53 protein-coding genes and 2 pseudogenes are annotated in these 57671 nt (G+C 42.0%); 31 read left to right on the forward strand and 24 right to left on the reverse strand.

The features are described 5' to 3' along the window. Positions 1 to 106: 106 nt before the first annotated feature. Positions 107 to 223 carry a Phr family secreted Rap phosphatase inhibitor gene (locus MOB98_RS02875; RefSeq protein ID WP_003219133.1) on the reverse strand — a complete coding sequence of 39 codons (117 nt, stop codon included), beginning with the start codon at positions 221 to 223 and terminating at the stop codon, positions 107 to 109. Next, on the reverse strand, positions 224 to 1321 hold the full coding sequence (gene rapG / locus MOB98_RS02880) for a response regulator aspartate phosphatase RapG (RefSeq protein ID WP_128993615.1): 1098 nt from the start codon (positions 1319 to 1321) through the stop codon (positions 224 to 226). A gap of 110 nt (positions 1322 to 1431) precedes the next feature. Between rapG and MOB98_RS02885 the strand changes: the two genes are divergently transcribed. The 6 genes from MOB98_RS02885 (at position 1432) to fdhA (ending at position 5788) form a co-directional block, all read left to right on the forward strand. After that, positions 1432 to 1902: a GNAT family N-acetyltransferase gene (locus MOB98_RS02885; protein ID WP_268360192.1), complete on the forward strand. Its 471-nt coding sequence runs from the start codon at positions 1432 to 1434 to the stop codon at positions 1900 to 1902. A 141-nt stretch (positions 1903 to 2043) separates the two neighbouring features. Then, entirely contained in the window at positions 2044 to 2781 is a 738-nt protein-coding gene (locus MOB98_RS02890) for a YiiX/YebB-like N1pC/P60 family cysteine hydrolase (RefSeq protein ID WP_217000594.1), read from the forward strand. A 10-nt stretch (positions 2782 to 2791) separates the two neighbouring features. After that, the gene (locus MOB98_RS02895) at positions 2792 to 3961 is read left to right on the forward strand and encodes a hypothetical protein (RefSeq protein WP_268360191.1); all 1170 of its coding nucleotides are present in this window, start codon (positions 2792 to 2794) and stop codon (positions 3959 to 3961) included. A 15-nt stretch (positions 3962 to 3976) separates the two neighbouring features. Further along, the gene (locus tag MOB98_RS02900) at positions 3977 to 4225 is read left to right on the forward strand and encodes a DUF2651 family protein (protein ID WP_268360190.1); all 249 of its coding nucleotides are present in this window, start codon (positions 3977 to 3979) and stop codon (positions 4223 to 4225) included. 103 nt (positions 4226 to 4328) lie between these two features. Continuing rightward, a complete protein-coding gene (locus tag MOB98_RS02905) occupies positions 4329 to 4499 on the forward strand; it encodes a hypothetical protein (protein WP_015715043.1) in 171 nt (56 codons plus the stop codon). Positions 4500 to 4561: 62 nt separating this feature from the next. Continuing rightward, a complete protein-coding gene (gene fdhA / locus MOB98_RS02910) occupies positions 4562 to 5788 on the forward strand; it encodes a formaldehyde dehydrogenase, glutathione-independent (protein ID WP_003226972.1) in 1227 nt (408 codons plus the stop codon). Between the two features lie 33 nt (positions 5789 to 5821). Here fdhA and MOB98_RS02915 read toward each other — a convergent pair whose 3' ends face one another. Next, positions 5822 to 6235 carry a hypothetical protein gene (locus tag MOB98_RS02915; protein ID WP_268360189.1) on the reverse strand — a complete coding sequence of 138 codons (414 nt, stop codon included), beginning with the start codon at positions 6233 to 6235 and terminating at the stop codon, positions 5822 to 5824. A gap of 184 nt (positions 6236 to 6419) precedes the next feature. On the opposite strand from MOB98_RS02915, the gene MOB98_RS02920 reads away from it, so the two are divergent. The 7 genes from MOB98_RS02920 (at position 6420) to MOB98_RS02950 (ending at position 16214) form a co-directional block, all read left to right on the forward strand. After that, a complete protein-coding gene (locus MOB98_RS02920) occupies positions 6420 to 6590 on the forward strand; it encodes a CxxH/CxxC protein (RefSeq protein ID WP_003236479.1) in 171 nt (56 codons plus the stop codon). An 80-nt stretch (positions 6591 to 6670) separates the two neighbouring features. Continuing rightward, the gene (gene rlmH / locus MOB98_RS02925; RefSeq protein ID WP_268360188.1) at positions 6671 to 7150 is read left to right on the forward strand and encodes a 23S rRNA (pseudouridine(1915)-N(3))-methyltransferase RlmH; all 480 of its coding nucleotides are present in this window, start codon (positions 6671 to 6673) and stop codon (positions 7148 to 7150) included. Positions 7151 to 7346: 196 nt separating this feature from the next. Then, positions 7347 to 9110, forward strand: a complete 1764-nt coding sequence (locus tag MOB98_RS02930; protein WP_268360187.1) for a DNA cytosine methyltransferase — start codon at positions 7347 to 7349, stop codon at positions 9108 to 9110. Positions 9111 to 9205: 95 nt separating this feature from the next. After that, entirely contained in the window at positions 9206 to 10684 is a 1479-nt protein-coding gene (locus MOB98_RS02935; protein ID WP_268360186.1) for an ATP-binding protein, read from the forward strand. Next, positions 10677 to 13367 (forward strand): Z1 domain-containing protein, encoded by a 2691-nt coding sequence (locus tag MOB98_RS02940; protein WP_268360185.1) that lies wholly within the window; start codon positions 10677 to 10679, stop codon positions 13365 to 13367. The genes MOB98_RS02935 and MOB98_RS02940 overlap by 8 nt, the downstream gene beginning before the upstream one ends. Beyond that, positions 13360 to 14382, forward strand: coding sequence for a PD-(D/E)XK motif protein (locus tag MOB98_RS02945; protein ID WP_268360184.1), 1023 nt, complete (start codon positions 13360 to 13362; stop codon positions 14380 to 14382). The genes MOB98_RS02940 and MOB98_RS02945 overlap by 8 nt, the downstream gene beginning before the upstream one ends. A gap of 5 nt (positions 14383 to 14387) precedes the next feature. Next, complete coding sequence (locus MOB98_RS02950) at positions 14388 to 16214, forward strand: AIPR family protein (RefSeq protein ID WP_268360183.1); 1827 nt, start codon at positions 14388 to 14390, stop codon at positions 16212 to 16214. Between the two features lie 340 nt (positions 16215 to 16554). Here the strand turns inward: MOB98_RS02950 and fbp are convergent, their stop codons facing one another. Continuing rightward, positions 16555 to 18480 carry a fructose-1,6-bisphosphatase gene (gene fbp, locus MOB98_RS02955; protein ID WP_085185327.1) on the reverse strand — a complete coding sequence of 642 codons (1926 nt, stop codon included), beginning with the start codon at positions 18478 to 18480 and terminating at the stop codon, positions 16555 to 16557. Positions 18481 to 19042: 562 nt separating this feature from the next. On the opposite strand from fbp, the gene MOB98_RS02960 reads away from it, so the two are divergent. The 5 genes from MOB98_RS02960 (at position 19043) to MOB98_RS02980 (ending at position 22474) form a co-directional block, all read left to right on the forward strand. Continuing rightward, entirely contained in the window at positions 19043 to 19192 is a 150-nt protein-coding gene (locus tag MOB98_RS02960) for an epipeptide YydF family RiPP (RefSeq protein ID WP_014115819.1), read from the forward strand. Positions 19193 to 19249: 57 nt separating this feature from the next. Beyond that, entirely contained in the window at positions 19250 to 20209 is a 960-nt protein-coding gene (locus MOB98_RS02965) for a YydG family radical SAM peptide epimerase (protein ID WP_014115818.1), read from the forward strand. Continuing rightward, positions 20190 to 20948: a peptidase gene (locus MOB98_RS02970; protein WP_268367219.1), complete on the forward strand. Its 759-nt coding sequence runs from the start codon at positions 20190 to 20192 to the stop codon at positions 20946 to 20948. The genes MOB98_RS02965 and MOB98_RS02970 overlap by 20 nt, the downstream gene beginning before the upstream one ends. Before the next feature lie 153 nt (positions 20949 to 21101). Then, positions 21102 to 21731, forward strand: coding sequence for an ABC transporter ATP-binding protein (locus MOB98_RS02975; protein ID WP_044429971.1), 630 nt, complete (start codon positions 21102 to 21104; stop codon positions 21729 to 21731). A 20-nt stretch (positions 21732 to 21751) separates the two neighbouring features. Beyond that, positions 21752 to 22474: a peptide ABC transporter permease gene (locus tag MOB98_RS02980; RefSeq protein ID WP_268361927.1), complete on the forward strand. Its 723-nt coding sequence runs from the start codon at positions 21752 to 21754 to the stop codon at positions 22472 to 22474. A gap of 115 nt (positions 22475 to 22589) precedes the next feature. Here MOB98_RS02980 and MOB98_RS02985 read toward each other — a convergent pair whose 3' ends face one another. Both MOB98_RS02985 and MOB98_RS02990 read right to left on the reverse strand, forming a co-directional pair. Next, positions 22590 to 22751: a hypothetical protein gene (locus tag MOB98_RS02985; protein WP_268361963.1), complete on the reverse strand. Its 162-nt coding sequence runs from the start codon at positions 22749 to 22751 to the stop codon at positions 22590 to 22592. Between the two features lie 180 nt (positions 22752 to 22931). Next, positions 22932 to 23642, reverse strand: a complete 711-nt coding sequence (locus MOB98_RS02990) for a GntR family transcriptional regulator (protein ID WP_268361930.1) — start codon at positions 23640 to 23642, stop codon at positions 22932 to 22934. Positions 23643 to 23798: 156 nt separating this feature from the next. Between MOB98_RS02990 and MOB98_RS02995 the strand changes: the two are divergent. The 3 genes and pseudogenes from MOB98_RS02995 to MOB98_RS03005 all read left to right on the forward strand — a co-directional run bounded on the left by MOB98_RS02995 (position 23799) and on the right by MOB98_RS03005 (position 28763). Beyond that, positions 23799 to 25666: pseudogene (locus MOB98_RS02995) on the forward strand (beta-glucoside-specific PTS transporter subunit IIABC). A 13-nt stretch (positions 25667 to 25679) separates the two neighbouring features. Next, on the forward strand, positions 25680 to 27119 hold the full coding sequence (gene bglA, locus MOB98_RS03000; protein ID WP_268361932.1) for a 6-phospho-beta-glucosidase BglA: 1440 nt from the start codon (positions 25680 to 25682) through the stop codon (positions 27117 to 27119). A gap of 291 nt (positions 27120 to 27410) precedes the next feature. Then, on the forward strand, positions 27411 to 28763 hold the full coding sequence (locus tag MOB98_RS03005; protein WP_128738517.1) for a polysaccharide pyruvyl transferase family protein: 1353 nt from the start codon (positions 27411 to 27413) through the stop codon (positions 28761 to 28763). Positions 28764 to 28874: 111 nt separating this feature from the next. Here MOB98_RS03005 and ahpF read toward each other — a convergent pair whose 3' ends face one another. The 6 genes from ahpF to gntR form a co-directional block, all read right to left on the reverse strand. Beyond that, positions 28875 to 30404 carry an alkyl hydroperoxide reductase subunit F gene (ahpF, locus tag MOB98_RS03010; protein WP_268361935.1) on the reverse strand — a complete coding sequence of 510 codons (1530 nt, stop codon included), beginning with the start codon at positions 30402 to 30404 and terminating at the stop codon, positions 28875 to 28877. A 13-nt stretch (positions 30405 to 30417) separates the two neighbouring features. After that, positions 30418 to 30981 (reverse strand): alkyl hydroperoxide reductase subunit C, encoded by a 564-nt coding sequence (gene ahpC / locus MOB98_RS03015; protein WP_003243686.1) that lies wholly within the window; start codon positions 30979 to 30981, stop codon positions 30418 to 30420. A gap of 445 nt (positions 30982 to 31426) precedes the next feature. Then, positions 31427 to 32833, reverse strand: a complete 1407-nt coding sequence (gene gnd, locus MOB98_RS03020) for a decarboxylating NADP(+)-dependent phosphogluconate dehydrogenase (RefSeq protein WP_268361938.1) — start codon at positions 32831 to 32833, stop codon at positions 31427 to 31429. Positions 32834 to 32855: 22 nt separating this feature from the next. Further along, complete coding sequence (gntP, locus tag MOB98_RS03025) at positions 32856 to 34202, reverse strand: gluconate permease GntP (protein WP_268361940.1); 1347 nt, start codon at positions 34200 to 34202, stop codon at positions 32856 to 32858. Positions 34203 to 34230: 28 nt separating this feature from the next. Continuing rightward, positions 34231 to 35772: a gluconokinase gene (gene gntK / locus MOB98_RS03030; RefSeq protein ID WP_268361942.1), complete on the reverse strand. Its 1542-nt coding sequence runs from the start codon at positions 35770 to 35772 to the stop codon at positions 34231 to 34233. Next, a complete protein-coding gene (gene gntR, locus MOB98_RS03035; RefSeq protein ID WP_268361944.1) occupies positions 35765 to 36496 on the reverse strand; it encodes a gluconate operon transcriptional repressor GntR in 732 nt (243 codons plus the stop codon). The genes gntK and gntR overlap by 8 nt, the downstream gene beginning before the upstream one ends. A gap of 196 nt (positions 36497 to 36692) precedes the next feature. Here gntR and MOB98_RS03040 point away from each other — a divergent pair, with 196 nt between their 5' ends. Both MOB98_RS03040 and MOB98_RS03045 read left to right on the forward strand, forming a co-directional pair. Next, positions 36693 to 37841, forward strand: coding sequence for a glycerate kinase (locus tag MOB98_RS03040; RefSeq protein ID WP_268361945.1), 1149 nt, complete (start codon positions 36693 to 36695; stop codon positions 37839 to 37841). Positions 37842 to 37933: 92 nt separating this feature from the next. Then, positions 37934 to 38965 (forward strand): polysaccharide pyruvyl transferase family protein, encoded by a 1032-nt coding sequence (locus MOB98_RS03045; protein WP_268361947.1) that lies wholly within the window; start codon positions 37934 to 37936, stop codon positions 38963 to 38965. Between the two features lie 41 nt (positions 38966 to 39006). Here MOB98_RS03045 and MOB98_RS03050 read toward each other — a convergent pair whose 3' ends face one another. Together MOB98_RS03050 and MOB98_RS03055 are read right to left on the reverse strand one after the other, a co-directional pair. Then, positions 39007 to 39699: an LrgB family protein gene (locus MOB98_RS03050; protein ID WP_268361950.1), complete on the reverse strand. Its 693-nt coding sequence runs from the start codon at positions 39697 to 39699 to the stop codon at positions 39007 to 39009. Next, positions 39669 to 40073 (reverse strand): CidA/LrgA family holin-like protein, encoded by a 405-nt coding sequence (locus MOB98_RS03055; protein ID WP_268361953.1) that lies wholly within the window; start codon positions 40071 to 40073, stop codon positions 39669 to 39671. Before MOB98_RS03055 ends, MOB98_RS03050 begins: the two co-directional genes overlap by 31 nt. Before the next feature lie 227 nt (positions 40074 to 40300). On the opposite strand from MOB98_RS03055, the gene MOB98_RS03060 reads away from it, so the two are divergent. After that, on the forward strand, positions 40301 to 40732 hold the full coding sequence (locus MOB98_RS03060) for a MarR family winged helix-turn-helix transcriptional regulator (RefSeq protein WP_268361956.1): 432 nt from the start codon (positions 40301 to 40303) through the stop codon (positions 40730 to 40732). A gap of 56 nt (positions 40733 to 40788) precedes the next feature. Here MOB98_RS03060 and MOB98_RS03065 read toward each other — a convergent pair whose 3' ends face one another. After that, positions 40789 to 41859, reverse strand: a complete 1071-nt coding sequence (locus MOB98_RS03065) for an SDR family oxidoreductase (RefSeq protein WP_268361958.1) — start codon at positions 41857 to 41859, stop codon at positions 40789 to 40791. Positions 41860 to 41988: 129 nt separating this feature from the next. On the opposite strand from MOB98_RS03065, the gene yxaF reads away from it, so the two are divergent. The 3 genes from yxaF (at position 41989) to MOB98_RS03080 (ending at position 44986) form a co-directional block, all read left to right on the forward strand. Further along, complete coding sequence (gene yxaF / locus MOB98_RS03070; RefSeq protein ID WP_268367221.1) at positions 41989 to 42564, forward strand: transcriptional regulator YxaF; 576 nt, start codon at positions 41989 to 41991, stop codon at positions 42562 to 42564. A gap of 92 nt (positions 42565 to 42656) precedes the next feature. Further along, positions 42657 to 43670, forward strand: a complete 1014-nt coding sequence (locus MOB98_RS03075) for a quercetin 2,3-dioxygenase (RefSeq protein ID WP_268360350.1) — start codon at positions 42657 to 42659, stop codon at positions 43668 to 43670. 107 nt (positions 43671 to 43777) lie between these two features. After that, a complete protein-coding gene (locus MOB98_RS03080; protein ID WP_268360351.1) occupies positions 43778 to 44986 on the forward strand; it encodes a DUF418 domain-containing protein in 1209 nt (402 codons plus the stop codon). A gap of 27 nt (positions 44987 to 45013) precedes the next feature. On the opposite strand, the gene MOB98_RS03085 is transcribed toward MOB98_RS03080, so the two are convergent. Further along, entirely contained in the window at positions 45014 to 45469 is a 456-nt protein-coding gene (locus MOB98_RS03085; protein ID WP_268360352.1) for an RDD family protein, read from the reverse strand. Between the two features lie 254 nt (positions 45470 to 45723). Between MOB98_RS03085 and MOB98_RS03090 the strand changes: the two are divergent. After that, positions 45724 to 46174: pseudogene (locus tag MOB98_RS03090) on the forward strand (DUF5391 family protein). Positions 46175 to 46295: 121 nt separating this feature from the next. Here the strand turns inward: MOB98_RS03090 and MOB98_RS03095 are convergent. Further along, the gene (locus MOB98_RS03095) at positions 46296 to 46763 is read right to left on the reverse strand and encodes an RDD family protein (RefSeq protein WP_029726141.1); all 468 of its coding nucleotides are present in this window, start codon (positions 46761 to 46763) and stop codon (positions 46296 to 46298) included. Between the two features lie 205 nt (positions 46764 to 46968). After that, the gene (locus MOB98_RS03100) at positions 46969 to 48306 is read right to left on the reverse strand and encodes an aldehyde dehydrogenase family protein (protein WP_268360354.1); all 1338 of its coding nucleotides are present in this window, start codon (positions 48304 to 48306) and stop codon (positions 46969 to 46971) included. A 141-nt stretch (positions 48307 to 48447) separates the two neighbouring features. Here MOB98_RS03100 and MOB98_RS03105 point away from each other — a divergent pair, with 141 nt between their 5' ends. Continuing rightward, the gene (locus MOB98_RS03105; RefSeq protein WP_268360355.1) at positions 48448 to 49593 is read left to right on the forward strand and encodes a TetR/AcrR family transcriptional regulator; all 1146 of its coding nucleotides are present in this window, start codon (positions 48448 to 48450) and stop codon (positions 49591 to 49593) included. Positions 49594 to 49622: 29 nt separating this feature from the next. On the opposite strand, the gene MOB98_RS03110 is transcribed toward MOB98_RS03105, so the two are convergent. Then, positions 49623 to 50444 (reverse strand): SDR family oxidoreductase, encoded by an 822-nt coding sequence (locus MOB98_RS03110; protein ID WP_268360356.1) that lies wholly within the window; start codon positions 50442 to 50444, stop codon positions 49623 to 49625. A 117-nt stretch (positions 50445 to 50561) separates the two neighbouring features. On the opposite strand from MOB98_RS03110, the gene MOB98_RS03115 reads away from it, so the two are divergent. Both MOB98_RS03115 and htpG read left to right on the forward strand, forming a co-directional pair. Further along, positions 50562 to 50813, forward strand: coding sequence for a hypothetical protein (locus tag MOB98_RS03115; RefSeq protein WP_268360357.1), 252 nt, complete (start codon positions 50562 to 50564; stop codon positions 50811 to 50813). Positions 50814 to 50982: 169 nt separating this feature from the next. Continuing rightward, positions 50983 to 52863, forward strand: coding sequence for a molecular chaperone HtpG (gene htpG, locus MOB98_RS03120; protein ID WP_268360358.1), 1881 nt, complete (start codon positions 50983 to 50985; stop codon positions 52861 to 52863). Positions 52864 to 52901: 38 nt separating this feature from the next. Here htpG and MOB98_RS03125 read toward each other — a convergent pair whose 3' ends face one another. The 5 genes from MOB98_RS03125 to iolR all read right to left on the reverse strand — a co-directional run bounded on the left by MOB98_RS03125 (position 52902) and on the right by iolR (position 57454). Next, positions 52902 to 54287 carry a sugar porter family MFS transporter gene (locus tag MOB98_RS03125; RefSeq protein WP_268360359.1) on the reverse strand — a complete coding sequence of 462 codons (1386 nt, stop codon included), beginning with the start codon at positions 54285 to 54287 and terminating at the stop codon, positions 52902 to 52904. A gap of 204 nt (positions 54288 to 54491) precedes the next feature. Further along, on the reverse strand, positions 54492 to 54800 hold the full coding sequence (locus tag MOB98_RS03130) for a DUF2653 family protein (protein WP_268360360.1): 309 nt from the start codon (positions 54798 to 54800) through the stop codon (positions 54492 to 54494). Positions 54801 to 54803: 3 nt separating this feature from the next. Next, positions 54804 to 55454, reverse strand: a complete 651-nt coding sequence (locus tag MOB98_RS03135) for a hypothetical protein (protein WP_268360361.1) — start codon at positions 55452 to 55454, stop codon at positions 54804 to 54806. A gap of 258 nt (positions 55455 to 55712) precedes the next feature. Then, entirely contained in the window at positions 55713 to 56645 is a 933-nt protein-coding gene (locus tag MOB98_RS03140; RefSeq protein WP_268360362.1) for an aldo/keto reductase, read from the reverse strand. Positions 56646 to 56698: 53 nt separating this feature from the next. Next, on the reverse strand, positions 56699 to 57454 hold the full coding sequence (iolR, locus tag MOB98_RS03145; protein ID WP_268360363.1) for a myo-inositol utilization transcriptional regulator IolR: 756 nt from the start codon (positions 57452 to 57454) through the stop codon (positions 56699 to 56701). Positions 57455 to 57671 lie beyond the last annotated feature (217 nt).

Consider the following 57671-nt stretch of genomic DNA (forward strand, 5'->3'; position numbering starts at 1 on the left):
AAGTTAAACAACCTGAGCCCATATCAATACAGGACTCAGGCTGCTTAGTGTCTTTTTAACACTGTCTACTTGACAGGGGTCACTTCATTCCGCGGGGGTCTTTCCTTTAGCCAATCATTTTCTCAGCGACTTTCATTTCCTGTGAATGGGTTTGATGATCCGCAATAAACCATCCTGATAAAATCACCGCTGCGACACCTGCACCAATCAGAAACTTTTTCATTTATATAACCTCCGTTCGTTTAATCAGTTCTTCAATCTGTAATGCTTCATAAAAAAAGTGGGCAGCTTCTTTGTAAAGCTCAAGTTCCCTATACCGTTCGCCAGCCAAAATGGAAAGTTCTCTTACACTGTCATACTCTTTCTCGGACAACAAGTCATCCATATGTTGTTTGCATAAGTGAAACGTTTCCGCATGACCCCCTTCTGCATAAATGGCATATAAAATGTCTATTTTTGCCTCACATATTCTATTCGGCTCAGCAGTCAATTTTTCCTTCACGTCTTGGTAATAAGATAAGGCCTGTTCTTTCTTTTTGATCTTAAACAGCTCTCGTATCAGCAAGTAGGCAGAATGATAATAATAGGCGGAGCGGGCATACTCTTCGTTCTGTAAGGCCTCTTCTAATTTCGAAACCGCTTCTTCTGATTTGCCGCTTTGCGCATGAAGAAGGCCGAAGTTATGCAAAAGCTGGGCTTCAAAAAAATGATCCTCTAATTCACTCGTGATCCGAATTGCTTCGTCCAAATAAGCCTCAGCTTCTTCAAACTGGCTCATCTCTGTAAAATTGCCTGACATGGTAATCAGCGCTGAAGCCAGCTTCTTTTTATAATCAGTCTCTTCCCTGAATGTTTTGACCGCTTGCCGTGTATGATTGAGGGACACAATATTTTGTCCCAGCTTATAATAGAGCTTTCCGACCTTCAGGTGAAATTCGGCTTTCTCAATCGGATCGGGAATGTTGTCGAGATACTGCTCTGCATCTTTATACAGCCCAATGGCAATGTCATAATTATTTTTATAGGCCTCATACATGCCTTCAAACAGAAAAAAGTAATATTTCAGCATGTCAGACGTAGCATTCATATGAGAAGGCTCCTCATGCTGAAAGCCCTGTCCTCTCGCCTCGTGAAGCAAAACCTTGTGGCGCAGTTCCAATAAGGAGAAGTAGGCAAGCACCTCCTGATCCTCTTCCATGTCATCCAATAAAGGCTTCACTTCTTCAAATAAACGGGAGGATTCTTCAACTTCATGTTTCTTGATGGCAAGGTACCAATCGTTGAGCATGCTAGCGATTTCTGCGGGTGCGATCTTATTCATGTGAAACTCCTTTCTCTAGTGACTTATCAATCTCAGTTGCTTATTCTGATAGTAACACCTCTTTCTATTTTATGTAAAATCCTCTAGTCAATATATGAAGGAGAGATGATATGACAATCATGCTGACCCCTATGCAGACAGAAGAATTTCGGTCTTATCTCACGTACACAACAAAGCATTACGCGGAAGAGAAGGTAATAGCGGGAACATGGCTGCCTGAAGATGCACAGCTTTTGTCAAAGCAGGCTTTTTCTGATCTGCTTCCGAGAGGGCTGGAAACACCCCATCACCATTTGTGGAGCCTCAAGCTGAATGAAAAGGAAATTGTTGGCTGGCTCTGGATACATGCTGAACCGGAACATCCGCAGCAGGAAGCGTTTATTTATGATTTCGGGTTATATGAACCGTATCGGGGAAAGGGCTACGCAAAGCAAGCATTGGCGGCATTAGATCAAGCGGCACGCAGTATGGGAATCCGCAAGCTGTCCCTTCATGTCTTTGCCCATAATCAGACGGCGCGAAAGCTATATGAGCAAACCGGATTTCAAGAAACAGACGTAGTGATGAGCAAGAAGATTTAATGAAAAGGGCCTGATAAAGGCCTTTTTCTGTAAACGATTTCTAAAAATTCTGTAAATAACCTAGTTACTTTCCTTATTTTCCTAATATAATGTGGGTGAGGAAATTACCTTTCCTACACTCACAAGAAAAGAGGAGATGTAATGAAGTTGAAGAAACGAGTGTCGATGTTTTTGGTAGCGCTTACAATGTGCGGCGGCCTGTTTGTTTCTCCCGCCAAAGCCGTAAAGACCACAAATTATGCTGAAGAAATCGCCGCACTGCAGCCAGGCACGACACCGGAAGAAATCATGAAATCTGCCAGCCAGATTGCCAAACAGCAGCACGTAAAGCAGGACATTATCCTAAAACAGTTCTATAAGGAAATCACGGCTGATAAAACAGAGGGAGACCGGCTCGCCAAGGAAAGCGGCATGTCTATCATGGGCGGGTCGTCCGGCACGAAAAAACTCCCGACAAGCGCGAAAGGCAATATCTATTACACGAACTCCTACACAGCCTACTACAATCACGGCCACGTCGGCATGTACTCCGCTGCTGACAAAATTGTTGAATCTGTCCCGAGCGACGGCGTCAGGCAGATCGCTTATAATGCCAGAGACGTGGAAGACAACTCCATTGTGCAAACCGTCAGCGTATCCTCATCTCAAAAAACAGCTGCTGCCGACTGGGCGGTATCAAAAGTAGGCGACCCATACTCATTTAACTTCGTCAATAACAGAAATACCGGCCATGACGGCGCCAAAAACTGTTCAAAGCTCCTATGGTCTGCCTTTTTGCTGAAAGCAGGCATTGATATAGACAGCAACGGAGGCTTAGGCGTGTATCCGCGCGACATCACAAGTTCTTCGTATACGACAACCATCATGACCATTTACTAAGGAGAAGGATATGAAAAAGTGGATGATTACCATCGCCATGCTGATTCTCGCAGGAATCGCACTAGTTATCTTCATTTCTCCTCTCAAAAGCCATAAAACCGTGAGTCAGCAGGATCTCAGAAACCCCGATTTCCTGGATGACAAAGAAGTCCTGCTGTATTTCTCATCCTCTGCAGATCAAGATGCATTTGGCGGCGGGAAAAGCTACGCCCTGTTTATCAGCCAGGACGGAACGCTGTCTTCCTTTAAGATGAAGGGCCTTGAGCTGGGCTCAGCCAAGGTTCACGGCGACAGTGTGATGCTGGAGGACAAAAACAAGATTTATACGATCAAAAACGGCCTGCGCTCCCATAAAAGAACCTATCAGCACACAGGCGACAGCGCGGGCTTTCTGCAAAACACGGACGGCTTTTATACCTTATACAACTCCGGCTACGACAAAAAGGGAGACGGATACCGCTCAGAGCTGTACCGCCAAATGGACGGAGAGTGGAAAAAAGACGTCATCCCCTACTACATCCGAGCCTCCGGTTTTCATGACGGCGCCATTTATGCACTCGTCCCGACAGCTGACGAAAAAGGCTATCAGCTCCTCCAGATTCAAGCAGATCAAAGGAAGCTCACTTATCACAAGATAACGGAATGGCAGTACCGGGAAGGAGCCTCAGTCGAATCCCAGCTTGCTGTGGACGACCAAGCTGTGTATGTTATGGTTCGCGGCCAAAAAGCCCGCAATCTCTATCAAATGGTCAAGATCAACAAAAAAAGCGGCAAAGTCGAGCTGCACGACATCGCCGAATACAAAAACGACGAGCAAACGATATACAGCTCCATGCCCTTCAGCTTTAAAAACAGCTTTTTCCCTTATGACGGGAACCTGTATTTCATTGACGGCTTCGGAAAGGTACACAAAATTGATGCCAAGACAGGAAAAACAAGCATCGCCTTCACCTTTTCCCAGGACAAAATGAAAGCCGATTTCAAAGAAATCACCCAAAAAGGCAGCAGCCTCTATTTCTTCACATACACGTATAACAAGCCTGCCTACATTGAACAGTACAGCCTGAAAACCGGAAAGAAAGTGAAAGAAAAAGAAAAAGAGATTGGGAAGGTAAAGGATGTCGTGACGCCGAAGAGTCATTTGAAGCTGTATGATGTTGAGGTGATGAAGGGGTTTTAAGGCAAGGAGGGTAGTATGGGAGCCGTCGCCGTTTTATTTATCGTTTTTGGTTTTCCGATCATCGCAGGTGTATTTGGTATAGCGGGTCATTTTTTATTTAAGAGGTTTTGGGTGGCACCGCTCATCGTTCTTATTGCGAGCTTGATATTGTTATTTACGTTAGCTTCGGGTAATGGCTCATTCTTGTTTTGGGTTGTTATGTATACGGGGATTGCGTTAGTAACCAGTATTGTCACATTATTTCTCAGGAAATTTTTTGAGTGATCTCTGTTTATGAAGAGACTGGTGTGAAGTCTCTTTTTTTATTGAACCGAAGTTTGCAGAGATTTTGGGTATGTTTTAGAAACGAATCTAAAGGAGGAATTACATGCGCACCAAACGGGTTATTCTTCTGGCAGTTATGATCAGCCTGGTTTCGGCCATTACTGTGTTCCTGTTAAATGGATGTAAAGTCGACTTCTTAGACATCGGCGGAACCATTATTGGCTGCTTTCTTGGCATATTTGTTGTTGTAAGAATACAGAAAAAACAGTCGTGAAAAAGGGAAAGAGTCATGCCGAACCGAAGTCATGTTCAAGGACGCAAAGTCCAAACACATGAATGGGAGGAATGGCGTTGACAGGAAACAAAGCGGTTGTGTACAAAGGCAAAGGGACTGTAGCGGTGGAGGATATCGGTTATCCGGAGTTAATCTTGAGGGACGGGCCCGGCGTCCCGAAGGCGAATGTGAATCGAAAATGTGAGCATGGGGTTATTCTCAAAGTCATTACAACCAACATTTGCGGAAGCGACCAGCATATGGTCAGAGGCCGCACAACGGCGCCTGAAGGCTTGGTGCTCGGACATGAAATCACCGGAGAAGTCATTGAAACGGGGCGTGATGTCGAATTTATCAAAAAGGGCGATATCGTATCCGTTCCTTTCAATATTGCCTGCGGACGCTGTGTGATGTGCAAAACGCAGAAAACGCATGTGTGCCTGAATGTCAATCCGGACCGTCCGGGATCGGCTTACGGCTACGTCGATATGGGCGGCTGGGTCGGCGGCCAGTCTGAATACGTCATGGTGCCATACGCTGACTTTCAGCTTTTGGTGTTCCCTGATAAAGAACAGGCGCTAGAAAAGATTCTCGATTTGACCATGCTGTCCGACATTTTTCCGACCGGCTTCCATGGAGCTTACACAGCGGGCGTGCAAACAGGTTCAACCGTTTATATCGCTGGAGCGGGGCCTGTCGGCTTAGCAGCTGCACACTCCGCTCAGCTCCTAGGCGCCTCCACCGTGATTGTCGGCGATCTGAATGAAGACAGACTGGCACAGGCGAGAAGCTTCGGCTGTGAAACGGTCAACGTGCAAAAACACGACCGCCTCGGCGAGCAAATTGAACAAATACTAGGTGAACCGACAGTTGATGCCGCAGTGGACTGTGTCGGCTTTGAAGCGTCTGGGCACGGCAATCAAGGAGAAGCGCCAGCCGCTGTGCTGAACTCGATCATGGACGTCACCCAGGTCGGAGGCAGCCTTGGCATTCCAGGCTTATACGTGACCGAAGATCCCGGCGCAAAGGATGCGGACGCCAAAACAGGCTCACTAAAAATCCGTTTCGGACTCGGCTGGGCCAAAGCCCACACCTTTGTTACCGGACAAACCCCTGCTATGACATACAACCGCAATTTGATGAAAGCGATTCTGAGCGGCAGAGCGCAGATCGCAAAAGCAGTCAACGCCACCGTCATTTCTCTGGACGACGCGCCAAAAGGCTACAGCGACTTCGACAAAGGCGCAGCCAAAAAGTTCGTCATCGACCCGCATGGAACATTGAAGTAAAAGAAAAAGCCGGACGTTCTCAGAACGCCGGCTTTATTGCTGGTAATCTGTTTCTTTAAATCGATTTCCCTTTTCATTCTGTACAATGAATTCCCCTTCGATTTTGTCCAGTCCAATCAAAATATAAGGGTTTTTCTCATTTGCCGTAGGAGCAGGTTTTCGTTTCACAGTTACAATCGTTTCTTTAGGTGAGAATTTGACGTCTGACACTTCAAGCTTCTTATCTTTCTCGCTGCTTCCGAGAGACACAATAACCATTTTTCTCCCTTCTAAAATAGTGAAGACTTGATATCCTTTCACGTCATCATGCATTTGGAGATAATTAGCGTATATTTCTAAGTCTGGACTGCCTTCACCGATTCGATCCTTCTCTAACACCCAATAAGACGGCTGACACCCAGCAAGCAGCAACATGATCACAAAAAGCCAAACCCATCTAAAGCGCAAATGCAGACCTCCCCATACACCGGTTACATCCAAACTAACACACGAGCGAAATAGAGTCATCAACAGCTTGTTTGTCGAATTGTGGATAAAACTCAGCCCGAAGCACTACTAACATGTGAATAAATAGGTTATATTGAGAAGAGAACATTTGTAAAAATGGAAGAAATCATCGGAGGATTTGAACATGAAACAAACGTATTATTCCTGTGAAGAACACATCGAAACGGTGCTGGATATGTACATAGACGACCACGAACTGCCACCCGAAATCAGAAAAATCGAACATACTAACAGTTTATCCACAGCCTGTGAATTATGTGGAGACCCCGCAGTATATATAGTGGGGAACGAATGATCTTACACAAAATACAGAAAAGATATCCACAATTGTGGACAATATATATGAATAACTTGTTTCTAAAGTGGGGATGACCTGTGAATATCAATATTGTGACAATCGGAAAACTAAAAGAAAAATACCTCAAGCAAGGCATTGAAGAATACACCAAACGACTTTCGGCCTACGCAAAAATCGACATCATCGAACTCCCGGACGAAAAAGCGCCGGAAAACCTAAGCGACCAGGACATGAAAATTATAAAAGACAAAGAAGGCGACCGCATCCTATCAAAAATCAGCCCCGACGCCCACGTCATCGCCCTCGCCATCGAAGGAAAAATGAAAACATCCGAAGAACTAGCCGATACAATAGATAATCTGGCTACATATGGAAAAAGCAAAGTCACCTTCGTCATCGGCGGATCACTCGGATTGAGCGACGCAGTGATGAAGCGAGCGGACGAGAAGCTGTCGTTCTCGAAGATGACGTTTCCTCATCAGTTGATGCGGTTGATTCTGGTGGAGCAGGTTTATCGGGCTTTTCGGATTAATCGTGGGGAGCCGTATCATAAGTAAGTGATATCTTCAGGTTTAAGAAAATTCAAACTGTAATTTAAGTGAAAAACGTTGGGGAAATCGATATTTGCTAACTTAAATGTAAAGTGATTATAGAAGATAACAGGTAAGGAAAATATGTTCGCTATCTATTGAAAAAAAGAGTTAAATCATATATGCTGCTCTTACAGTTGTTTTTTTAATAGGAGCGAAACAAATGAGTACAATAGTAAAATTTAAACTAATCGATTTGTTTGCAGGTGCTGGAGGACTAAGCAACGGATTCGAACAAACTGGGAGATTCAAAGTAATTGGTGCTGTAGAAATAAACAAAGAAGCAATTCAAACATACATTTATAATCATAATAAAAACACAGATATTATTATCAAACCTAAAGGTAGTGAGATTAGCGATATAACAAAAATAAAATTTAGTGATTACTTAAAAGAAAAAAATATTAATAATAATGAAACTGTTGTTATCGGTGGTCCGCCTTGTCAAGGTTTCTCAAATGCAAATCGTCAGAAAAACCATCTAATTTCTGGTAATAACCAGCTTGTTAAAGAATTTGCACGTGCCATTGATGAGATTAAACCAGTGGGTTTTTTATTGGAAAATGTCAAAACAATGAACTCAGAGAAGCATAAGTTTTTTGTTACGGAACAAGGAGAAGGAGTATTTGCATATAGTTCAGAAGAACACTTGCAAGAGATTACTACGAAACTTGGAAAAAAACCTCTATGGGAAAAAGAAAAATTAGTTTTAATGGATTCAACCAATATAAATTTAAAATCTCTAATAGATGAGCTAATTGAAAAGTCTTTTACACCATTTCTAACATCAAATATACATCTATCTAGAATGCGTAGTTTACTACGAAATCTTAAAAGCGATAAAGTTTACAATGTAGTAAAAAAGAAAGAAGAAGAGGAAATTAAAAGTGTAATTCAATGTATTAATGAGTATGATTTTTCACTTTTAAATGGTTATGAAGTATTGAATCGAATTTTTCTTAATACTAAGGAAGCTCTAGTATCACTAATACAACGAAATAATAATGATAACAAACTACAAATGAACAAACTTAATGATTTTATGGAATTAAATCAACTTTTGAAACATCTAGAAGAGTTGAAACAACAAAAAATAAAAATAGTGGGAAAAACAAAAGCAAAACTAATTAACGAAAAATTGATAGTTAGTGTAACAGTTAAATCTTATAATATAGTTAAATATTTAACCTATTTCTTTAAATTTATAGGCTATGAAATTAAAACTGAAGTAATGTTAGCTAGTGATTTTGGTACGCCTCAAAACAGACATCGATTTATGATTTTAGGTATTAAAAAGGACTATGTAAAAAACGGTCCTGTCAAGATGCCAGAAAAATTCGAATCAGAAAAACTTCCTTTTACTGTTTATGATGCCATAAAAGATTTAGAGAATATTGCACCAACTAAAGATGTAGCTGATAATAAAATCCCTTATAGTATCGATTCACAAAAAACAGAGATGCAACACTATTTTCGTTCAACAATCAAAGGAGATTTCATATACAACCATATAAATACTGATAGCAAGCCTCTAAGTCGGAAACGATTTGAAGCTTTAAAACAAAGTGGAGGGAGGAATTTTCATAGTTTATCTAGAGAGCTAAAAGAAATATCTTATACTGACGGATCACGAACTCAAAATACAGTGTATTTAAGAGTGAATTATCATGAGCCGTCTCCAACAGTAATCAATGTTAGAAAATCAATGTGGCAACACCCAGAGAAAGCAGAAGCATTGAGTATTCGAGAGGCTGCACGATTGCAATCCTTTAAAGATGATTATGTTTTTATTGGCGCAAAAGATAAACAATATCAACAGGTTGGAAATGCCGTACCACCACTTTTAGCACGTGCAGTTGCTGAACAAATGTTATATATATTAGGCGATAAACCGATTAAGAAAATAACTGATGAATTTAATTTTTAAAATCTCGGAGTACACGAAGTTTAATCAATGACGTGTACTCTTTTCAATATTTTGTTAACCTAAAAGTATCAAAAGATATAGAGTGAGGGATTGAGTTGGATACAATTTTAACTAGACCATCTGCAGCTCCTGTCATCCAATCGTTAAGAAATATAGGATATAATGCACAAACTGCTATTGCAGACATTATAGATAATAGTTTAGATGCCAATTCAACTGATGTTCATATTACATTTGAATATAATTCCGGAAATGGATACATTTTAATATATGATAATGGAATAGGAATGACAGATGAAGAATTACAAGTTGCTATGACTATTGGCTCTAAAGATCCGAGACTAGAAAGGAAAGAAAGGGAACTTGGAAGATTTGGAATGGGTTTAAAAACTGCAGCATTTTCATTAGGAAAACGTTTGAGTGTTGTGACTAAGAGTCAAGGGATTATTTCTGAGCGTTGTTGGGATTTAGATTTTGTAAGTGAAAATAATGAGTGGGAATTACTCAAACAAATACCCGAGGACATAAAAGAAAAAATAGGTGGTCTTGAGTCTAACGGGACAATAGTATTTATTGATAAGTTAGATCGTTTTACTGGATTTGGTAGCAAGAAAGTTATTCAACCTAGAAGCTTTTATGGAAAGGTAGCTAGAGTTAGAAAGTATTTGGAAATGGTCTTTCATTTAAAGTTACAAAATGGATTTAATATTTATTTAAATGATAACTTTTTAATACCTTGGGATCCTTTTTTAAGTGAACACCCGAAAACGATTGAAGGAGAAACACAAGTTATACGGGTAAATCGAAAAAGGGTAAAGATAACTCCATATGTTTTGCCACATCCTTCAGCTTTCAACGAAAGTGAATATAAAGATGCATCGGGTCCAAGAGGTTGGCGTGATCAACAAGGATTTTATATTTATAGAGAAGGACGCTTGGTGAATTTTGGAGATTGGTTTGGGATGTTTACAAAAGACAATTACTCTGAATTAGTAAGAATAAAAATAGACTTTAATAATAATGCTGATGAAGATTGGAAAATAGATATTAAAAAATCGAGTATTTCAATACCAGAAGATGCTAAGGAAAATTTAAGAGCAATAGGTAAATATTATAGACAGGTGTCTAAAGAAATTATGCTTTACCGAGCAAAACCTAACAAGAAAACGGATCGATTAAAAGGTTCTTTACATACTTGGGAACTTTACAATGATGAAGTTAACAGCGCATATGTTTTAAATCGTAATCATCCAATATTAATTGAAATCTTAAAAGAAGTTAATGATATAACTCGAAAAAAATTAAATTCCTATCTGAAACTTATTGAATGGGGTTCTCCCAATAATTTACTTATATCTGAGTCGATGGTTAAAAAAGAAGAAGAAATTCAAGAGTTAGATGAAAGTAAAAGATTCATTATTATAGAAGTAGCAAATAGCTTAGTCTCTATTAATGATGAAATTGATATAGATCTTATAGTCGACTCTATTTCTTTAATAGCAGGTTTTGAATCAATTAATAGAAGTACAATAAAGAGTTTTATAGAAAAGGAAGTGTTAGTGAAAAATGAATGAAACAATGAGAGAAAATTATAAGGCAACTTTTAAAACGATATATCATGCCTTTCAAAATAGTGGTATTAATTCTCCTTTTGAACGAGCACAGGCTATAGCAGAAGATAAGTTAAAAACAAGCTATCATGATGTTAAGGAATCTGATTTAGAAAGTCTAGCGTTAGAGATGTTTGAGTTATATGGAGGATATATTGATATTCCAAAGAGTTCTATATTGAAGGGAACTGGTGTGAAAAATTGGTTTGATGAAAATGCACTTCCTGTATACTCGTACTTCTGGCCAAGATATAGAAGATACTTAGAAGAGTACAAAAATTGGGAAAGGGAAAATGTAGACTCAATCCATGAATCGACAAATAAAATTCTTAGATCAATAGGTAATCCTAAAAGTACAGAGGCCTTTGACGTACGTGGCTTAGTATTGGGATATGTTCAATCTGGTAAAACAGCTAATTTTACCGGTCTAATTAATAAAGCTTTTGACGTTGGGTATAAATTAGTAATTGTTTTAGCTGGTATGCATAATGACTTACGATCTCAAACACAAATTAGGTTAGAAGAAGAAGTAGTAGGGAGAATTGATGAAAACACAGACGAGAAGATAGGAGTAGCCAAAATTAGAAATGATGGTCCACTTGTCACAACTTGGACTACAAAGGATAAAGACATTACTGTAGCACATGCTAAAAAACGTGATTTTCTTTCTCGAAATCTCCTCGTTGTGAAGAAAAATAAATCTGTATTAGAGTCTTTGAAAGAAATATTATTGCAGAGTATTATGTTATCAAAGAAAAACGAAGATGTACCGGTATTGATTATAGACGATGAAGCAGATCAAGCAAGTGTAGATACATCAAATCCAAATAAAGAAGAAAATCCAAAAACGATTAATAAATTAATTCGAGAAATTTTAGAGTTGTTCAGAAAGAAATCATATGTAGGATACACGGCTACACCTTTTGCTAATCTTTTAATCCGGACTGATGCGAAACATGATACTGCTGGTAAGGATCTATACCCAAAAGATTTTGTTGTAGCTTTACCTAAGCCAAAAGGATATTGTGGACCAGCTGAATATTTTAATGTAACAGGATATCTTAAAGATAATAAACCTTTACTCTTAAGACATTTAAATGAAGAAGATCTAAACTTATTTAACAGTATGAAAAAAACGATAGATTCAGATAAATTTAATAAAGTACCTAAATCAATGAGAGAAGCAATTTTTGCATTTTTAATTGCCATAGCAGTAAGAAATCTACGTGGACAAAATGGAAAACATAACTCAATGCTTATCCATACTTCACGTTTTACAGATACACAAGGCACTATGACAGAAGTCATAGAAAGATACTATCAAGAATTATGTAATGATATTTTATATAACAGTCATAGTAGTTATATTACTGAATTAAAAGAGCTTTATTTAAATGACCACTTATTAGTACAACGAGAATTTGATAAACAACTACCCGTTTATGATTGGAAAGAGGTTTTTAAAGAGATTAAAACACTTGTTAGCAATGTGCGCATAATGGAGATAAACGGACAGAGTGGAGAAGCCTTAGAATATGAAACTTATAAGGATGTCGGTTTGAATGTAATAGTAGTCGGAGGTGATAAATTATCCCGTGGATTAACACTTGAAGGACTAAGTGTTTCATACTATTATCGAGGAACAAATATGTATGATACATTGATGCAAATGGGTAGGTGGTTCGGTTTCAGAACTGGTTACATGGATTTGTGTCGTATTTATACTTCTGAAACAATATCTGATTATTTTGAACACATGGCTTTTGTCATGGTAGAGTTACGTAAGGAATTTGAATATATTGCAAAAAACGAGAATGTCACACCGGAAGAATATGCGATAAAAATGTTAGATCATGAAGATATGCAGGTAACAAGCATAGCTAAAATGCGTTATGCTAAGAAACTAATTAATTACAGTGGTATGAGACAGACCCGTATTTTTGATTCTAGAGAGCTTATTATGAAGAAAAATTTTGATGCAACTTTAAGTTTAATAAATGAAATAGAAACACCAATCACAAAGTTAAATAATAAATTGAAAAAGGACACTGAATATTATATATCAAGAGATGTAACTAGCAGGCGAGTTATAGATTTTCTTAAAAGATATGAAACGCCAGCCTCTGTTAACAAAGTTAATAGTAAAGATATTGCTAGTTTTATTGAAAGAATGAATTCAAAAAATGAGTTACAGAAATTTAATGTGATTATTGTTGGTGGTACTAATTCAACATTAAATAGTGATAATGTTATGCAAGCTGGTTTAAAAAAGTATCCAGTTAATTTAGGAAAAATAAAACTAGAAACTGCAGTTATTCGGGCTGTAGAGAAAGTGAAAAATTCAATAGATAACGTTGATATAGGAGCGATTGTGGCAAGTAATCAAGAGTTTGTAGATTTAGAGCAGCCAAGTCAAACAGAACGTAATAAACATAATGCTGCTTTATTAGTCTATCCATTACATCCAGGAGTAAAATTATTTAAAGATTTAGGGTATGAATTTAATGAAAACTTTGTACCTGTAGGGTTTGCGTTTTCTTTTCCAGAAATAACTGAAAAATACACAGATGATGGAGGGAAAGTGATTAAAAAACAGGGAAAATTCATTGTAAATAAAACTGTTAAGAGAGGAAATAAAAATGATTAATCTTACAGAAGAATTTAAAAAATTACTAGACCTCACGGATAATGAACAGAATGAGCAAGTCTATAAACTTAAAACTATACATTTTAAAATACCTATTATGATGATAGGAATTGATTTGATTACTAGGGAACGCAGGATTTATATTGATATCAGTAATGAAAATTGGAATGATGACCAAATGAAATCGCTTCCTAAGTGGAGGGGAGTAAAGGTAACTAAAGACACCTTTGATAAGATTGGACCGTTAATTAATAAGAGGTTTTTAATTATTGCACAAGAAGATGAAGATAGTGAAGAGATTTTCGAAAAACTTCTACAAAGTTTAGTTGATCATATTTTGGTAAGTGAAGGACGATCTTTATTTACAGTTATTTATGGAGTCTTAGATCGTTGGCACAATTTCTTTCGATTTAAGACGAATAAACGGCTTTCTTTGGAAGAACAAATGGGGTTATTTGGTGAATTATACTATATAAAAACTTGGTTGAATAAATTTGTGGATGAACCACCATTGATAATTGATGCTTGGAAAGGACCAACAAAACACAGAATAGATTTTGTGAAAAAAAATATAGGAATTGAAATTAAGACAATCTCTCAAAAAATCCATGATGGTTTACGTATATCAAATGAAAAACAACTAGAATTAAACAACGTAATTCGTAAAATTTACTTGTATGTACTTAAAATTGAACATACACAATCTGAGGATGGAAAATCAATTCAAGATTTAATAGACGATATTCGCTTTCAGCTAAATGAACGATCAAAAACAGGGTTAGTTCGATTTGATGATATTTTACTTGAACTATATATTTCAGATGATATGTATAATGATGTATATTTTTATATACATAACGAAGAAACTTACGAAGTTACTGAAAAATTCCCAAAGATCATAAGTGATAATCTACCGATTGGTGTAACTAATGTATCCTATAAAATTGATTTATCTCACTGTATTGAGTTCAAAGTTGAAACTGATAAAGCATATTATTCAAGTAAAGTAGGTTGAGAGATGTGAAGGAAGAAAAGAAGAAAATTGAATTCCTGGAGGAATTTATAGATTCAATTGAACAAAAAGGTTTAACCATTGGTAGCCGAGAAATTCCATTCTTTACTGAAATGTTAACTTATATGAATCAAGAAGATGAACCCTCAATTATATTTCCATATATAAAAGGAAATATCAAAGTTAATGGTTATTTTTATGATGAAGAGTCTGCTAATTTAAGTCTTTATGTTATTGATTATGATATCAATTTTGATGAAGGTACTCTACCTGAAACCTCAAAAACTAAACTTACTGAAATTGCGAATAAGGCAAAACGTTTTTATACTAACTCAAATGGTATTTATCATAGTTCAAGCGATGGCGTTGAATTTAGAGAACTGGCAAGGTTTATTACTAATAATCGTAATGCGATAGATGAGGTTAATATTTATGTTTTGACTACAATGTTTTATCTGACAAACAAACCGGTAGAAGTTAATATCCCAGGGGTAGAGACTGTTAATGTTCATATTTGGGACATGGATCGCGTGTATAGATTATCTGAGGCGGAGCAAGGTATTCGTGATTTCGATATTGAATTGGAGGCGGACTACAATCAATCAATTGAAATGATAAGTGTTCCAAAAAAAGGAAATAATCGAAATGATTATGATTTTGATTGCTATATTGGTTATATACCAGCTGATTTATTAGCCAAACTTTATGATGACTGGGGTCCAAAACTTGTTGAACGTAACGTACGTTCATTTTTACAAGCGCGTGGAGGGACAAATAAAGGTATTCGGGATACTCTAAGAGATCCTATTCAACGTGATATGTTCGTTTCCTATAATAACGGTATTTCTAGTGTTGCTAAAGATGCTGATATTCAACAAATAGGAGACAACAATTTATATCGTATAACTCGCATTACTAGCTGGCAGATTGTCAACGGTGGACAGACAACAGCATCTGTTCATCAGGCTTATAAAAGTGGAGTAGATTTAAAGGATGTGTATGTTCAAGCAAAGCTAACAATTTTAAAAGTTAGTGAACAGGAAGAAGATCGATATAAACTTGAAGATGAAATTGTATCTAAAATTTCAGAGTACGCGAATACACAAAATAAAATTAATAAATCTGATTTATTGGCAAACACAAGATTTATGTCAGATATTGAAAAATTATCACGTAGCATTTGGATTCCAAGTTTAGATAACAGAAAAGAAGAGTCCAAGTGGTACTTTGAACGAGCTCGTGGACAATATATGGTTGATATTAGTCGACGTAAAAAAGGGAAAGAACAAAATACATTCAAAAAGATATATCCAAAGGAAAACGTAATTACAAAAGTAGACTTAGCAAAGTTTTTCATGTCTTGGGAAGGATTCCCCCACATATCAAGTAAAGGTGGAGAAGAGGCCTTTAAACAATTTATGAATGTAAATAGCCGTTTTTGGAAAGCTAATACAAACGAGGAGGGGGAATCAACAAGCTTAGATGAGATCGATAGTGATTTCTATAAACAATTAATTTCTCGTAAGATCATCAACTCGTATGTAACAGACATTGTCAATGAGATGAACTTAAAAGGGTACCGAGCAAATGTTATTTACTATACAGTAGCAATGCTCAGGCACATATACGAAAGCCAAATTAATTTAATGGAAATTTGGGAATCACAAAGAGTCCCTAATCAATGGGATAGTATTGTAAAAGTAATTGCTCAAAATGCATTAGACTATTTACGTGATTCAGCCGGAGATCGAAATGTAACTCAATGGGCTAAACAAGCAGCATGTTGGGATTTATTTAAAGAGGAATCAACAGCAGTATTGAGCCAGTTGATTTAATCACTACACTTTTTTAGATGAGAGATTGAGTTTAAAGGGAGACCTACAAATTTTAGAACAAAATATATCTCCAAAAGTAAGCATGTATATATTATAGCAACTTTGTAATTTTGATAATTGCTTTATGTTAATCTTTATTATGAGTGATTTTTTAAAAGGTAATTCATTTAAAAGAAAGAGGTATGTGAAAAGTTCACGTACCTTTTTTTAATTGAGATTATTTACGTACTTGTGAGCGAGCAGATAACGAGACTTGTTAGCAATTTTGCTGTGTTAAATGAGAAATTGAAAAACCACAAGAAACAGAGTCCAGAGACTAGAATCCCTGAACCCCATACCCTCACTTCATATACCGATACTCCCGCAAACTCTCCAAAATCGCAACTTCCTGCAACAGTTCCTCACCGACATTCGTTTCCTTTACTTTCTTCCGCTCAAGCTCTTTGTCCACTAATCGCTTCACCGTTAAGACGTCGGTTCCGGTGCTTAGGACTTCTGCCTTGGAGTTGAAGTGTTTATGGGCGACGAGCTGCATGCCGTAGGAGTTGTATAGCAGCGTGTAGCCGGCGATGCCTGTTGTGGATTGGTAGGCTTTGGAGAAGCCGCCGTCGATGACGATCATTTTTCCGTTTGCTTTGATTGGGTCTTCGCCTTCGATTTCTTTTACAGGTGTATGGCCGTTGATGATATGGCCGTGATCTGGATTGAGTCCGAATTCTGCCAGGATGTTTCGGCAGGTTGCCTCGTCCTCGCGTAAATAATAATACGGGTTTTTCTTTTCTTTATGCGTTTCCTTCTCTTTAATGAAATAGCGCTCAAATGTTGTCATGGCGCGTTTTCCGAAGAGGGAGGAGTATTCGCCTGTCCATAAATACCAGGCCATATCTGTCGCCAGGTCATCGGTTTCTTCCGGGTGAGCAAACGCTTCTCGCAAGAACCGTTCAAATACATCGAGCAGCTCACGGCCCGCATACGGTTTATCCTCAATCATCATCGTTTCCATATTGCCGTTTTCATCGACAGGAATACAGCCGTGAATCAACAGGTTGCCGTTATATTTTAAATAAAGGCTGCCTTTTTTCATCATAAAATTCATATGGCGGCCCAGCTTTTCGGAATGCTGGACAGAGAATAGCAGCTTGTCTATGACCTCTGCTTCTTCTTCTAATAGCTGGTCTGGCTGCTCAGGATTAATTGTCGCAAAGCAGGTGTTTTCCAGCTGATATGTTTTTCCGTTCAGCGTGATTTCGTTTTTGTCATAATCTATTTTCTCTAATAACAGCCGCTCTTCCATATTAAAGTTCGGCCGTCTCTTGATAATCGGGCTCTCAAGCTTGAATTGGATCATGGCAATCGCTTGATGGATTTTTGTGATTTGCTTAATCTCATCCTCTGGCCTGTTGTCGTCTGCTTTTGGACGGAACGCTGGATTATCATCGTAATATTTTTCGGCCAGGTTCAGCAGCGGTCTCAGGTTGATGCCGTACACGTCTTCAATAATATCCAAGTTGTCGTAGCGGGCACAGATACGGATAATATTGGCCAGGCACACTTTGGAACCGGAATAGGCGCCGATCCAAAGGACATCGTGATTTCCCCACTGAATATCGACAGAATGATAGTTGATCAGTTCTTCCATAATTCTATCCGGCTGCGGGCCGCGGTCGTAAATATCGCCGACCACATGCAGATGGTCGACCACCAGCCGCTGAACGCTGTAAGCAAGGCCGGTGATCAGCTTATCGGCTTGGCCAAGCTCAATGATCTGATCAATGATTTCGGAGTAATATTGCTCCTTGTTGCCTGCTTGTTCTGTTTTGTATAGCAGCTCCTCCGTAATATAAGCAAATTGGGCAGGCAGTGCTTTGCGCAATTTGGAGCGGGTATACTTGGAGGAGCAATAAGAAACGAGCTTAATCATTCGGTTAATCGTTTCTTTATACCACTCGTTTAATGCCGGTTTCGCATCAAAGTCATGTTTGATCAACTTCAGTTTGTCTTCTGGATAATAGACCAATGCTGCTAATTCATCAATTTCTCTATCGTAAATGACACCGCTGAAGATGTCGCGTATCTTCTCTTTGACTCGTCCTGAACCATTACGCAGCACGTGTTGGAATGCCTGATACTCCCCGTGCAAATCACTGACAAAATGCTCGGTGCCCTTTGGCAGGTTCAGTATCGCTTTCAAATTAATGATTTCTGTTACCACTTTTTCTTCACAATCGTATTTTTGCGCGAGTAGATCTAGGTACTTGCTTTCCAAAATCGTCCATCCCCTTTTTAGAATAAAAGCCCTATTTATGAGCATGTGCATGATAAGGTGAATTTAAAAGTATGACATTATTTTTAAACATTGGACCTTTATATGATAGTACCGCATAACTGCTTTTATAGACAATTGAAATGAGTGAAAGAGGAGCAGAGATGAGCGTTAAGAAAAGTGGAAAACAGGAGAGAAAGCAAGAGAGCTCAAAAAAAGCTCCTTACACTTGTTATCAAATTTGCATTATTAATATAGTGATAACAATCATTTGTTTACCCTAATCACTGCTTGATTATCTAAGAGTGGGAGTAATTGTTGTCTTTGTTTCTATCTACTTGAAGACCTGTATACCTGTTGTAGTCTATTAATGATGTTTTGATTCGGAAGTGAGACATGACTTTTAATCTATATGATATAGGTTTCAGTGGATCTATATCAATTCGCGAATGAGTGATATATCCTAGAACCAGAAAAAATATTCTGATTTTTTAGTCTAATGTGTTGACTCATATTGGACTATATGGAATAATTGGATTATATTAGTAGAGAAGGAGGGGATATTATGAAAAAGGAAAACACAAACAATGAGCCTGTAAAAAACTTAGAGTTTAAGGGTCTATTAGACGAATCACAGAAGTTAGCAAAAGTGAATGACCTTTGGTACTTTGTGAAATCAAAAGAAAATCGCTGGATTCTTGGAAGTGGTCATTAATTAGGGGGTATAAAGGAGAGTTTAACTCTCCTTTACCATTTTTCGGGGGGGTTAATCATGTATGACAAAACAGTATCAATCAATTTAGATTCTAAGTGTAATGCGTCTTGTGATCATTGTTGTTTTTCTAGTTCGCCAACTTCTACAATTAAGATGGAAAAGGATTATATAAGAGACTTAGTTACTGAATTTGCAAAAAATAAAACCATTCAAGTGATTTCATTTACAGGCGGGGAAATTTTTTTAGATTATATATTTTTAAAAGAACTAATGGAAATCATTAAACCATATGAAAAACAAATAACGTTGATTTCTAATGGGTTTTGGGGTGTCAGCAGGAAACGGGTTCAAGAATACTTTTATGATATGAATTCGTTAAATGTCGTAGCCTTAACTATAAGTTATGATGAGTACCATGCTCCATTTGTTAAATCGTCCAGTATTAAAAACATATTAGAACATAGCAGGAAATACCCTGATATCGACATTTCTCTTAATATGGCAGTTACTAAAGACAAGATGTCAAACCACATTTTGGAGGAGTTGGGTGATTCAATCTTAGGTGTAAAGATTACAAAATTTCCAATGATATCAGTTGGTGCTGCCAGAACTAGGATTAGACAAGAAAATATACATAAGTTTTATAATCTTGATGATGAGGATTCCTTATATTGTCCCGGATATGAGATTGTATATCATCATGACGGAGAGATTTATCCGTGTTGTTCACCCGCTATTTTTGAAACAAAAATAACCTTAAGAGAAGAGTATAATCAGAATTTTGAAAGAACAGTGGAAAAGTTAAATTCAAATTTGCTATTATTTATTCTTAGGAAAGAAGGATTCAAATGGTTCTTGGATATTTTAAAAGAAAACAATAAAATAGAGGAATTTGATATCCCTTATGAATTTTCTTCGATTTGTGGTGTTTGTGGTTCTCTATTCAACTCCGCGGAAAAAATAAACTACTTTTATCCTCACATGGAAAAATATTATTATGAAAATTTTGAAGTATGAAGATGAAAAATATGAAGTGATTGTACAAAAAAACGTTTTTATAAAAGATAAAACAAGTGGAGATTATTATAAGAAAAACTTAGATTCTCTTACAGATGAACAATTATCATACTTTAAAACTTATAAAGAGAAAGTGTCATCAAAGTTTTTTTACCTGTTCTTATCTTTTACGGCTACAATGTTCATGTTGAATTATATTCATTTGATAAAATTGCAAAAAGAGTTAACCACTGTAATATTTGGATGGGAAATGTGGATAATTATAGCTATTTACTTTATAATGAATATAGTGCTTCATGAACTGGGACATATTTATTCTTTAAAATTTTTCGGAAAAAACTTTGACAAAGTTGGATTTAAACTGAATTTTTATGTGTTCCCTGCTTTTTATGTCCAATTGAATGAAACCTACATGCTATCCAGAAATGAAAAGATAATCGTTCATTTATTCGGCTTGTTTATCAATTATTTTATAATTAATATTCTAGAACTAATAAATCATTTTACAATTTCCAGTGAACCCTTAACGGTGGCATTTATGCTATTCTCATCTACTTTACTGTGGAACTTAGTTCCAATATTGAATTCTGATGGATACAAAATTCTTTTGGCTTTTCTTGGCTTAGACGAATATAGCCGCTTTAAAACAAATCATTGGTTAGTCCTTACTATTCAAATTATAGGAGTTGGCCTTGCGGTAAATTCCGTTGTACATTGGATATTATTTATTGTAAACTAGAGTAAAAGATCTCCAAATTAATCATCGCAAAAACATTTCTTCCAGTGCTGAATCGGAAACGAAAGAGGTACCTCAAAAGTGAAAACAGTAGCAACCAATTAACAAAGTAGAAGCGGCTCTTTCTTTATGTAAATATTTCCTAGGAGTATGCATATGAACATAGCGAATTATACTTTAAAAGTGAAGGGCAAAACGTTACTTCAGGACACTGACTTACATTTTTCGAGTGGGAAAATCAACCATGTTGTCGGAAAAAATGGAGTCGGTAAATCACAGCTTGCTAAAGACTTTTTGTTGAATAATAGCAAACGAATCGGCAGAGATATTCGTCAAAACGTATCTTTAATATCTAGCTCGTCGAATATACCTAATGATGTTTCTAAGGACTTTTTATTAAATTTTTTGAGTAAAAAGTTTGATTCAAAAAAGATAAATAAGATTGCACATTTACTTAATCTTGATAATATCGACGGTAAAGTGCTTATTAAGAATTTGAGTGATGGACAAAAGCAAAAATTAAAACTGCTTAGCTTCTTACTAGAGGATAAAAATATTATTGTTCTAGATGAAATAACGAATTCATTAGACAAAAAAACGGTTATAGAGATTCATGGCTTCTTAAACAAGTATATTCAGGAGAACCCAGAGAAGATTATCATTAATATTACACATGATTTGTCTGATTTAAAGGCGATAGAAGGGGATTATTTTATATTTACTCACCAAGAAATCCAACAATATCATTCAGTGGATAAATTAATTGAAGTGTATATAAATGAGTAATAAAACAGCGGGGGCTTAAGATGAAATTAGAGTTTAAAAAAAGTATTAGCAACAAAGTTTTCATTATTTTAGGATCAATGTTCGCATTTTTATTTTTATTGGGGTATTTTTTGCTTGTTGGAATCGATAAAGTCAGCCATGTTACACCTGAGATGTTTTTCTTTAGCTCCTATACTGTTGCAACCCAGTTTGGTTTGATGTTATTTTCATTTGTTATAGCGTTCTTTATTAATAGAGAGTATTCAAATAAAAATATTCTTTTTTACAAATTAATAGGGGAAAACATCTATACCTTCTTTTATAAGAAGATAGCTGTTTTATTTTTGGAATCTTTTGCGTTTATCGCGCTAGGTCTGCTAATCGTATCGTTGATGTACCATGATTTTTCACATTTTACATTACTGCTGTTTTTATTTTCTGCAGTTATACTGCAGTATATTTTCATCATTGGAACGATAAGCATGCTATGTCCAAATATATTAATTAGCATAGGGGTAAGCATCGTTTATTGGATGACTTCTGTTATTTTAGTAGCTGTAAGCAATAAAGTGTTTGGTTTTATTGCTCCATTTGAGGCAGGTAATACTATGTATCCTCGAATAGAAAGAGTATTACAATCTGATAACATGACACTTGGGAATAATGATATTTTATACATTATTTTATATTTAGTTTCAATCATGATTATAAATGCAATTATACTTCGCTTTTCTAAAACTAGATGGATCAAAATGGGCATTTAGTAAAGGAAGCTGCTTCTCGGGAAGTAGCTTTTTTTATGCTATATAAAGGCTACGTGTATGAATTTTGTTAAGGAGAGGTCTCTTTTTGCTTTCGTGCATTGGACTTTTCCAAATCTCATCGCTGTTTTTCTTTCAACATTCGGATAAAGAGAAAAAGGATAATGAAAACGATGAAGTAATTCATTGGATTTATAACAATACTCGTCTCTAGTGAAACCTGTAATAGTATCCATAGGGCGAGGATGGTTAATATTGTAGAAATGATGATTTTGTATATGTCTGTTCCCTTCCTTTGTTGAAACAAGATACAACGGCTCCGACCATCACTTAATACATTTTCTAACCGATTGTGTACTGACTGTACAGCTTATTTGTCCGGCATCTTGGCCTTCTGCTTTGATCAAAAGACCAAGAATCAATTGTTCTTGGTCTCTTTCGCTTTCCGGTTAATCGTACGTCATAGCAAAAAACTATTAGCCTGCACCACAAACTGCGACTGCTGATAATTATAGGAAATCTTCGAGTAATCAAACGGCTGCCCATTTGTCAGGTGAAAAATACTTTCTATATACAGCTTCGGCAGTCCAGCCTCTAGCCCCAAATATACCGCTTCTTCCTCATTAAGCTGACCCACGTGAAGAAACAAATCAGAAAAGCCAATCTTCAGTCCCAATCCTTCCCGGATGTAATGGAAGATGGAGTGGGAAACGATTTCGTTGTTTAAATACGTCACGATGGATTTATTGTAGTAGGATTCTTCGTAGCAAAGGGTCTGGCCGTTGATGTAGCGGACCCTTTTGACATAGTAGATGTCCTCGTCCATTTCGATGTTCAGGTTTTCCGCCGCTTCCGGTGTCGGCTTTCTCACGTCAAGTTCGATGACTTTTGAGGTGACGTTGAAATCTTCGAGGTCTTTTTTAAATCCCTGATTGGACAGAAGGCTGATGTAGCCTTTTCGTTTATGTTTTCTGACGAAAATGCCGCTTCCTCTGACCTGGAAGATCGCGCCTTTTTGCTCTAATAGCTCCAGGGACTTTGTGATGGTGCTTTTGCTGACTTCAAACTGGGCCATGAGGGTTTCCAAGACTGGCAGTTTGTCACCCTGCTGAAGCTCATTTTCTTCTATATACTTTTCGATTTCTTCTGCGATTTGCTGGTACTTTAACATACGCATTCCTCATTTATTCGTTTAGTTTCACTGCCAAAATTATAGCATAAACCGCTTACAATGATAGTTCATGTCAAAATATTTTATTCGGATATTGATAAATTATACCGGTACAATTATAATGAAAGCGCAACCAAAACAAAGGGGTGGGTGAAAATGTCGGGGAAAGTGAGAGATGATAGCAGACTAGCAAAAGACATTTTGGAGGCCGTTGGCGGGGAAGAGAATGTAATTGGAGCTTCTCGCTGTGCTACCAGGCTTCGGTTGGTGCTGAAGCGGTCTAACCCTAAAGCGAAGGATATCGTGAAGTCGATGCCCGGGGTCATTACAGTTGTAGAGAACAGCGGTCAATTCCAGGTTGTCATTGGACAGCACGTAGGGGAAGTGTACGAGGGTTTTCTAAGCTGGTCCATATTGACCAGTCTGGGGAACAGAGTGAGAATAAAGGGACGATGCTGAACCGGATCATCGCGACGATGTCAGCGGTGTTTGCGCCGTTTATCTACATTCTGGCCGCTGCTGGTATTTTGCAAGGGGCATTAATTATCATTAACTTATTGTTTGATAGCTTTGAGAAAACAGGGACTTATGAGGTTTTCAGTTTCATCTCTTGGGCACCGTTTACGTTTTTGCCTATTTTCATCGCGATTACGGCATCAAAGCATTTTAAAACCAACACGTATATCGCCGTGGCGTGCTGTGCTGCATTGGTCAGCCCGACGTGGGCGGAGATGGCAGCTCAGATCGCAGATGGGAAAAGCATTACTTTCTTAGGGATTGCTTTATCGCAAACGACATACACGTCTTCCGTGCTGCCGCCATTATTTTTAGTGTGGATGCTGTCTTATCTTGAACGATTCTTGAATAAGAGAATGAACGAAGTAGTCAGACCGTTATTTGTTCCGTTTCTATGCATGGTCTTCATGGTGCCGTTAACGATTGTCCTCATAGGCCCTGTGACAACATTAGGCGCAAACGGAATTGCAAACGGTTACAACTTCTTGGCGGAAAACGTGCCGGCTTTGGCAGGAGCAATCATCGGGGCATTCTGGCAGGTCATCGTCATCTTCGGTGTACATTGGGGCATCACGCCGATGGTATTGGCAAACTTTGATTTATACGGTCGGGATTCGTTCCAAGCGTATCAAACGATCGCAGTCATTGCGCAGGTGGGGGCTGTGCTTGGCGTCATCCTGAAAGCGCGAAACAAGGAAACGAGAAAAGTCAGCATTTCGGCTGGGGTCACAGGACTGTTTGGCATTACAGAGCCGGCGATCTACGGTGTAACCTTGAGATTTAAGAAGCCGTTTATCTTTGGCTGTATTTCTGGCGCGGTTGGCGCAGTCGTGGCAAGCTTCTTTCATCCGTATTACTTTGCGTATGCCGGTCTTCCGGGACCGCTTACGATCGTGAATGGCATCAATGAGCGATTCCCGGCATCCATTTGGGGCATTTTAATCGGTGCTGCGATTGCGGTCATTCTTCCAGTTGTGCTGATTCAGATCTTTGGCTACGGAGAAGATAAAGCTGCACAGCCGGAAAAGGAACAGCCTCAGACGGCACAGGCGAATGAAGAAACCGTATATGCTCCGTTTAACGGCAAGGTGATACCGCTTTCTAACGTGCCTGACGAAGTATTCAGCTCAGGCGCAATGGGACAAGGATTGGCGATTGAGCCTTCCGATAATAAGCTCTATGCTCCGTTTGACGGAACCGTTGTCATGGTCGCGCCTACAAAGCATGCGATTGGCCTGCGTTCAGCGTCTGGCGTCGAATTGCTTGTGCACATTGGGCTGGATACGGTGACATTAGCCGGCACTCCTTTTGCCTTGAAGGTCAAAGAGGGCGATACCGTCAAAAAAGGCGAGGTGCTTGCTGAGTTTGATAAAGCTTTCATTGAAGAGAAAGGGTTAACAACGATTACCCCCGTCATCATCACGAATTCACATGCATATCAGGAAATTCTCATCGAGGAACTTGAAGAAAGTACGCTGGATCAAAAATTATTTACAGTTGTAAGCTGAGGAGGAATAACACATGGGAAACATGCCGAAGGATTTTTTATGGGGCGGCGCTTTAGCTGCCCACCAATTTGAAGGCGGATGGAATGAAGGCGGTAAAGGGCCAAGTGTCGTCGATGTAATGACAGCGGGTGCGCACGGTGTGCCGAGAAAAATCACGGATACGATTGAAGAAAACGAATTTTATCCGAACCATGAAGCCATTGATTTCTATCACCGATACAAGGAAGATATCGCTTTGTTTGCGGAAATGGGATTAAAATGCCTGCGGACGTCCATCGGCTGGAGCCGGATTTTTCCGAAAGGCGATGAGACTGAACCGAACGAAGCGGGTTTGCAGTTCTATGATGATGTGTTTGATGAGTTGCTGAAGCATGGGATCGAGCCGGTCATTACGCTTTCTCACTTTGAAATGCCGCTGCATTTGGCAAGAGAATATGGCGGCTTCAGAAACCGGAAAGTCGTGGACTTCTTCGTCAACTTTGCAGAGGCTTGCTTTACCCGTTACAAAGATAAAGTGAAGTACTGGATGACATTTAACGAGATCAACAACCAAATGGATGTGAACAATCCGCTGTTCCTATGGACGAATTCAGGTGTTACGGTTGGCGAAAACGAAAACGCCAAGGAAGTGATGTACCAAACGGCACACCATGAATTGGTGGCGAGCGCTTTAGCAGTGGCGAAAGGAAAAGACATCAATCCAGACTTCCAGATTGGGGCCATGGTGTCACACGTGCCGATTTATCCTTTCTCCTCCAACCCTGAAGATGTGATGCTGGCTGAAGAAGAGATGAGACAGCGTTATTTCTTCCCGGATGTGCAGGTTCGCGGGTACTATCCAAGCTACGCGTTGAAGGAATTTGAACGAGAAGGCTACAACATTACATTCGAAGACGGCGATGATGAGATTTTAAGAAAGGGTACCGTCGATTACTTAGGCTTCAGTTATTACATGTCAACAACCGTGAAAAGTGATGTGGAACATGATAATACGGGCGATATCGTCAACGGCGGATTGCCGAATGGTGTCGAAAATCCGTATATCACCTCCAGTGACTGGGGATGGGCGATTGATCCAACCGGGCTGAGATATACGTTAAACCGTTTTTATGACCGGTACCAAATCCCATTATTCATCGTGGAAAACGGCTTTGGCGCGGTGGATACGCTGGAGGAGGACGGCAAGATTCATGATCCGGAGCGCATTCAATATTTGAGATCACATATTGAAGCGTTGGAAAAAGCGGTCACGTACGACGGTGTGGATTTAATCGGCTACACGCCGTGGGGCATTATTGATATCGTCTCCTTCACTACAGGCGAAATGAAGAAACGCTATGGCATGATCTATGTTGATCGTGGCAATGAAGGAAACGGATCCATGAAGCGATATAAGAAAGATTCATTTGAATGGTACAAAAACGTCATTCAAACGAATGGCGAGGAACTATAAGCAGCTGGCCCGAATCGAGCACTTTTACCGGAGTGCCTGGTTCGGGTTTTTTGGGTGTGATCCGACCCTATATCCAGTAATGGGAATAGATTACCAGCGTTGATTGCTAGGTTATAATTTCACCTGTAAGATTCTTTTTTGTATAATTTAATATTAGAACGGAAGAAAGGGAGAGAGTTTGTGAGTAAAAAGGGATGAAAGCTGGTGTTTGGCAGAAAATTTCAAGACATGATAGAGTTTCCCTAAGCAAATCTCCTGACAAAAATTTGGCGAGGAAGGGGCAACATCACATTGAAAAACATTTTAATAAGAGCTGGCATATCACCATTTGATACATTTCCTGCAGCTGAAATGATTGTTCGCAACTCCATTGGCGGCAACGTAGGAAACTTAGTATATGCCTACAGTGTGTTTCGTACGCTGATGACTGAAGAAACGACGATTACTCCTGATTATTATCGGATTCATCCGGCAGACGCTGAAAAAATTAATAAAACATATGATATGTATATTATTCCGCTGGCAGATGCTTTCCGCGAGGATTTCGTGCCTTCACTACGGAAATATACCCAATTAATTAAGAAACTAACCATTCCGGTTGTTGTGATTGGTGTTGGTTTGCGGGCTCCGTTTGAACCCAAATTAAATGAAGGTTTTCCTTTTGATGAGGATGTAAAGGCGTTTGTGAGTGCCGTGCTGGAGAGATCAAATATGATCGGTGTCCGCGGTGAAATTACAGCGAAATACCTTTCAAGATTAGGATTCCGTGAAGGCATTGACCATACGGTGATTGGCTGTCCTTCTATGTATGCGTTTGGCAGAGAATTGAAGATAAGAGAAACCAATATCACACCAGAATCAATGGTGACGGTTAACTCATCAAGACTGTCTCCTAAGCATGTGCTGGACTTCATCACGAGAAGCATGAAAGAGTTCCCGAACCATTACTTTATCCCGCAATGGCGAAAAGAAATGATTCTGACGTATGCGGGTGCGCCTGCAATAGCAAAGCCTGCCGATAATTATCCGGTCAGCATGGAAGACCCAGCTTATCAGAATGATAGAGTCCGGTTCTTTTTAAATGTGCCGACATGGCTGGATTTCCTGAGACAAGCTGATTTGAGCTTTGGCGCAAGGCTGCATGGAAATATCGCGGCGACGATTGCCGGTACACCGAGCCTGTTGCTTCCGAAAGATGCCAGAATGCGTGAATTAGCAGAGTACCATCAGTTAACGCATGTCATGGCAAATGAGATAACCGATCAGACAAAACTGTCAGAATTAATTGAAACACTTGATTTTCATCAGCCTGAGAAACGGCAAGCGCAAAACTTTGACCATTTCATCAGCTTCCTGAATCAAAATGAATTGGATCATATTTATAAAGAGAAAGCGATTCCTGATACCGTTCCTTTTGACGAGAAGCTATCTAATACGAAGCTTCTTCCGCCTGTGACTACAGTTAGCGGCTGCAGTTCCACAGAAACAGCGAAACGCTGGGAAGCGCTTATGGCATTAGAAAATGCCAAAAAGGAAAAAACCATTAAAGATCTGAAAAACAAGGTCAAAAAGTATCAGGGCACGTTAAATAGAAAATCAGTGCGTATCGCTTTAAAAACAGCAAATATGCTGAGTGTGAAGTGACCCTTCACTAACATTACAACTATATTACAATTGTATAAAACATGCAATATTTTTGGAATAAAAAAGAAAGCCGCAATGCTGCCAATCTGGCAATATTGCGGCTTTCTTATACTAGTTTCGGATAAGGTAATCAAACGCGCCGAGAGCGGCCGTTGCACCTGATCCCATCGAAATAATGATTTGATTGTATGCACTGTCTGTGCAGTCGCCGGCAGCGAATAAGCCTGGCACGCTTGTTGCGCCGTGTTTGTCGACGATGATTTCGCCCATGCGGTTGCGTTCAACCGTTCCTTCTAACCATTCAGTGTTTGGCACGAGACCGATTTGGACGAATACACCTTGAAGTTCAACGTGTTTTTCTTCGCCTGTTTCGCGGTCTACGTATGTGATGCCGTTAACGCTCTGATCGCCTGTGATTTCTTTTGTTTGTGCGTTTTTTACAACAGTAACGTTAGGCAGGCTGTAGAGACGTTTTTGCAGGACTTCGTCTGCTTTCAGTTCCGGTGCGAACTCTAGCACAGTAACATGATTGACAATACCTGCAAGGTCAATCGCTGCTTCGATACCAGAGTTTCCGCCGCCGATCACTGCTACGTCTTTGCCTTCAAACAATGGCCCATCACAGTGCGGGCAGTATGCGACACCTTTGTTTTTGAACTCTTGTTCACCAGGTACGTTGACATTGCGCCAGCGGGCACCTGTTGAAAGGATCACTGTTTTACTTTTCAGGACAGCGCCGTTTTCGAGTTCAAGTTCGAACAGATCTTTCTTCTCAAGGCGTTTCGCACGCTGAAGGTTCATGACATCAATATCATATTCCTTCACGTGCTCTTCAAGACTTGCCGCAAGCTTCGGCCCTTCAGTCGCTTTGACGCTGATGAAGTTTTCGATGCTCATAGTGTCAAGAACCTGTCCGCCGAAGCGCTCAGCAACAACACCAGTGCGGATGCCTTTACGTGCAGTGTAGATCGCTGCACTTGCACCGGCAGGTCCGCCTCCGACAACAAGAACATCAAACGGCTCTTTGTCAGCGAACTCAGATGCATCTGCGCCGCTGCCCATTTTCGCAAGAATTTCTTCAAGCGTCATACGGCCGCTTCCGAAGGACTCGCCATTCAGGTAAACGGTCGGCACTGCCATGATGTTTTTGCTTTCAACTTCTGATTTGTATGCTGCACCGTCGATCATCGTGTGCGTAATGTTCGGGTTCAGCACGCTCATCATGTTTAAGGCTTGTACAACGTCAGGACAGTTGTGGCATGTCAGGCTGATATAAGATTCAAAGTGATATTCACCGTTGATCTTCTTCACCTGATCAATGACTTTTTGGTCCACCTTAGGCGGTCTGCCGCTCACTTGGAGCAGCGCCAACACTAATGATGTGAATTCGTGGCCCAGAGGGATACCAGCGAATGTAACGCCAGTGTCTTCTCCGACACGATTGACACTGAAGCTTGGCGTTCTGTTTAATTCAGCTTTTTCAACTGAAATTTTAGATGACATGGAAGCCAGCTCATCAACGAGAGCCAGCATGTCCTTTGAAATGTCATCTTCGCCTGCGCTAACTTTGAGAACAATGTCATTCTCAATTAGCTGCATATATTGATTTAATTGTGCTTTGATATTTGCATCAAGTACCAATTGAATGCACTCCTTAGATTTTACCTACTAGATCAAGGCTAGGTGTAAGAGTTTCGCCGCCTTCTTCCCATTTCGCTGGGCAAACTTCACCTGGGTTTTGACGAACGTATTGAGCTGCTTTTACTTTGTTTACAAGGTTGCTTGCGTCACGGCCGATACCGCCTGCATTGATTTCAACAGTTTGGATGACGCCGTCTGGATCGATGATGAATGTTCCGCGGTCAGCAAGACCAGTTTCTTCGTCAAGAACATCGAAGTTGCGAGAAATTGTTTGAGATGGGTCACCGATCATTGCGTAAGTGATTTTGCTGATTTTTTCAGAGCTGTCATGCCAGCCTTTGTGTACGAAGTGAGTATCTGTAGAAACAGAGTATACTTCAACGCCTAATTCTTTAAGTGCAGCGTATTGTTCTTGAAGATCTTCAAGCTCAGTTGGGCATACGAAAGAGAAATCTGCTGGGTAGAAGCAGAATACGCTCCATTGGCCTTTCAAATCTTCGTTTGTTACATCGATGAATTCACCGTTTTTGAATGCTTTTGCTTCGAATGGAAGTACTTCTTTACCGATTAAAGACATAATGTATATTCCTCCTAAAAATGTATTAGAAAGCATATGCGCTTTCAATAATAATTCTAATTATATATGAATTATTAATTAATATATATTTTTTGTCAAGCCATAACCCCATGAATATCATTCTTTTTTTCGTTTTGTTTAGGGTGTGACAGGAAAGATTTAGGCATTTCTTTTCTAGCAAATGAGAAAATGAAAATGGGTTGATTCTCAATTAGACAAGGTTTTTCGAGCCTTTTGTGAATCAGAGTGTCAGTCTTGTTGAAGCATTTGAACATTTTATGACACCATAGGCAGAGGCGGGTGAAGTTAACTTAAGACAGATTCTTTGGATTTGTTTCTAGCTATTATTGTATCACTGTTTATGAGATTTAAAACATTCCTTATGTTTTAGAATAGATGAAAAAAACACGGTTCAGTTAAAACTGACCGTGTTTTTTTATGGTTATTATTCAGACCAATTCGTATGGAAAACGCCGTCCATATCTGTCCGCTCGTACGTATGGGCGCCAAAGTAATCGCGCTGCGCCTGCAAAAGGTTCGCATTGGAACGGCCTGTGCGGTAGCCGTCGTAATAAGAGAGCGCTGTGGTCAAGCATGGGAATGAGATTCCTGTGCTGATGCCCTCGCAAACCACTTTTCGCAGGCCTGTTTGATAGGCTTGGAGCTTATCTGTGAAATAAGGCGCGATCAGCAGGTTTGCCAGATTTGGCTGCTCGCTGAATGCTTCGCTGATCACATTTAGGAAATCAGCGCGGATGATGCAGCCGCCTCGGAAAATCAACGCGATGTCTTTGAGCGGCAGGTTCCATCCGTAAAGCTCAGATGACATTTTATATTGGGCAAAGCCTTGTGCATAGGCGCATACTTTCCCCATGTAAAGAGCCTGTCTGACGTATTCAATCCAGGTGTCTTTATCAAAGTGTTTTTCTTCGGCTTCTGGGCCTGCTAACACGTCTTGAGCTGCCATCCGTTCTTCTTTTAAGGATGACAAGTAGCGGGCGAACAAGGACTCTGTGATGATCGTGGACGGGATGCCGTTATCAATCGCCTGCATGCTCGTCCATTTTCCGGTGCCTTTTTGTCCGGTTTTATCAAGGATGACATCGATCAGAGGCTGTCCTGTTTTTTCGTCTTTTTTACGTAAAATCTCAGCTGTAATCTCTATTAAATAGCTTTTCAGCTCACCTTGATTCCATGTTTCAAAAATAGATGCAATTTCATCAAGCGGCAGACGCAGCGTTTCTCTCAGAAACGTATAGGCTTCTGCAATCAGCTGCATGTCGGCATACTCAATGCCGTTGTGCACCATTTTGGTAAAGTGCCCTGCCCCTTTTGGCCCGATATAGACACAGCAAGGGTCATCCCCAACTTGAGCTGCGATTTTCGTCAGGATAGGAGCAGCTTTCTCATAGACGTCGCGATCTCCGCCCGGCATGATGGAAGGCCCTGTTAATGCGCCGACTTCGCCGCCAGAAATGCCGACTCCCAGATAGCCGATGCCTTTTTCCTTCAGCTCGTCATATCTTCTTTCTGTGTCTTCATAGTGGGAGTTACCTCCGTCCATGATGACGTCGCCTTCTTCAAGCAAAGGCATTAATGATTGGATGACGGAATCTACGGGTTTTCCCGCTGTGACCATCAGAAAGATTTTTCTTGGTTTCTCTAACGATTGAACAAAATCCTGAAGCTCGTAGTACGGGCTGAGAGATTGTCCATCCAGCTTTTGGACAAGCTGGTCCGTTAAATCTCTGGTGTAATTATAGACAGCGACGTTTTCACCTTTGTTTGCCATGTTTAAGGCGATGTTGCTTCCCATTACGCCTAAGCCTATGACACCAATTGTATTGAACATGTGTTACAGCTCCTTCTTAATTTCATACAACTAAACTTAACAATAAAATGAATCCCAGTCCAGCAACGGAAATAATGGTTTCCAGCAAGGTCCATGTGGCAAATGTTTCTTTCATGCTTAATCCGAAGTATTCCTTGAACATCCAGAAGCCGGCGTCATTGACGTGTGAAGCGATGACACTTCCGGCGCCTGTTGCGAGCACGACTAACGCCAAGTTCACATCAGAATGGCCCAATAACGGAATGACCAGACCTGTTGTGCTTAGTGCGGCAACAGTTGCTGATCCTAGAGAAATGCGCAGGATCGCCGCGATGAGCCATGCCAGGATGATTGGCGATAATGCCGTTCCTTTGAATAAGTCTGCCACGTAATCACCGACACCGCCATTGATCAGCACTTGTTTGAAGGCGCCGCCACCCCCGATGATCAGAAGCATCATGCCGATTTGTGAAATGGCTGTTGAACAAGAGTCCATCACGGTTTTGATTGGAATGTTGCGTTTGATGCCCATTGTATAGACTGCGACCAATAACGAAATAATCATAGCAGTCGATGCGTTTCCAATCAATCTGATAAAAGCTAAAACTCCGTTATCTGCAAACCCGATTGTTTCTTGAAGCAGGTCGATAATGGTTGCGACCGACATGATGATAATCGGAAGCATTGCCGTAAAGACGCTGATTCCAAAGCCGGGTGTTTCCTCAAGCTTGAACGTTTTTTGCGTGCCGAGTGATGCAATATTGCCGTTTTTCGCAAAGGATGCGGGAACGATTTTTTTCGCGAACTTTGTAAATAAAGGCCCTGCGATGAGCACTGTCGGAACTGCAACAATAAAGCCGTACAGCAGCACTTCTCCAATGTTGGCGCCGTACTCACCGGCAATTGCCGTAGGCCCCGGGTGAGGCGGCAGGAAACCGTGCGTGACAGACAGCGCTGCGACCATCGGAATTCCGAGATATAAAATAGAAATCTTCAATTCTCTTGAAATCGCAAAGACAATTGGAATTAATAGAACCAATCCTACTTCAAAAAATAACGCAATCCCGATAATGAATGAGGCAATGACAACGGCCCATTGAATGTTTTTCTCGCCGAATTTGTTGACGAGCGTCATCGCAATGCGCTGTGCGCCTCCTGAATCGGCGATCAGCCTGCCCAGCATCGCACCGAGTCCGAAGATGAGTGCGATGTGGCCAAGAGTTCCCCCTATTCCTTCTTCAATGGAGCTGACAACCTTATCGAACGGCATCCCGAGTGCCAATGCCACGCCGAACGATATGACCAGCAGGGAAATAAATGTGTTTAATTTTAAGCCCATAATCAAAAATAGTAATGCTAAGATCCCAAGTGCCACGATGATTAACGGCATGGTAATGCCCTCCCCTTCATGTCATGTACTATTTGTGTGTGATTAAGCCCCTCTGATAATCTGCAATTTGTGTATATTGATTTTCTAATGATCTTGATAGATTGATGAAAATCGGCATTAGTTTTCTGTATTCTTTGGCTGAGTCTTCGATCGGCGTATGTCTGTATGTGCTGCCGATCATGTCGGACACGGCGTCGAAAGAATCGATTTTTCCTGTTGCATACAGGCCTAAAATGCAGGCGCCGAGACATGAGCTTTCGTAGCTTTCCGGAACGACAACCTCTGATTCGAAGATATCCGACATCATTTGGCGCCAAACCTCCGACCTTGCAAAGCCTCCTGTCGCCTGAATGCGGGTTACAGGGCCGTCCATGCATTCGGTTAACGCCAGGAACACCGTATACAGGTTGTAAATGACGCCCTCTAATGCCGCGCGTATCATATGCTCTTTCTTATGCGACATGGTCAGGCCGAAAAAGGAGCCGCGGACATCCGGATTCCACAACGGGGCGCGCTCTCCGGCGAGATATGGGTGGAACAGCAGACCATCGGAACCAGGTCTGACACGTTCGGCGATCTTCGTCAGCACGTCATATGGGTCAATGCCCAATCGTGTCGCTGTCTCGATTTCAGAAGAGGCAAACTCGTCTCTGATCCAGCGAAGGACGATGCCTCCATTGTTCACCGGCCCGCCAATGACCCAATGCTTGTCCGTTAAGGCGTAGCAGAAAATTCTCCCTTTTTCATCGGTTTGCGGCTTGTCAATAATCGTCCGGATGGCACCGCTTGTTCCGATGGTGACGGCAATTTCGCCCTTTTTAATGGCGTTGACACCGAGATTGGACAGCACGCCGTCGCTGGCGCCGATGACAAAAGGCGTTTCCGGATCGATGCCCATCTGGATCGCTAATTCCGGGCTGCAGTGCTGAAAGATTTGAGTCGTCGGCACTAGTTTTGATAAGTGATCAGGCGTGATGCCTGCGATGCGCAGTGCCTCTTCGTCCCAATCCAAGCTTTTCAGGTTCATCATGCCTGTCGCTGAGGCCAAGGAGTAATCGATGACATACTCATTGAACAGCTGTTTAAAGATGTACTCCTTGATACCGATATATTTTTTGGCTTTGGAAGCGATTTCTTTTCGTTCATTTGTGATCCATGCAATTTTGCTTAGCGGAGCCATCGGATGGATCGGTGTTCCTGTCCGTTTGTACACCTCATGCCCGTTCAATTCCTCTTTGATCTTATGCGCCCAGCCTTCGCTCCGGTTGTCGGCCCATGTGATGCATGGCGTCAGCGGCCGGTCAGCTTCATCGATTGCGATGACACTGTGCATGGCGCTGCTGAATGAAATGAATGAGATCTGTTTGTCCGGATGCTGTTTTGTAATTCTCGCTGTTGTTTGGATGACTGCCTGAAAAATCTCTTCCGGATTTTGTTCAGCTGTTGAGATGTCCGGTGTATAGAGCGGGTAGCCGATGCTTTCTTTCTGTACCACGTCTCCTTTTTCACTGAACAGCACAGCTTTTGTGCTTGTCGTGCCGATATCAATTCCTAAAATATAACTAGTCATTGCTGCATTCAGCTCCTTTTGCCAGCATTTGTTGTGAGAGCCACAGGTCTTCTACCTTTTCTTGCACATCATCAAAGTTTTGGTGAAGAGACTGAATCATCAGCGCCCTGTCCTTTGTTTTGATGGCCTGAATATAAAGCTCATGGTTATCTAAAATCCTTGTGAAGTCATCATATTTTTCCTTTAACCGTACCCGCATGGACAACAGAATAAAGCTTTCCATGACAGGTTTTAGATTGTTCCAGATCATCTGAAGGTATGAATGATCGATAGCTCTGATAATCGTTTCATGGAACAGTACGTCTTGAAATGAAAATTCATCTGCGTCCTCATATTTGATAGAGACTTTCATCATTTCAAGGATTTTGCTAAGATCTTTAACTAAAGGCTCAATGTCTATTTTGACAAGCCGTTCAAAGACAAATGTTTCTAATAATAATCGCACATCATAAATTTCCGCGATTTCCTTTTCAGTTAACCCAATCACGACCGCTCCCATTCGTTCTAAGCGGATGATTTTTTCGGATGCGAGTATTTTTAACGCTTCGCGAACCGGCGAACGGCTTACTGAAAACTCAGCAGCAATGATATTTTCTGATAAAATGGTACCGCTTTCAATCATGCCTGAAATGATCCGCATTCTCAGCTCGCATGCGACACGAACCCCGGTTGACGCTTTTGAGAGCCATTTTGCGGGATACAACAGGTCCTTGGAGTCTAGCATACAACTCACCTTCCTCACTAAAGGAGTATACTTGTATACAAGTATGATAACGTGAATATTTCATTTATGCAAACACTTTCATTTCTAATTTTTAATAAAATTTTTCCCAGTCATCATGGTATTTATTTCTAAATGGAATATGGTACATTGGAGATAACTAGCGTAAGTGAATCACGTTTTGAAAGAGGCGATTTGGTTGAAAATCATCATTGCACCTGATTCTTTTAAGGAAAGCTTGTCAGCTCTGGAGGCCGCTGACGCGATAGAAAGAGGGTTCAAATCGGTATTTCCTGGCGCCGATTACAGAAAGCTTCCGATGGCAGATGGCGGTGAGGGCACCGTCCAGTCTCTGGTGGATGCCACAAAGGGATGGATCAAAGAGCAGGTTGTCACGGGGCCGCTGGGGGATCCTGTAAAAGCGTTTTTTGGCATGATGGGAGATGGGACAACAGCTGTGATTGAAATGGCTGCCGCCTCAGGGCTTCACCTCGTGCCTGTTGAAAAACGCAATCCGCTCGTCACTACAACAAGGGGAACAGGAGAATTAATCGCAGCGGCAATTGATGCGGGCGCAGAGCGTTTGATCATTGGGATCGGCGGAAGCGCCACGAATGACGGGGGAGCCGGGATGATTCAAGCATTAGGCGGAAGGCTTCTTGATGGCTCGGGCCGTGAGATCGGGCCCGGGGGCGGCTCGTTATCTCAGCTCGCATCAATAGATATAAGCGGGCTTGATTCCAGGTTGCGGACTGTAAAAATCGAAGTCGCCTGCGACGTGGACAATCCGTTAACAGGGCCAAGAGGAGCTTCAGCTGTTTTCGGGCCGCAAAAAGGCGCGACAGACGACATGGTGAGGGCACTGGATCAGCACCTGGCCCATTTTGCGGATGTGGCAGAAGAATCGCTCGGAACAGCCTGCAGAGAAACAGAGGGCGCCGGAGCAGCGGGCGGTCTCGGGTGGAGTCTGATGGCTTTTCTTCATGCTGATCTGAAAAGAGGTATTGATATTGTCCTTGAAGCGGTTGATTTTGAAAATGAAGTTCAGGATGCAGACCTTGTGATTACCGGTGAGGGGCGAATTGACAGCCAGACGATTTACGGAAAAACGCCGATCGGCGTAGCCAAAGCAGCTAAATCATACGATGTACCCGTTATTGGAATTGCAGGTTCAGTGTCACGAGATAGTGATGTTGTCTACAAACACGGAATCGACGCGCTTTTCAGCATCGTTCCTGGAGCTGTTCCTCTTGAAGACGCGTTTGAGCATGCTGCGGAATATATGGAAAGAACGGCTCGGGACGTTGCTGCATCCATCAAATTGGCGAAAACGATGTTTCTGATATAGCCGCGCACACGCCAATGCATAGCCGTCCTCCCTTTGGGGTAAAGACAGTTAACCACACAAAGAAGCATTCATCCCAGAAGGAGGACGCAGACATGACTGTACAAGAAATCAAAGGCAAAAAACTAGTAAAAGGCATTGCGCCGAATGTTGAACCAGAAGCCCTGTTAAATGATAAACGAAAAGTATTTTTGTTTGGATCCCCGAGTTACACAAACATTGGCGACCAAGCGATTGCATATGCGGAAGAGAAATTTATCAAAAATCGTTTTCCATATTATGAATACATTGAGATTATGGATTATGCGACGGATGAGGGCATTGAATTAGTGAAGGAGATTATCTGTGAAGACGATATTGTCTGCTTTACGGGCGGAGGGAACTTAGGAAACCTTTATCTCGATATTGAGGAAGACAGACGAAAGGTCTTCTCGGCGTTTAAGGACTACAAATCGATTTCACTTCCGCAATCTGTGTATTTTGAAGATACAGAGGAAGGAAATAAAGAAAAGAAAAAAACACAGGATGCGTACCATCAAAATCCCAACTTAACGATTGCGGCGCGTGAGACGCAGACGTTGGATATTGTAAAAGAGACCTTCGATTCCAATGTGATCTTTACACCGGATATGGTGCTCTCCTTGGATATTGTGCCAAAAGAAATCGAGCGGGACGGCGTTCTCTTTATTTTAAGAGCGGATAAGGAGAAAGTGACCGACGAAGATTTTATTTCACAGATGATGAAATGGGCAGAAAAAACAACCTATGCGGAGCGTACGGATACGGTGCTGGATACGGTCGACACCATTGATTACGCCGATCGTGAGAAGCATTTTATGGAGATGCTTGACCGCATCGGCTCCAGTAAGTTGGTGATTACCGACCGCCTTCACGCGATGATCTTCTCGATTATCACCAAAACACCTTGTCTCGTCTTTGGAAACAGCTACGGCAAGGCGAAACATTCGTACCGGGATTGGCTCGAAAGCTTAAACTTCATTGAATATACAGATAAGAATGATGTTGAGGAGCTGGAGCGCATGATCGACCGCCTGCTTCAAGCAGAGCCGAATGACGTTGATTTGTCTAAGGATTTTCAGCCGTTGGTTGATTTTTTCGCATCGTAAAAGAGAGAAAGACTGCCCTCCCCCGGGGCAGTCTTTCTTTGTTAAATATGAAACAGCCAGACGACGAGCGGGCCAAAGAATGAGCCAAGCACCGCACAAAGTGTCATGGAAACGGAACTCATGGAGACGGCCAGCTCCCCGTATTCAAAGGCTTTTGAGGTGCCCAGTGCATGGGAGGCGCTGCCTAATGCGATGCCTTGGCCCAATGAACTGCGTATGCGAAGCCATTTTAGGACCAGTGGCCCGAGGATGACGCCTGAAAAGCCCGCAATCATGACAAATACGACAGTCATGGAAGGGACACCGCCAAGTCCCGCGGCAATCTGAATAGCGACAGGGGTTGTGATTGACTTTGGCAGAATGGATAATAAGAGATCATGATCAATCCCGAATGCTTCTGCGAAGATCAGCCCGCTGATCATTCCCATGCATAATCCGACCAGCACGCCGCCGATAATGGGAACACAATGTTTGACAATGATGTGCCATTGTTTATAAAGCGGATAGGCCAGTGCCACGACAGCCGGCCCAAGCAAAGAATTGATCCATTTCCCCCCGATCATATAGCCTTCATAGGAAACATGAAACATTATCAAAACCGCTACAATCAAAATGGTCGTTGTCAGGACGGGGATTAGAAATGGAAGCGGAAACCGCTTATAGAGTTTGACCATCACTAAATAAGCGGCAACTGTTAAAAGAATTATAATGATTGCGATACATGCTTGCTGCATTTCTCTTTCTCCTCACGTTTTTTTGCTTTTTTCTCTAATAGCTGGCTGGCGAATCCGGCCGCAATGATCGTGACGATGGTGCTCAGAACGACTGTAATCAGCAGCATCAAACCATTTAATGAAATGAGAGACGGATATTTCATCACTCCTGTCATTGCCGGGATGAACAACAATGGAAGAAAGGACAATAAAAAACTCGCTCCGTCTTCAATGATGGAGACGGGAACAATTCGGAGGCCTAAGCAGATCAGCAGCAGTACCAATCCGACAATACTTCCTGACACCGGTAATTGAAACAGATGCTGAATGGCTTCCCCGATCATAAAAAATACATATAAAATCAACACTTGCAGAATAATTCGTATGACTTTCACATCAAATGCTGCTCTCCAATTAGAACAGCTTCCTCCTTTCGGTGACTTGCTTTCTGGGATGGTTCTGAGGAATCGCTTTACTTTCTTTTTATATGATTGTACTATACAAGTATAATAATTGATTTAGTCATATAACGACTTGTATTCATTCAGTTAATATACATTTGTATTATACAAGTATATTTGGTGTTGTCAATGCCGGAGATTGGAATGGGGAGCGAGAGCGATTGCAAAAACAAAATCCAGTTGAATTAATAGAATATGAGCTGACGACTTTTATCAGAAGAGCTGTTTATCTGGATCAATCAGAGAAAAGAACAGGGAGTTTGGAGAGAGCTTCGTACTTATTGCTGAGGCAATTGGATGAGTTTGGGCCTGCTCGGGTAAAGGAATTGGCAGAATCGTTCAAGCTCGATATCTCTACTCTTTCAAGACAAGCGGCTGCATTAGAGGCCAAAGAGCTTATCTATCGTTTCTCAGACCCCTCCGATGGCAGAGTCAGCCTGTTTACCATTACAAAGCTTGGAAAACAAACATTAAAAGCCGATCAGCAAAAGCGGCTTGAACGATATGAACAGATGCTGAAAGAGTGGTCAACACAGGAAAAAGAGATGTTCGGCGAGCTGCTGCAGCGTATGAACAAGGCTTTTATCGATTAACAGCTGAAAAACCCATGGTTCGCTGGAACAGCATGGGTTTTTCTCATGGTCAGAGATTATCTGCATCGTTTGGCGGCAGCCCAAGCCACTAGCCCGGCAATAACAGCCGCTGATACAATCGGGCGCTTCGTGGCTTTCGTGTAGTAGCTTCTTGACCGCAGCCATCCTTTATTGGTGCCCCTGTCATGCATGCCATAGCCCGCTTCATAAAGCGCCCTTTCTTCTCGCGGCTTGGACGGTCTATCAGCATGCTGGCTGTGGTACATGATTTTTTCCATCAGTCTGTCGGTCAGACGAGGGAAAAGCGCGCCCAGCATGGCGATGGCTTTGGCCTGTGAGCCGATGTACATGTCGCGCTTCGGGTGTTCGGCCGCAAACAGGATGGCTTCGGCGGCCGCTTCCGGCGGGTAGATCATCGAGCGGTAATGAGCCGGCTGTTTGTCGAGGTAGCTGCGCGCATGCTCGTTGTAAGGCGTGTCAATTCTGCCCGGGTGGATGAGCGTAACCGAGACAGGCGCCTGTTCTTTTTCAAGCTCCATTCGGATGCTTTCCGTCCATCCGTGAAGCGCGAATTTGGCTGATGCATATGTGGATTGAATGACTGTCCCTCTGTCGCCGAACAGGCTTCCTACATTAATGAGAGCGCCCGGCACGCCTCTATTGGTGTAGTGTTTGACGGCTGCTCTCGTTCCGTAGACCGGTCCCCAGAAATTTGTGTCAAACATGCGCTTCATGTCTTCGACAGTGACGTCCATGGCGTGTCCGAAAATCGAGACGGCGGCATTGTTGACCCATGTGTCAAAGCGGCCGAATGTGCTGATCGCGGTTTCGGCGATACGGTTGACATCCTCTTCTTTTCCAACATCCGCTTTCACCCATATGGCGTCGTGCCCTTTTTCCTTTAGTTCATCAACGAGCTCCTTCAGCGCGTCTTCATTTCGTGCTGCTGCTACCACCTTTGCGCCTTTTTCGGCTGCCATTCGTGCAGTGACCAGCCCGATCCCGCTTGAAGCGCCGGTAATGACGATCACTTGATCCTCGAGCTTCTTCAGTGTAAGCTTCGTTTTCATGCAGGAGTTTTGCTGTTCAAGCTGTTCTGTGTTCGTGACTGAATCATCGTTTGTCATTGAGATCCCTCCTAGACGCTGTTTTTGTACATTTACCCCATCCGGGAGGGTCTTACCCCTTTTGACATTCACAGGGTTCTTTTTTATATTATATAAGTCGCTCTACCATACCTAGGAGGGAATGTTTTAATGACTAGCAGAGGAGATTCACGTGAAAAAATCCTTCACACGGCGTCACGTCTGTTCCAGCTGCAAGGATATCACGCGACAGGTTTGAACCAGATTGTAAAAGAAAGCGGTGCTCCAAAAGGATCGCTATATCACTTTTTTCCGAAGGGCAAAGAAGAACTAGCAATTGAAGCGGTTACATATACAGGTAAGATCGTTGAACATGTGATACAGAAAAGCATGGATGAATCCTCTAATCCTGTTGAAGCGATTCAGGGCTTTATTAAAAAAACAGCCAGCCAGTTTGACAATACAGAAAGCATAAAAGGCATTCCAGTCGGTTTGCTGGCGAGTGAGACAGCATTAATCAGTGAGCCGCTGCGAACCGTTTGCATGAAGGTATTTAAAAGCTGGGAAGCGGTGTTTGCCAGAAAATTAATGGAAAACGGATTTGCGGAAGAAGAAGCAAATCAGCTTGGTATGCTGATCAATTCGATGATTGAGGGCGGGATCATGCTTTCGTTAACGAATAAAGACAAAACGCCCCTTCTTCTTATTGCCGAACAAATTCCAGTGCTGGTGAGAAAAAAAGGGTAGCATTTTGTTATCCTTTCTCCTACAATTATATAGAACGGTCTAGTCAGTTTCGAAACACACTATATAGACTGGTCTAAATTGGAGGAAACGATATGAAAACATTATGTACACATTCATTGCCTAAAGAAAAAATGCCTTATTTGCTTCGCAGCGGAGAAGGTGAGCACTATTTGTTCGGCAGACAGGTTGCCACGGTGATGGCGAACGGCAAGAGTACGGGCGATCTGTTTGAGATCGTGCTGCTTACCGGGGGAAAAGGAGATGCCTTTCCGCTTCACGTCCACAAGAACACACATGAAGGGATTCTCGTGCTGGACGGCAAGCTTGAGCTGACGCTTGATGGAGAACGCTATTTATTAGTATCAGGGGATTATGCGAACATTCCGGCCGGAACACCGCACAGCTACCGAATGCAGAGCCACAGAACACGATTGGTGTCTTATACGATGAAGGGAAATGTGGCGCATATGTACTCCGTTATTGGGAATCCGTATGATTACGCAGAACATCCGCCGTACGCGTGTGAAGAGTTGTCAAACGAGCGATTTGCAGAAGCTGCCGCTGTGGCAGACGTCGCATTTTTGGATGAAGAAAAGCCTGCCGGTGCGGCAGCATTAGCGGAGCTTGCAGAGCTTCCGGATGGAGCCGTTCCATACGTGCTTGAATCTGGAGAAGGAGACCGCCTATTGACGGGAGATCAGCTTCACCGCATTGTGGCAGCACAAAAAAATACAGACGGCCAGTTTATCGTCGTAGTATCGGACGGCCCTAAAGGCGATCGGATCGTTGATCACTATCATGAACACCATACAGAAACATTTTATTGCCTGGAAGGGCAAATGACGATGTGGGCAGATGGGCAGGAAATCCAGCTGAACCCGGGAGATTTCCTGCATGTCCCTGCCAATACCGTTCACTCTTATCGTCTGGATTCTCATTATACAAAGATGGTAGGCGTCTTGGTTCCAGGCTTATTTGAACCGTTTTTCCGGACGTTAGGTGATCCGTATGAAGGCCACATCTTCCCAAGTGAGCCTCAGGCTCTGCGCTTTGACCGCGTCCTCCAGAATATTGATGCATTAGATTTAAAAGTGATGAAGCCATAAAGATGACAAGATTGTAAGGTTTCCATGCCTGCCTGACACCTAAATCGATGTTTCTTCGCTCCTTTTTTTCATACCCTGAAGGTACAGAAGAAAGGAGCGTGATGGCTATGGCTTCATTACAGCCAACTTTGGCAAATGAGCGGATCGGTGTGCTTGATGTGCTCAGGGGAATGGCGATTTTCGGCATCTTATTTGTCAATCTGGCACATTTCAGTTATCCGGATATGTATTTGTCTATGCTTGGAAAAGAGAACTTTTTTACAGAAAAGTGGTCTAAAGCAGACTTTGCAGCAGCAAACATTCTGACATTCTTCATCCAAACAAAATGTATATTATTATTTTCCTTTTTATTTGGATTCGGCATGGTTGTCATGATGGAGAGAGCCGTAAGCAAAAGGAAGCGGTTTGTCCCGCTGTATGCGAGAAGGTTAGCGGCGCTTCTCTTGTTTGGAACGGTTCATGCTTTTTTGATTTGGGACGGGGATATTTTAACGGAATATGCCCTGCTCGGATTCGCCCTGCTCTTGTTTCGAAAAGCAAAGCCGAAAACACTGCTGATATGGGCGGTCTCTTTGTATCTTCTGTTTTCCATTCCGTTCATGTTGACAAGCTTTGATCAATCAAACGGGCAGGAATGGGCACAAGCGGTAACACAACAAGCAAAGCAAGCGCTCCATGTGTACGGAAGCGGCAGCTTGAAGGATATTGCGGAACAGCGGATCCATGATCGTCTTGTTTACATGTCCTCGAATGGCATGCTTACGTATAACCCGCTCAACTTCTTCTTTGCATCCATTCCTTATTTCAGCATGTTTTTGCTGGGAGCTGCTGCGGCGAAATCTCGGTACTTGCATGAACCGGAAAAGCATCGCAAAGGATTGAAACGAGTGTGTATGGCCGGGCTTATCATCGGCATCTCCGCCCAGGTGCTGTACACTGTAACAGATAAGCAAATATTCTTGCTGATTGGCGCGCCTTTCCTGATGTTTTTCTATGTCACAACGGTTGTCTATCTTTATCATAAAACAAGAGTGAGAACAGTGCTGGAATCCTTCTCCGCTGTTGGGCGGATGGCATTTACCAATTATCTAATGCAGTCTATCGTGTGTACGTGGATTTTCTATCATTACGGCTTGGGACTGTATGGGAAAGTGTACCCTGCCGCCGGCGTGCTTATTACGATTGCCGTTTGTGCCATTCAAATGGTCTTCAGCCACCTTTGGCTTCGTGTCTTTCGGATGGGGCCGTTTGAGTGGCTGTGGAGAAGCGCTACGTATATGGTATGGCAGCCTATTGTAAAGAAAACAAAAGTCTAGATGCCTATTGGCTCTAGACTTTTTCTATTATTTATACACGACACGTGTTTTGCAAATGATGTCATGCAGGCCTTTTTTCTCTCCAAAGGCGATCATGATAAACCCGATATAAAAGATGATGCCAGATAAGATATAGGCAAAGTAACGGCCAATTGCCTGTCCGACAGAAACCCGTCCGCCTTGTTCATTGACCACTTTTAAGCCCAGAATTTTTTTGCCGAGTGTGCCTTGCATTTTAGAAGCTGTGAGCAGTCCGTAATATAACACACTGATGACGATCATGATCAGCATAGTAGGCAAAAATGCAATCGTCATATAAGTCACCATATACTCCTCTTGGGTCATGTAAGGGTTTGCTGCCACAGCCCCAGCTACAAAAACAGAATTGATCAAAAATAGAATAATATAACTAGGAATAGATACAATAATGCCATCGATAAAATAAGCTAAAAAACGAATCCAAAATCCTGCCGGTTTTTCCATGTATTTTTCTCTCTCCTTTGAATTAATCTGGAATAGTATACTTTGAAAAAAAAGCACATGCAATATGGTATGGTGATAAAATCCTGATATTACAGAAAAATGAGTCTTTTATCCTTTGTTTTTTACTATATAAATATACTAGAAAGAAACACAGCATTTACTTGTGTATTCTGGAATTTATTAATAAATAATGAATTTTCTACACAGCGCTCTTATAATGAAAAGGTTAATATTTCTATCTAAGGAGGAGTTTGATGTCTAGAAAAAACAGCGTGGCGATCATGACAGCCATTTCTGCGTTTCTTTTTTGCGCTGTGATCGTGGCGGCTTCACTTTCGCCGCTGGCCGGAACGGGAGCGGCGGCCAATCAGTTTAATTCAGTTGGCATGTGGTCATCTGTCGGGATGATCCTTGTCTTGTATTTCATTCCTTTTCTCATTTATATGCTCGGAGTAGATGCGATGAGATATGTCATGGCGGTGCTTTGCGGCTTGGGGCTTCTGATCCATTTGTCTTCGGCCGGTTTTAGCTTGATGTTTAGTTTCTTTAGTGACAACCTGCTTTCTGAGGTGATTTTTGTGGTCGGGGTTAGTCTCGCTGCAGCTGCTGTCAATGTCATTTGGTTTGTGGCTGCGTTTCGTTCGGGTGCTGAAAAAAACGTCTGCGCATACTCTTGCAAGTTTTCTAGTTTGTGATGTTTTGTGAAGTAGAATAAAAAATGGGTTAATATGTTATGATGGTCAAGTCATTTCGTATGAAAGCGCTGATGGCTTTTGGGAAATAGTAAAACAGGCTGACGAGGTTAACTCGGCAGCCTGTTTTTTGATCAATCAAGATATTTATTTTTATAGACAACCTTTGTCCCGCAAATATAATCGTGTAATGCCAGTTTAGAGGGGAAAGCTGCCATAATGTAACCGATATACAAAATTCCTGATGGTATGTAAGCGAAAAAACGGCCAAAGCTGTGCCAAAATGAAATTCGCTCGCCATATTGATTGACAACGATGATACCCATGAGTTTTTTGCCTAGTGTTGCTTGCATTTTTGAAGAAGTCAGCAAGCTATAATAAAGAATGCCGAAGATATATATGATGGCGATAACAGGGATCGTCCCGAATATCAGGATATAAAATTTGTATTGACCTTCTGTCATATAGGAGCTTCCTGCATCAATGAGAGGCAGGACAATTAAGGTGTTAATTTGGATCATAATAAAAGCAAAAAAATAAATAATTAAATCATCAATAATAGAGGCAACTGCCCGAATCCAAAATCCAGCTGGCTTTTCCATGTATAATATTCTCTCCTTTGAAGTTTTCTGGGATATTATACGTTAGAGGCTGTGCGGTTTCAATGAGATAGACTAGAGGAATTTGGTCTCGTAACGAAAATGGTATTTTATCACTATTTATTTCTTTATTTTACCTTTTTATCTATAGGTGAATAGAATGATAAAAAAAGAACCTGCAAGGTGATGCAGATTCTCTTCACTACAATTATTTAGCGGCCTGAATAAATACACCCTTCTCATGAGAAAACTCTTTAAATCCGTAAACCCCATGATAGGAGCCGATTCCGCTTGTGTTGACGCCGCCGAATGGCAGGTTGACGTCACTGAAATGGACAACAACATCATTGATGGCTGCGTTGCCTGATGTCGTATGCTGAAGGATGTTATCGATCAGATCTTGGTTGTCGCTGAATACGTAAAGCGCGAGCGGTTTATCGCGACCATTTACGTAATCGATGACCTCGTCGATATCCTCATAGTTCATCATCGGCAAGATCGGTGCGAAAATTTCCTCCTGCATGATTTTCATGTCAGGTGTGACATTTTTCAAAACGGTTGGCGAGATCGTGCGGTCACTGGCATCAAAAACGCCTCCGAATACAACTTCCGCCCCTTTTTCGATGGCGTCGTCGAACAGGTCTTTGACGCGGTTAAAGTTGCGGTCATTGACGATCTGCGTAAATTTGCTGCGGTCTGGATTGTGATCATCCTCCATAAATCCAGCATTGACGACTGTTTGTAAAATCCCTGCGAACCTGTCCTGCACGTCTTTTTTAATGAACAGATAATCGGGTGCAATGCAGGTTTGGCCGGCGTTTACAAATTTGCCGACGGCGATCTTTTTCGCTGCGTCCATGAGATCGTATTCACTGTCAATGATCGTCGGGCTCTTGCCGCCAAGCTCAAGTGTAACAGATGCTAGGTGTTTGGCAGCGGCTGTCATGACGATTTTTCCGACATTTGTGCTTCCGGTGAAGAAAATGTGGTCGAACGGCTGATCAAGAAGCTCGGTTGCCACCTCAACCTCTCCTTCAAAAATCGCAACCTCTTTTTCATCAAAAGCATCTCGAATCACTTTTGCGGCAATGTTGCTCGTGTTCATTGTAAAATCGGACAGCTTCACAATCGCGCTGTTTCCGGCTGCGAGAGAAGCGGCAAGCGGCGCCATCGTCAGCATAAACGGATAGTTCCACGGACCGAGGATGAGCGTCATCCCTTTAGGCTCGTACATGAGGATCCCGTTTGCGTCTGGGCTTAACGATGAACCGACTTCTTTAGGCGCCATCCATTGTTCCAGATTGTTCATATTATCTCTAATCGCTTTTTTTGTTCCTTCGATTTCCGCTTTTTTGACTTCGTGATATGGTTTGCGGACGTCTTTGCGGATCGCTTCGATGATTTCTTCTTCATGGGCGATCACGGAATCTAAAAAGCGCTGAAGCTTCTCTCTGCGCTGTTCCGCTGTTGAAGCGCGCAATGCTTTTTGCTGTTTTTTCTGAAGCTGAAAAACGCGCTGAATGTCGTCCTTTACTTGCTGTTCCATTGTAAATCCCCCTCATTTGATTTCTTCTTATCTCGGACCTATTATAAAGTGGTACCTTTTCTGTAAGAAAGACAACGGTGAACCATCTATACGTTACCGTACATATATTGACCATCTGTCTAATGATTGGAGGTATCTTTTGTGCCGGAATCTGCCGAAGCTCAAGTGAAACAGGCGCTGCTGGCTTTATTGGAAGAAAGAGATATTCAACACATCACAATGAAAGAAATCGCTGAGAAGGCCAAAGTGAGCCGCGGGACGCTTTACCTTTATTATGAGGATAAGTTTTCAATCATTGAGGATGTGATCGAAGATATGAAGGAAGGCTTGGGCAAAGCGCTTTTTGATGCCTTCAGTCATATGGATACCCTCCATTTGAACAAAAAACGGCAAACGGTGCATCCGACGCTGTCCTTTGTTCATGAGCATCGTTCCTTTTTTTCTGTGATGATGAACAGAGGACATTTTCATCGTTTTTTTAAGGATGTGTTTCAGCAGGATGTGCTGCTGGCTCCGATCCATGTGAATTTAACGCCGATCGAACGGGACATTTATGGACATTATCGGGCCTTGTACACGTACGCGATTATCCTGTATTGGCTGAATGAGGATGCGGCCGCGTCTCCCGAAGCCATCAGCCAGAAGGTCTGGGAGCTTGTTTCTCAAAAGCGGTTTTATTGGCTGTTTGGAAAAGCTGTGCCAGGAGAGCGAGAGAAGGAGAAGCAAATCGACAGGCGGGTGGTTCGGACGAGAGAGGCGCTGCAGAAGGCTTTGCTGGACGTCTTGGAGGAGAAAAAAGACTACACGGCCATCACGATTTCTGACATTACCCGGAAAAGCAATATCCGCCGCGCAACCTTTTATGATCACTATGCCAGTAAAGAGGAACTGCTGCAAACCATGATTCAGCAGTCGTGTGCAGAGATCATTGAACACCTGACGATTGCATCCAATCCGAATGAGCTTTCCTTAGAGGAAGCAGAGACAGCGCTCACCAGTCTGCTTTCTGCTTTATCGGTACGCATGCCCATTGTCCATTTTCTCAATCGGGAGTGGGGTGTTCCTCATGTGATACCCGGGATGATCAAAGCGCTGGAGTCGTTTTATCTGGAACAGCAGACTGATATTCCAGCGGAGAAAAAGCTTTATGCCTACTATGTATCCGCAATGATTATCGGTCTGATTTTGTATTGGCTGGATGAAGGAAAGACACATGAGCCAGAAGTGCTGGCGAGGGAGTTTTTGCAGTTTTTGGATGTGAAGAAATATAAGGTTGTATTGCTTTGAAAGACAAAAAGAGAGGGAAATCCCCTCTCTTATTTCGTTTCTTCCTTCCATTTCTCATCAATCAGCATCTTCCCAGGCCATGTGTACGCCATGATGCCGCCGTCTGCGGTGATGTCTTCTCCTGTGACGTATGAGCTGTCGTCTGATGCGAGGAACAGTGCCACTGTTGCCATTTCTTTGGGCTGGCCAAGACGTCCGAGCGGCGTGATCCATTTGTTGGCTTCGCGGAATTGTTCGCCCATTTCCTGTTCTTTTGTGCCTGCCAGTTTATCAATCAGCGGTGTTTCGATCGTGCCCGGCGAGATAGAATTGACGCGGATGCCGTTTCGAGCGTAATCAATCGCCATCGCTCTTGTCAGGTTCGTGATCCCGCCTTTTGCAGCATTGTAGCCGGAACGGTCGAGATCCGCGGCCCGGCCTGACATGGAGGACGTATTGATGATGGAGCCTCCGTTTTCGAGCATAAGCGGAATCAGATATTTACTGCACAGGAACGTGCCGCGCAGGTCGACGGCGATAATGCGGTCAAACAGCTCAACGGGATATTCATGCAGCTTTCCGCCTTCCTGATCGACGCCGGCGTTGTTAAATAGAATATCAATCGTGCCGCAGGCGTCTTTAATGTGATCAGCAAATGCTTTCACACTGTTTTCATCAGATACATCGAGAGGAAAGGCGTCCGCCTCTCCTCCGTTTTTTCTGATTGCTTCAACGGTTTCTTTCATTTGGCCTTCATTGATGTCTCCGATCATCACACGTGCGCCTTCATTGGCAAAAACCTTTGCCGTCGCTTGTCCAATGCCTGTCGCGGCGCCTGTAATGACTGCGGTTTTATTTTCAAGTCTTCCCATGACACGAGTCCTCCTTTTTCTATTTGTCTTCCCGCTATGTGCAGTGATAAACATGTGAGAAAAGAAATGCCAACATATGTTAAGATGGACTGGAAATTGTTGGGTGGTTTGTGTGTATTGAAGGTACAGCATAAGAAGGAGCTCACGTTTTATTGCTTCGTCACAATTCCGTCCGCATTTGTTGTGCTGACTGTCATCTCTTTTATCTTGCAGGAGATTACGTTTCCAATTACAGCAAGCGCGTTTCTAAATGCTTCATGGCATAATCTATTATTTCTAATCCCGTTCGGTTTGTTTTTCTACCCGGTGCATATATGGATGAAGCGGGAGTTTGGCCGCTGGAATGATACAGAAAAAAAGAGAGGATGATGAAGCCTCTCTTTTTTATCAGGAGCGACAGAGAAAAAAGAGTGAAAATTCACCCAGCTAATGGTAAATTTACATATATATGCATCCATCAATCTAATTGACAATTGTCACTGTATGTGATAAATAGATGCTGAAAAGGGTTTACATAACGTTAAAGGAGCGATCTAGAGTGGCGAAAAAAGAGTTTAAAGCAGAGTCCAAACGACTGCTGGATATGATGATTAACTCCATTTATACCCAAAAAGAAATTTTCCTGCGCGAGTTAATCTCCAATTCGAGTGATGCGATTGACAAAATCTATTACAAAGCGCTGACGGACGATGCGCTTACCTTTGATAAAGACAGCTACTATATAAAGGTCGCAGCTGACAAAGATGCGAGAACATTAACCATCTCTGATACGGGGATCGGAATGACAAAGGACGAGCTTGAGCAGCATCTTGGAACAATTGCAAAAAGCGGTTCCCTCGCGTTTAAAAAAGAGAACGAGCTGAAAGACGGACACGATATCATCGGCCAATTCGGTGTCGGTTTTTACGCGGCATTTATGGTTGCCGATGTCGTGACGGTCATCAGTAAGGCGCTCGGCAGCGAAGAGGCGTATAAATGGGAGTCTGCGGGTGCCGACGGCTACACGATTGAGCCGTGTGAAAAGGATTCTGTCGGTACAGACATTATCCTGAAAATCAAAGAGAACACAGAAGATGACAGCTATGACGAGTTTTTAGAAGAATATCGTTTAAAAGCGATCATCAAGAAGTACTCCGACTTCATTCGCTACCCGATCAAAATGGATACAACCATTAATAAGCCGAAGGAAGGCAGCGAGAATGAATTTGAAGAGGTGCAGGAGGAACAGACGGTCAACAGCATGGTGCCGATCTGGAGAAAAAACAAAAGCGAGCTGACAGATGAGGACTACGAAAAGTTCTATGCTGAAAAGCATTATGGATTTGATAAACCGCTGACACATGTTCATATCAGTGTAGATGGAGCCGTGCGTTACAACGCGATTCTATTCATCCCTGAAAACATGCCGTTTGACTATTATTCCAAGGAATACGAGAAAGGCTTGGAGCTGTATTCCAATGGCGTATTGATCATGAACAAATGCGCGGATCTGCTTCCGGACCACTTCAGCTTTGTGAAGGGTATGGTCGATTCTGAGGATCTGTCATTGAACATTTCCAGAGAAATGCTGCAGCATGACCGCCAGCTGAAGCTGATCGCGAAAAACATCAGCAAGAAAATCAAAAGTGAGCTGCAAAGCCTGCTGAAAAAAGACCGCGAGAAATACGAGACGTTCTACAAGTCGTTCGGCAGACAGCTGAAATTCGGCGTGTACAATGACTTTGGCGCGAATAAGGATCAATTGAAGGATCTCTTATTATTCTACTCTTCGAAAGAGAAAAAACTGGTCAGCTTAGACGAGTACGTGTCCAGAATGCCTGAGGAACAGAAATACATTTATTACGCGACCGGTGATTCATACGATCGCATTGAGAAACTGCCGCAAACAGAAATGGTCGCGGACAAAGGCTACGAAATTCTCTACTTTACTGAGGACATTGATGAGTTTGCGATTAAAATGCTGGCGTCTTATCAGGAAAAAGAGTTCAAATCCGTTTCAAGCGGAGACCTTGGCATAGACACGGATGAGGACCAAAAGCAGTCTGAGGAAGAGGAAAGCAAGTACAAGGATCTGTTTGAGGAAATGAAAAACATTCTGTCAGACAAAGTGAAAAACGTCAGAATCTCAAAACGGCTCAAATCACATCCGGTCTGCCTTGCCGCTGACGGCGAAGTGACAATCGAGATGGAAAAAATCCTAAACGCTATGCCGGACAGCCAAAATGTGAAGGCGGATAAAGTGCTGGAAATCAACCCGAATCACGAGGTGTTCCAAACACTGAAAGACGCATTTGAACAAGATAAAGAGAAGCTGAGCCTGTACACAAACCTTCTGTACAATCAGGCGCTACTCATCGAAGGCCTGCCGATTCAGGACCCTGTGGAATTTACGAACAATATTTGCAAGGTTATGGTGTAAACAGAGAAAGGAATCGTCCCGTGAGACGATTCCTTTTTTTATAATGTACGCTCATTCAGCACTTGGCTTTGGCTGCTTTTCTTCCTTTTAAACCGTTTTTTCAGGCTTGCTTCAATTTCCTCCAAGCTTTTCCCTTTGGTTTCCGGAACCATGTAGAGGGCGAAGAAAAAGGAGAGAAGACAAATGACTGAGAAAATCATAAAGACCCATGCGATGCCCATTGCGCTCAGCATCAGCGGGAAGACGAGCGACACAATCAGGTTGGCTGCCGATAGCACCAAAGTGGTGAATCCTGTCGCGGCTCCTCGCGCTTTGGACGGGAAGAGCTCAGGCATAAGCACCCAAACAACCGGACCCCATGTCGCCTGGTAAAATACGATATAGACGCCGAGAAAAACAACAGTCATCCACGCCGTTGATGCTGAGAGTCCCAGTGTCAGAAGCACTCCTGATAATGCGGCCAGACTCAGTGTGATGCCGACACTTCCCCAGATGAGAAGCTTTTTGCGGCCGACACGGTCAATTAAGATCATGGCGGTGATACACATGATGACGTTGAGGACGCCGATCCCCATTGTGCCGAGCGCAGAAGCTGACGTACCAAGGCCTGCCTTTGTAAAAATGGTCGGCGCGTAGTAGATCACCGTGTTAATGCCGACAGCCTGCTGGAATATGGCAAGGCCGATCCCAATCAGAAGCATGGGGCGAATCCATTTGGCCTTTAACACGCCGAGTGTCGTTTCTTTTTTCTCTGCTTCCCCTTCCTTCATCTCGGCCAATTCCATTTCAATATCTTTGGGATCATGAGTGATGTTCATAATTCGTTTCGCTTCTTCTTCGCGGCCGCGCTTCACGAGCCATCTTGGCGATTCGGGCATAAACGCGATGCCGATTAATAAAAGCACGGCAGGCACCGCGGCAAGGCCGACCATCCAGCGCCACGCTTCAAACGGTGTGAACAGATAGTTTACGATATAAGCGAGCAAAATCCCGGTAACAATCATTAAGTTGTTCATTGTGCCAAGTGTACCGCGGATTTTCGTCGGTGCCATTTCTGACAGGTACACGGGCACGAGGGCCGTTGAACCTCCGACGGCCAACCCGAGAATCACCCGAGATGCAATCAGCATGCCGATCGTTTGAGAAAACGCGCAAGCAAGCGCGCCGACAATAAATATGATAGAAAGAACAAATACAACTTTTCTCCTGCCCCAGCGATCAGAGCACGTGCCGCTTAACGCTGATCCGAAAATCGCGCCCAGGAGCAGCATGCTGACAACCAATCCTTCTGTCAATGTTGTTAAAGGAATATCGTTGTTGATAAACAGCAGGGCTCCGGAGATAACCCCCGTATCGTAGCCATAAAGCAGCCCCCCTAAGGCGCCGAAAAAGTAGATCATATATTTCCTTATGTTTGTCTTCACAAATGTTCCCCCTCAGTTGTTGAGCCAATGAGTTTCTAAGATGTTTAATAAAGTTAATAGATTAGTACCCATTTCCTATCTCATTTGAAACATTTGTTTTAAAAAAAGAAAACATGAAAGCCAAAACAAAGGGGATATGAAATAACCCCGAGAAAACATCAAAAAAACCTTACTCACCCGCAGTAAGGTTTTGATGAGGACATTCTATTCTTCACCCTCGTTGACAAAAACCAAGGCGGAGAAGCCTTTTTTCTTATCAAATTGCAATTCAACGACGGTAACGTCTGGATTAAAGTTGTGGTATTCCTCTAAGAACTGAATAATGCCTTCTGAAATGTCATCGGACACAAGCTGCTTGTGGTGCGGGCCACATTTGGCTTCAGCGAAGAATCCTGTACGCTTGTTGTAAGACAGCTCTTTTACTTCAACGTCCTCAGGGTATATATCTTCTTCATTAGAAACATACACACAAATCCCGTCTACAATTTCCTGCTCATTTAATACTAATTTCATGATCTAAAAGCTCCTTCTGTACGTCTTCGGTGTTTTAAATGCGCGAATCAGTGCGATGACAATGAGTAAAATAATGATCAAAGCGATGATATCAACGATCCAGGCAATGGGCGAAGCGCCATAAGAAACATAGCCTGGGCCCCCGACTGGATGATAGGTGTAACCCCAAGGGTGCATCATGCTGATCATGAACATGCCCATAGTGAATCCGCTATAATAGCCAAACCATCCTGATGGCGAAAATCCTGCATTGTAGTAGTGATTCACTGAAACATAACGTCCGCCGACATAAGCTTTAGACGTTTTTCCGCTGTATGTCTTTCCGCTTACTTTGGATGTGGCACCGGAAAACGTGCCTGACGATTTTTTAGAGCTTGATGAGCTTGTCTTAGCGGAAGATTTCTTTTTCAGCGAAATCGAAGATGATGAATCGTCAGATGTCTTGGATTTTTTGCTAGAAGAGCTTGATCCTGAGCTGTAGCTTGATTTCGGGCTGGATTTATAGCTTCCGCTGTATGACGAGCTGGAACTTCGGCTGCTGTAGCTGGATGACGAGCGGCCGCTAAAACTTTTTGCATCAGAAATCGTTGATGGCAGCAGTACACCTAAAGCAACGATTACTGCAACTAGGGCTTTTACATAGTTAAGTTTCATTCTGTTTCCTCCATAGGCCGCCGAAACGGCCCGTTAATCTGTTTTAATCGTGATTCGTATGCTTCTTCTATTGTTGGGTTGATTCTAGCGTTTTATCAATCTTACATATCATGTTAGTTTTTTGATCACTTTCTTTCTGAGATAAACTACCTTTATTTTATCGGATTCTTGGCGCTTTTTGTAAGTTTTTGCATCAAAATCAACCTAATTGATAGGCAAATAAAAACAGCCTTCCCAATGGGGAAGGCTGTTTTCTTCTTATGCGAACAGCTTATCAATAAACGAAATATCCTCTTGAGAAAGCGTCACGTCGGCTGTTTTGATGTTATCAATCAGCTGATCGGCACGTTTTGCGCCAGGGATTAAAATATCAATTTCCGGTCTTGCCAAATACCAAGCCAATACGATGTGAGGGATGTCCACGTTATGCTTTTCAGCAAGCGGCGCCAGTTTGTTGACCTTTCTGATATTCTCTTTGAAACGCTCGCCCTTGAAGTGTTCCTGTTCGTTTCGCAGGTCGCCTTCAGGGAACGTTGTATCTTCTGTATACTTTCCTGCCAATAATCCTGATACGAGCGGGAAGTATGGAATAAATGAAATGTTATGCTCCTTCGTATACGGGAAGAATGTCTTTTCCGCTTCACGGTTTAACAGGTTGTATTCGCCTTGCAATACATCTACCAGACCATCTCTGTTTGCTTCTTTCAATTGCTCTAAAGAGAAGTTGGATACACCGATGGAGCGGATTTTTCCGGCCTTCTTCATCTCATTCAGCGCGTTAACGGCTTCATCCTTTGGCGTCTGTTCATCCGGGAAGTGGATGTAGAACAAATCGATATAATCCGTATTCAAACGCTTCAGGCTTTCATCAACAGATTTTTTAAGAAATTCTGGTGAATTATCAAAGACAAAGTCATTGCCTTGTTTTCTGTGCGCGGCTTTTGTGGCGATGACAACATCGTCACGGTTGAATTCGCGCAGCACCTCGCCAATTAGTTCTTCGGAACGGCCGACCCCGTAAATGTAAGCGGTATCTAACATCGTCACGCCATGACGGATCGCCTCGCGAACCAATTCTTTTCCGGTTTCTTCATTCAGGTTCGGGTAGAGGTTATGTCCTCCGACAGCATTTGTTCCTAATCCGATAGGGAATACCTGCAAGTCTGATTTTCCGAGCTTCGCTTTTTTCATGATCTGCCTCCTAGCATAAAATGGATGAAAGACTCTCAACACTATTGTAAACGTTAAGCCAGATGAATGCCGATTTGGTGCTCATTGCAGTACTGCGTGTACTCGTCATCTAATGGCTGAGAGGTCACAATGCAATGCAGCCTGTCAAACGGCGCATACGTTAAAAGCGTTGATTTTCCGAATTTTGAATGGTCAGCCAATAGATACACTTCTTTTGCTTTTTCCGAAATCCTCTTTTTAATTTCGTACTCAAGCAGGTCCGAATTGGTCAATCCGTGTGTCAGTGTGGTTCCGGTAGCGGACATAAAGGCTTTGTTGATATTGTACTTATCAAGCATAGCCGGATCATCCATGCCGACAAACGAGCGGGTTTTTCTCTTATAGTTGTTTCCGATCATGATTAAGTTGATATTCTTCAAAGCAGATGCCGCATTGATAATGTCTAAACTGTTGGTTAAGATGGTGACATTTTTGGCCGGATCAAGCGTATCAAGAATAGACTTTGTTGTCGTTCCTGAATCAATGAAGATTAAATCGTGATCTTCAATAAAACGGGAAGCATAATGGGCAATTTTTGTTTTTTCGTCTTGGTGCTGAATGGTGCGATTTTCAAAAGGAACTAATGCGGTTTTTTCAACAGATGTTACGCCGCCGTATACTTTTTCTATCGCACCCTTTTCTGTTAGCTTGTTGATATCACGTCTGACTGTGTTTTTAGAGACATTGAACACCTGGCAAAGCTCATCTAAGGAAACAGTGCCATGCGATAAAATGTACTCCTCCATTTCCTGAATCCGCATCAGTTTCATATTAAAAAACTCCTTCTTGAATCTTTACGTAACATAAATATATAATAAAAACCAAAAGTTGATCAATAGTTGATTAAAAAATGATAACATTGGTATACATCTTTTGCAAGATTCGACGGACTTCTCGTTACTCTCTTCATTCGTTAGAAGATTAATATAATAAAAATAATGAAAAAATTTAGTGATTATGATTGACTTATGGGTATTGTGCGATTAG

The sequence above is a fragment of the Bacillus sp. N13C7 genome, assembly GCF_026790065.1.
Taxonomy (GTDB): Bacteria; Bacillota; Bacilli; order Bacillales; family Bacillaceae; genus Bacillus.

Coding starts and splice junctions, on each gene's coding strand:
- MOB98_RS03065 (WP_268361958.1), bottom strand. CDS start 41,859: ATGACAAACGATGATTCAGTCACGAACACAGAACAGCTTGAACAGCAA.
- MOB98_RS02960 (WP_014115819.1), top strand. CDS start 19,043: ATGAAAAAGGAAAACACAAACAATGAGCCTGTAAAAAACTTAGAGTTT.
- MOB98_RS02920 (WP_003236479.1), top strand. CDS start 6,420: ATGAAACAAACGTATTATTCCTGTGAAGAACACATCGAAACGGTGCTG.
- MOB98_RS02975 (WP_044429971.1), top strand. CDS start 21,102: ATGAACATAGCGAATTATACTTTAAAAGTGAAGGGCAAAACGTTACTT.
- MOB98_RS03050 (WP_268361950.1), bottom strand. CDS start 39,699: ATGCAGCAAGCATGTATCGCAATCATTATAATTCTTTTAACAGTTGCC.
- MOB98_RS02945 (WP_268360184.1), top strand. CDS start 13,360: ATGATTAATCTTACAGAAGAATTTAAAAAATTACTAGACCTCACGGAT.
- MOB98_RS03085 (WP_268360352.1), bottom strand. CDS start 45,469: ATGGAAAAACCGGCAGGATTTTGGATTCGTTTTTTAGCTTATTTTATC.
- yxaF (WP_268367221.1), top strand. CDS start 41,989: ATGACTAGCAGAGGAGATTCACGTGAAAAAATCCTTCACACGGCGTCA.
- MOB98_RS02875 (WP_003219133.1), bottom strand. CDS start 223: ATGAAAAAGTTTCTGATTGGTGCAGGTGTCGCAGCGGTGATTTTATCA.
- MOB98_RS03080 (WP_268360351.1), top strand. CDS start 43,778: ATGGCTTCATTACAGCCAACTTTGGCAAATGAGCGGATCGGTGTGCTT.
- MOB98_RS02895 (WP_268360191.1), top strand. CDS start 2,792: ATGAAAAAGTGGATGATTACCATCGCCATGCTGATTCTCGCAGGAATC.
- MOB98_RS02965 (WP_014115818.1), top strand. CDS start 19,250: ATGTATGACAAAACAGTATCAATCAATTTAGATTCTAAGTGTAATGCG.
- gntR (WP_268361944.1), bottom strand. CDS start 36,496: ATGCTAGACTCCAAGGACCTGTTGTATCCCGCAAAATGGCTCTCAAAA.
- MOB98_RS02905 (WP_015715043.1), top strand. CDS start 4,329: ATGCGCACCAAACGGGTTATTCTTCTGGCAGTTATGATCAGCCTGGTT.
- iolR (WP_268360363.1), bottom strand. CDS start 57,454: ATGAAACTGATGCGGATTCAGGAAATGGAGGAGTACATTTTATCGCAT.
- MOB98_RS03075 (WP_268360350.1), top strand. CDS start 42,657: ATGAAAACATTATGTACACATTCATTGCCTAAAGAAAAAATGCCTTAT.
- gntK (WP_268361942.1), bottom strand. CDS start 35,772: ATGACTAGTTATATTTTAGGAATTGATATCGGCACGACAAGCACAAAA.
- bglA (WP_268361932.1), top strand. CDS start 25,680: ATGGGAAACATGCCGAAGGATTTTTTATGGGGCGGCGCTTTAGCTGCC.
- rapG (WP_128993615.1), bottom strand. CDS start 1,321: ATGAATAAGATCGCACCCGCAGAAATCGCTAGCATGCTCAACGATTGG.
- MOB98_RS02890 (WP_217000594.1), top strand. CDS start 2,044: ATGAAGTTGAAGAAACGAGTGTCGATGTTTTTGGTAGCGCTTACAATG.
- ahpC (WP_003243686.1), bottom strand. CDS start 30,981: ATGTCTTTAATCGGTAAAGAAGTACTTCCATTCGAAGCAAAAGCATTC.
- MOB98_RS03045 (WP_268361947.1), top strand. CDS start 37,934: ATGACTGTACAAGAAATCAAAGGCAAAAAACTAGTAAAAGGCATTGCG.
- MOB98_RS03110 (WP_268360356.1), bottom strand. CDS start 50,444: ATGGGAAGACTTGAAAATAAAACCGCAGTCATTACAGGCGCCGCGACA.
- MOB98_RS02940 (WP_268360185.1), top strand. CDS start 10,677: ATGAATGAAACAATGAGAGAAAATTATAAGGCAACTTTTAAAACGATA.
- fdhA (WP_003226972.1), top strand. CDS start 4,562: ATGGGAGGAATGGCGTTGACAGGAAACAAAGCGGTTGTGTACAAAGGC.
- MOB98_RS02980 (WP_268361927.1), top strand. CDS start 21,752: ATGAAATTAGAGTTTAAAAAAAGTATTAGCAACAAAGTTTTCATTATT.
- MOB98_RS02900 (WP_268360190.1), top strand. CDS start 3,977: ATGGGAGCCGTCGCCGTTTTATTTATCGTTTTTGGTTTTCCGATCATC.
- MOB98_RS02990 (WP_268361930.1), bottom strand. CDS start 23,642: ATGTTAAAGTACCAGCAAATCGCAGAAGAAATCGAAAAGTATATAGAA.
- MOB98_RS03100 (WP_268360354.1), bottom strand. CDS start 48,306: ATGGAACAGCAAGTAAAGGACGACATTCAGCGCGTTTTTCAGCTTCAG.
- gntP (WP_268361940.1), bottom strand. CDS start 34,202: ATGCCGTTAATCATCGTGGCACTTGGGATCTTAGCATTACTATTTTTG.
- MOB98_RS03135 (WP_268360361.1), bottom strand. CDS start 55,454: ATGAAACTTAACTATGTAAAAGCCCTAGTTGCAGTAATCGTTGCTTTA.
- MOB98_RS03130 (WP_268360360.1), bottom strand. CDS start 54,800: ATGAAATTAGTATTAAATGAGCAGGAAATTGTAGACGGGATTTGTGTG.
- gnd (WP_268361938.1), bottom strand. CDS start 32,833: ATGTTCAATACAATTGGTGTCATAGGCTTAGGCGTAATGGGAAGCAAC.
- MOB98_RS02970 (WP_268367219.1), top strand. CDS start 20,190: ATGAAAATTTTGAAGTATGAAGATGAAAAATATGAAGTGATTGTACAA.
- MOB98_RS03140 (WP_268360362.1), bottom strand. CDS start 56,645: ATGAAAAAAGCGAAGCTCGGAAAATCAGACTTGCAGGTATTCCCTATC.
- MOB98_RS02885 (WP_268360192.1), top strand. CDS start 1,432: ATGACAATCATGCTGACCCCTATGCAGACAGAAGAATTTCGGTCTTAT.
- MOB98_RS02930 (WP_268360187.1), top strand. CDS start 7,347: ATGAGTACAATAGTAAAATTTAAACTAATCGATTTGTTTGCAGGTGCT.
- MOB98_RS03095 (WP_029726141.1), bottom strand. CDS start 46,763: ATGGAAAAGCCAGCTGGATTTTGGATTCGGGCAGTTGCCTCTATTATT.